Genomic DNA, 50,536 nt, shown 5'->3' on the forward strand with positions numbered 1-50,536 from the left:
CCCCAACCTGCCCAGTGACTGGCGCACGGTCGGGATGCTCGTCGGCCTGTTCGTGGCGGTGATCGTGCTCGTCGAACCGCTCGGCTGGGCGATCACCGGTGCGCTGCTGTTCGCGGGCGCGGCAACGATCCTGGGGAACCGGCACTACATCCGCAACATCGTCATCGGCGCGGTGCTGTCGGTGGCCAGCTTCTACGCCTTCTACTCCGGGCTCGGAATTCCGCTGCCCGCAGGCATCTTGGACGGGATTCTGTAAATGGAGAACTTCGACTGGCTCATGCAGGGGTTCGCCGAGGCGGCCACGCCGATGAACCTGCTGTACGCGGTGATCGGGGTGCTGCTGGGGACCGCCGTGGGTGTGCTGCCGGGTATCGGCCCGGCGATGACGGTGGCGTTGCTGCTTCCGATTACCTACAACGTCAGCCCCAGCGCGGCGTTCATCATGTTCGCCGGCATCTTCTACGGGGGTATGTACGGCGGATCGACCACCTCGATCCTGCTCAACACCCCGGGCGAGTCGTCATCGGTCATCACCGCGATCGAGGGCAACAAGATGGCCAAGGCCGGCCGTGCCGCCCAGGCCCTGGCTACCGCGGCGATCGGCTCATTCGTCGCCGGTGCGATCGGCACCGCACTGCTGGCCGCATTCGCGCCGCCCATCTCGCGTTTCGCGGTGACACTGGGCGCCCCGTCGTACCTCGCGATCATGGTGTTCGCGCTCGTCGCGGTCACCGCGGTCCTCGGCGCGTCCAAGCTGCGCGGCGCGATCTCGCTGTTCCTGGGCCTGGCGATCGGCGTGGTCGGTATCGACTTCCTCACCGGTCAGCCTCGTGCGACGTTCGGGCTGCCGCAGCTTTCTGACGGTATCGACATCGTGGTGGTCGCGGTGGCGATCTTCGCGCTCGGCGAGGCCCTGTGGGTGGCCGCGCACCTGCGGCGCCAGCCGACGCAGGTGATTCCGGTGGGCCGGCCGTGGATGGGCCGCTCCGACTGGCGCCGGTCGTGGAAGCCGTGGCTGCGTGGCACCGCCTACGGGTTCCCGTTCGGTGCCCTGCCCGCAGGCGGCGCCGAGCTGCCGACGTTCCTGTCCTACATCACCGAGAAGAAGCTGTCGAAACATCCGGAAGAGTTCGGCAAGGGCGCCATCGAAGGTGTCGCAGGTCCCGAGGCGGCCAACAACGCTTCTGCCGCAGGCACACTCGTGCCGATGTTGTCACTGGGCCTGCCGACCAATGCCACCGCCGCGGTGATGCTGACGGCCTTCGTGTCCTACGGCATCCAGCCCGGCCCCACGCTCTTCGACAAAGAACCGCTGCTGATCTGGACGCTGATCGCCAGCCTGTTCATCGGGAACCTGCTGCTGCTGGTGATCAACCTGCCGTTGGCCCCGCTGTGGGCCAAGCTGCTGCGCACACCCCGGCCGTACCTGTACGCGGGCATCCTGTTCTTCGCCACTCTCGGCGCCTTGGCGGTCAACGTGCAGGCGCTCGATCTGGTGTTGCTCCTCGTGCTGGGCCTGCTCGGATTGTTGATGCGCCGCTTCGGGCTACCGGTGCTGCCACTGATCATCGGGGTGATCCTCGGCCCGCGCATCGAGCGGCAGTTGCGGCAGAGCCTGCAACTCGGCGGCGGTGACTGGAGCAGCCTGTTCACCGAGCCGGTCGCCATCGTCGTGTACATCCTGATGGCGTTGCTGCTGCTGATGCCGTTGGTGCTCAAGCTGATGCACCGCAGCGAGGAGACGCTGCTCATCGTGGAGGATGACACCGACCAGAAAGCGAAGGCAGCGAAATGATCGTCGTCGGCTACACCGCGGACCGGTTCGGTCACGTCGCACTGCAGCAGGCGATCGCCGAGGCGAAGCTGCGTCAGACCGGCCTGCTGGTGATCAACTCCACGAAGGGTGACGCGCTCGCCGATCCGGCGTTCGCCCAGTCCGGCGCGCTGCATGACGTCGAAGATCAGCTGAAGACCTCGGGCGTCGCCTACGAGCTCACCCAACCGGTGGGGGTCGACGCGGTCGAGGAACTGCTCGACGCCATGGACCGCGCCGATGCCGAGCTGCTGGTGATCGGCATCCGGCACCGCAGCCCCGTCGGCAAGCTGCTGCTCGGCAGTGCCTCGCAGCGGCTGCTGCTGGAATGCCCCAAACCGGTACTGGCGGTCAAGCCACCGCTCTGACCAGTCGAAACACTGCTCACGCGCTGACCTGTCCCGCGGTGAGCACCAATTTTCCTGCCGCTAACCTCGCCGGAAACCTTCCGGAACACCGCCCACCGACCATGAGGCCATGGCAGATGGCGGGGTTCCCGGCGCGACCCGCAGCACGCGCACGGCGTGCTCGTACTGCGGGGTGGGTTGCGGCATCGAGGTGAGCACCAGAGTCGACGACGGTCGCACGGTGATCGCCCGGGTCTCCGGAGACAAGCTGCACCCCGCCAACCTCGGGCGGCTGTGCACCAAGGGCGCGATGCATGCCGAGATGATGGCCGCCGACGGCGATCGGCTGAAGTCGGCATTGCTGCGGCCGACCCGTGACGAAGAACTGCTGCCCACACCGGTCGACGACGCTCTCGCCGAGGCGGGTCGGCGGCTGCGTGCCGTCATCGACGAGCACGGCCCGGATTCGGTCGCGCTCTACGTGTCCGGCCAGCTGTCGCTGGAAGCGCAGTACCTGGCCACCAAGCTCGCCAAGGGTTTCCTGCGGACCGTGCACCTCGAGTCGAACTCGCGGCTGTGTATGGCGAGCGCGGGCACCGGGTTCAAGCAGTCACTCGGTGCCGACGGGCCGCCGGGCTCCTACGCCGACTTCGACTGCACCGACCTGTTCTTCGTCATCGGTTCGAACATGGTCGACTGTCACCCGGTGCTGGCGCTGCGGATGGCCGACCGCCTCAAGGCCGGGGCCAAGCTGATCGTCGTCGATCCACGGCGCACCGCGACCGCCGAACAGGCCGACCTGTTCCTGCAGATCAAACCCGGGACCGACCTGGCACTGTTGAACGGCCTGCTGCACCTTCTGGTCGAAAACGGTGACATCGACCGGCAATTCATTGCCGAGCACACCACCGGGTGGGACGTCATGCCGGAATTCCTGGCCGACTACCCGCCCGCCCGGGTCGCCGCGATCACCGGATTGTCCGAGGCGGACATCCACACTGCCGCGGCGATGATCGCCCGGGCGCCGGACTGGATGAGCTGCTGGACCATGGGGCTCAACCAGAGCACCCACGGCACCTGGAACACCAACGCGATCTGCAATCTGCACCTGGCTACCGGCGCGATCTGCCGGCCGGGTAGTTCTCCGATGTCGCTGACGGGGCAGCCCAACGCCATGGGCGGCCGCGAAATGGGGTACATGGGACCGGGATTGCCCGGGCAACGCGCGGTGCTCTCGGCAGCCGACCGTGCCTTCGTCGAAACGCAATGGGGCCTGGAGCCGGGCGCCATCCGCGCCCAGGTGGGCCCCGGCACCGTGGGAATGTTCGAGCAGATGGCCGAGGGTGAGATCAAGGCGTGCTGGATCATCTGCACGAATCCCGTTGCCAGCATGGCGAACCGGAAGACCGTGATCAACGGGCTGGAATCGGCCGAACTCGTCATCGTCCAGGATGCCTACCGGACCACGGCCACCAGTCACTACGCCGACATCGTGTTGCCCGCGGCGTTGTGGGCCGAATCCGACGGTGTCATGGTCAATTCCGAGCGGAACCTGACGCTGCTGTCGGCGTCAGTCCCACCTGCCGGGCAGGCCCGGCCCGACTGGCAGCTCATCTGCGAGGTCGCTGCGCACCTCGGCTTCGCCGAACAGTTCAGCTACGACTCGGCCGAGCAGGTCTTCGATGAGATCCGCCGGTTCGCCAACCCGGCGACGGGCTACGACCTGCGCGGTGCGAGCTATGCGCGGTTGCGTCAGACTCCGTTGCAGTGGCCGTGCCCGCCGGTCGGGGGACCGGGTGGCGCGGCCGACCGGCATCCCATCCGCTACCTCAACGACGGCGTCAGCCAGGATTTGTTCGTCGACGAACAGGGGCATCGACCCCGGCTGGCGTTCCCCACGCCGTCGCGGCGCGCGGTGTTTCTCGCCCGGCCGCATATGGACCCGGCCGAGCTGCCCGACGATGACTACCCGCTGGTGCTAAACACCGGTCGGCTCCAGCACCAGTGGCACACCATGACCAAAACCGGAAAGGTCGACAGGCTCAACAAGCTCAATCCGGCGCCATTCGTCGAGATCCATCCGGTGGATGCACTGGAGTTGGACATCGTCGCGGGCCAGCCCGTCGAGCTGGCCTCGCGACGCGGCCGTGCGGTGCTGCCCGCGGTGATCAGCGACCGGGTCCGGCCCGGCAATTGCTTTGCGCCGTTTCACTGGAACGACGAGCACGGTGAATACCTCACCGTCAACGCGGTGACCAACGATGCCGTGGACCCTGATTCGTTGCAGCCCGAATTCAAGGCGTGCGCGGTGAGCCTGCGCCCGGCGCGCTCGGTCGACGCGGCGGCGTCGGTTCACCCGGTTGCCGCGGCGCTCGGCGTGGACACCACGGCCAGACCCACGCTGTCCGGCGACGAGAAAATGTACCTGGCCGGGTTTTTCACGGGATTACCCGATGCCGGGCCCGGCGTTCCTGTGCTGCCCAGCACGGCTCCGGTCAGTTCGCCGGTGCGGCTGTGGGTGGACGGAATGCTGGCCGGCCGGTACTCGCGCGCGACGGTCCGCGAGCCCTCGACCGGTCCACTGGTGCTGTGGGCGTCGCAGACGGGCACCGCCGAGGAGTTCGCCACGAGCCTGGCGGGGCGCCTTGATGGCGCCAGCCTGGCCGGCATGGACGATGTGACATTGACCGAACTGGCCGCCGCCCGTGACGTGTTGGTGGTGACCAGTACCTTCGGCGATGGCGGTCCACCGGACAACGGTGTCGATTTCTGGAATCGGCTGGATGCCCCGGACGCACCGCAGCTGCACGGAATCCGTTATGCGGTCCTCGGTATCGGGGACCGCGCCTACGACGATTTCTGCGGCCACGCCAAGTCGTTGGACCGCCGGTTCGCCGATCTGGGTGCCACCAAGATGCTGGAACGCACCGAGTGCGAGGCCTACGACGACGAGCCGATGCAGCGCTGGGCCGACGCCGTCACCGAGCTGCTGACCGGCCGGGCGGCCGAGCCCCGCGTGCGGGGTGGCGTGGCACGGGTCGAACCCGACGAGTTCACCAGGGCCAAACCCATTCTGGTGACCCTGAGCCGCAATCAGCTGCTCACCTCGGCGGCATCGACGAAAGAGGTGCGCCAGTTCGGTTTCGACATCTCGGAATACGACGTCAGCTATTCGGCCGGTGACTCACTGGGCGTGTACGCCACCAATGATCCTGCGGTGGTGGAGGCGTGGCTGACCGCGACCGCGTCGAGCGGTGACAGCGTCGTCGAGGTCGACGGGGTGGAACAGTCCCTTCGCGATGCGCTCATCTCGTCCTATGACATCTGCCGGATCACCCCGAACCTGTTGCGGTTCGTCGCCGATTTCTGCGGCGACCGGGCGGCCGCCAAGATGCTGCGCGGATCCGGTGAGCGGCTCGACAACTGGCTGCGCAACCGCAACGGTCTGGACCTGGTGACCCAGTTCGCGGTCCGCGCCGAACCCGAGCAGTGGCAGGAAGTCCTGGTCCGGCTGACACCGCGCAGCTACTCGATCTCCTCCAGCCCGCTGGTGAGCCCGCACGAGGTGCAGCTGACGGCCTCGGTGATCCGGTACCGCGGCGCCGACGGCAGCCCGAGGGCTGGAGTGTGCTCGACGTTTCTGGCCGACCGGGCGGCCGCGGCCCCGGTGTTCCTGCAGCGGTCACCGCATTTCCGTCCGCCCGAGGACGCCGCCACGCCGATGATCATGGTCGGCCCGGGCACCGGGATCGCCCCGTTCCGGGGTTTCCTGCAGGAGCGCCGGGCGCTGGGCCACCGTGGGCGCAACTGGCTGTTCTTCGGCGATCAACACCGCCGCGAGAACTTCTACTACCGCGACGATCTGGAGAACATGGTCGCCGACGGCTTTCTCAACCGGTTGGACCTGGCGTTCTCCCGTGATCAGGCCAAGCGGGTGTACGTGCAACACAAGATGCTCGAGCACGGGGCGCAGGTGTGGCGCTGGCTCGACGCCGGGGCGCATTTCTACGTGTGCGGCGATGCCGGCCGGATGGCCAAGGACGTCGACGCCGCATTGCACACGATCATCCGCAAGCACGGTGGCAGGTCAGAGGAACAGGCCCGCGACTACAAACGTGAACTGGTCGCCGACAAGCGCTACGTGCGCGATGTGTATTGAACTCTTGATGATGCTGGGGTGTCCGAGGGGGGACTTGAACCCCCACGCCCGTTAATAGGGCACTAGCACCTCAAGCTAGCGCGTCTGCCATTCCGCCACTCGGACCTGCCAACCACGCGGGTTGGGCGCCTAAGGTTATCGGATCGGGTGGCCGGTCCCCAAACCGCCCGTCCCGTTGCAGTGGTACGAATGGTGACTGTGACTGTCCCCGTGGCGAGCGCTGATGAAGTAGTCGATCTCGTCAGCGCGCTGATCAGGTTCGACACCTCCAACACCGGTGACCCGGCGACCACCAAGGGGGAGGCAGAATGCGCCCACTGGGTGGCCGGGAAACTCGCCGAGGTGGGCTACGAGACCGAGTATGTCGAGGCCGGTGCGCCGGGCCGCGGCAACGTATTCGCCCGGTTGCCCGGCGCCGACCCGTCCCGCGGGGCGCTGATGATTCACGGCCACCTCGATGTGGTGCCCGCCGAGCCTGCCGACTGGAGCGTGCACCCGTTCTCCGGGGCGGTCAAGGACGGCTACGTCTGGGGCCGTGGTGCGGTCGACATGAAGGACATGGTCGGCATGGCCATCGCGGTAGCCCGGCATTTCAAGCGGGCAGGCATCGTCCCGCCGCGCGAGTTGGTGTTCGCGTTCGTCTCAGATGAGGAACACGGCGGCACCTACGGCGCCGACTGGCTGGTCGACCACCGTCCCGATCTGTTCGATCGCGTCACCGAGGCGATCGGTGAGGTCGGCGGGTTCTCCCTGACGGTGCCGCGCCGAGATGGTGGCGAGCGTCGGCTGTACCTGATCGAAACGGCGGAGAAGGGTCTGTCGTGGATGCGGTTGTCGGCGCGCGGCCGGGCCGGGCACGGCTCGATGGTGCACGACGACAACGCAGTGACCGCGATTGCCGGTGCGGTGGACCGGCTGGGCCGACACCAGTTTCCGCTGGTGCTCAACGACGCGGTGGAACAGTTCCTGGCCGCCGTGTCGGAGGAGACGGGATACTCCTTCGATGTGAACTCCCCGGATCTGGACACAACCATCGAGAAGCTCGGCGGCGTGGCCAAGATCGTTTCGGCGACGCTGCGCGACACGGCGAATCCGACCATGCTCAAAGCCGGGTACAAGGCCAATGTCATTCCGGCGACGGCCGAGGCCATGATCGACTGCCGGGTGCTGCCGGGCCGTAAGGAGGCCTTCGAGCGGGAGATCGACGCGCTCATCGGCCCGGACGTCACCCGCACCTGGGAACGTGATCTGCCGTCCTATGAGACGACCTTCGACGGTGACCTCGTCGACGCGATGAACGCGGCCCTGCTGGCGCTGGATCCCGACGCCCGCACGGTGCCTTACATGCTCTCCGGTGGAACCGACGCGAAATCGTTCCAGCGGTTGGGTATTCGCTGCTTCGGGTTCGCGCCGCTGCGTCTTCCGCCCGAGCTCGATTTCGCGGCACTGTTCCACGGTGTCGACGAACGGGTGCCCGTGGATGCACTGCAGTTCGGCGTGAACGTTCTGGAACACTTTCTCAAGCACTGCTGACCGAACGACGAAAGGGAGCACATGACCACCGCGCCAGATCCATACGAGAACCTGCCCCAGCTGCCCACTTTCACGTTGACCTCGGAATCGGTCACCGACGGGCAGCCGCTGTCAAACGACCAGGTCAGCGGGATCATGGGGGCCGGCGGATCCGACGTGTCACCGCAACTGAGCTGGTCGGGCTTCCCGGCCGAGACCCGCAGTTTCGCGGTCACGGTGTACGACCCGGATGCCCCCACCGCGTCGGGCTTCTGGCACTGGGCGGTTGCCGACCTGCCCGCAACGGTCACCGAGCTGCCCGCCGGAGCCGGTGACGGCAGCGAGTTGCCCGGTGGGGCCGTCACCCTGGCCAATGACGCCGGCCAGAAGCGCTACATCGGAGCCGCGCCGCCTGCCGGCCACGGTCCGCACCGGTACTACATCGCCGTGCACGCGCTCGGCGTGGACAAGCTCGACCTGCCCGACGGCGCGACGCCGGCCTACCTCGGGTTCAACCTGTTCGGCCAGGCCATCGCCCGCGTGGTCATTCACGGCACCTACGAGCAAAAATAGGTTTTTCTGCCGACAAAAACGCCTTTATCTGCGGGACTGGCTTTTTCTGGGAACTGACGTATGGTCTCGAGTGAGTGATTGCCACTTCGAAAGACGAGGAGCGACAATGGCTGACAAACGTAAGAACCTGAAAAAACCGGCTCAGACCATCAAGGAGCGTCGCGCTGAAAAGCGTGACCGCGCAGCCGATGCAGGTGAATTCATCCGCAAACGTAAAAGTCACGCTTGACCGAAATTAATGGCATCTCCAATTGTCGGCGACCCGCCGGAAGAATTTCTTCCGGCGGGTCAGCGCATTGCGGATCCGACCGCCTCGGTCAACGAGGTGAAACCGCCGGCGTGTAGCCGCTGCGCGATGCCGTCGTGAATGTGTCTGGCCCACAAACCGCCGCCGTAGATGAAGCCGGTGTAGCCCTGCAGCAGTGAGGCGCCCGAGACGATCCGGTCCCAGGCGTCATCAGCCGTCTCGATGCCGCCCGCGCTGATCAACACCAACCGGTCACCCACGCGGCCGTACAGCCGGCGCAGCACCTCCGCGGAGCGACGGGCCACCGGACGGCCCGATATCCCACCGGAGCCGAGGTCGGCGATGTCCGGGGTGGCCAGCCCGTCTCGGGACACCGTGGTATTGGTGGCGACGATGCCGGCCAACCCCAATTCGACTGCCAGATCCGCGATTTCGTCGATGTCAGAGTCCGACAGGTCGGGGGCGATCTTCACCAGCACCGGTGCGGAGGTCTGGGCCTTGACCGCGGCCAGGATCGGCCGCAGCGACGCCACCGCCTGTAGGTCCCGTAGCCCGGGAGTGTTGGGTGAGCTCACGTTGACGACCATGAACGAGGCCGACCCGCCCAGCAGCCGCGCGCTCTCGGCGTAGTCCTGCACCGCGTCCTCGGGCGGGGTCACCTTTGTCTTGCCGATGTTCACCCCGATCGGCACCTCTGGGGTGTGGGCGGCCAGCCGCCCGGCCAGTGCGCCCGCGCCGTCGTTGTTGAAGCCCATCCGGTTGAGCAGCGCGTGGTCCTCGGGCAGCCGGAACAGCCGCGGCCGGGGGTTGCCCGGTTGCGGCTGCGCGGTGACGGTGCCGACCTCGGCGTAGCCGAACCCCAGCGCACCCCAGGTGGTCAGGCCACGGCCGTTCTTGTCGAAGCCGGCGGCAAGCCCCATCGGGCCGGGAAATCGCACCCCGAACACGGTGCTGGCCAGGATCGGATCGCGGGGCGCCAAGCGCCGGGTCAGCATGCGGCGCAGCGGGGCGGGGCCGGTCGCGAGACGCAGCAGGGCGAACACCCATACGTGGATCCGCTCGGCGGGCGCCAGGAACAGCGCGCGCCGCAGCGCGGCGTACATCACAGCGCGGGCTGGTCGGGTGTGCCGGGCATGGTGGCGGCGGACTTCCTACGGCGTAGCAGCACGCGTCGGCTCCCGTCTGTATAGGCCCGCACCCTGGTCAGTTCCCAGCCGCGGTACTCCGCTTCGATCGACAGCCGGATGGAGGCGCTGATCCTGGTCACATCGGGTGGTAGCCGCAGCGGCACCCAGTCGTACTCCTCGGAGAGATCCTCGGCCACCACCTTGTCCCAACCTGCGGGGAGCCTGCCCCGCTGGATGGCGGTCATGGCTTGGCCGCATTCGGGATCACCTGTACGCCCGCTCCCGAGCCGGACACCACGTACAGGGTGCCGGATTGATCGTCGAAGGCCAGGGAGTCGGGTTGCTGCACGGTTCGATAACGCACCTTTTCGATGGGTATGCCGGTAGCAAGATCGTAGCCAATCACGGTGTTGGTGGCCGTTTGTGACACCCAGGCCAGGTTCGAGGAGCCGGCCAGCCCGTACGGAGCGGCCCGCACCGGGTAGCGCTGTCGCAGGATGAGCGGGTCGGTGCCGTACACCAGCAGTTCGTCACCGCGGGTGTCGGCCACCAGTACCCGACCGGCCGGATCGGTGGCCATCGTGGTGGCCCCTTCGCCTGCCCGCAGCGCGTGTTCGGCCTTGGTGCCGGTGGGGTCCACCGTCGTCACCGAGGTCTGGCCGCGGTCGAGAACCACGGCGGTATCGCCCTGGGTGACAAGCGCGTCCACCCTGGCGAAGATCTTGAGCCGGGCGCCGACGGTGTTCTCGGAGTTCAACGTGTAGACCGCCCCGTCGGCGCTGCCGAGCACCAGGTTGCCGTCGGCGCGCCGGGCGATCGCGGTGAAGTCGACATCTTCGCTGCCCTCGATGCCGACATCGGTCACCGACGCGTCCTTGATGTTCACCCGGAAGTAGCCACCGCGGGTGGCCAGCAGCAGCCGCCCGCTCGGGTCGCCTGCCAATGCGCTCGCCGCGGCGGGCAGCAGCACGGTGCGCGCCGGTTCGCTGCCCGCCAGCAAGGTCAGTGTCGATTGTCCGGCGGGCCCGGGTGCGAGCACGGCCAGCGTGCCCGTTGCTGGATCGAACAATGCGGACTGGGCGTCGCCGCCGACCGGGCGGACCTGGCCGTCGGGATCCCCGGTGACCGGCGGTGACACCGCGGCCTCCGCGGGCACGATGGTGGGCGGCGGCGTGTCGGCGGGATTGTCCGAACAGCCTGCCGTGAGCAGCAGTGCCAGTGCAGCCACGCCGGCGAGGATCGGCTGACCTGCGGGTATAAGGCGCAATGGATGGCTCTCGCTCGGAATGGATGGTGGTCGAGTCAGTCTAGGCAAGCCGCAGGCGGGCATTTGGCTGCGTCTGCCCGCGTGGTTGCATAAGCAAGAGTATGGTGCCAATCATGACCCTCGCCGCAGACCGGGAAATCGACGGCCGAGAGTTTGCTATCGAGGATATTTCCACGGGCGTTCACGCCAGTGGGTTCGGCCAGGTCGGTGATGGACGCACGTTCTCCTTCTATATCGAGCGTCAGCAGTTGGTGATCGAGGTGTACCGGCCCCGCCTGTCGGGCCCGGTGCCGGCCGAAGAGGACGTGGTCGCCCTCGCTGCCCGCAAACTCACCGATATCGACCTCACCGATGAACGCAGCCTGTCGGCCACCGTGCGTGATGCGGTTGCCGACGCGCAGCCGGTACCGCGCCCCGCTCGCTGAGCTTCACCCCCACGGTACGGTCGTCGTCGTGACTGACGTGCCGGCGGCCATGTCGTGGCTGCAAGTGATCGTGCTCTCGATTGTGCAGGGACTCACCGAGTTTCTGCCGGTCTCCTCGTCGGGTCATCTCGCCATCACCTCGCGCGTGTTCTTCGACGACGACGCGGGCGCATCGTTCACCGCGGTCACGCAGCTGGGTACCGAACTGGCCGTGTTGGTCTATTTCGCCCGCGACATCGGCCGGATCGTCAAGGCGTGGTTCGCGGGCCTGTTCGACGCCGCCCGCCGCAACGTCGACTACCGCCTCGGCTGGTACGTGATCATCGGAAGCATCCCGATCGGGTTGTTCGGATTGTTGTTCAAGGACGAGATCCGTACCGGCGCACGCAATTTGTGGCTTGTCGCCTCGGCACTCATCGTGTTCTCGGTGGTGATCGCGGCGGCGGAGTACTTCGGCAGGCAGGTCAGGCACGTCGAGAAGCTGACCTGGCGCGACAGCATCATCGTCGGCCTGGCCCAGTGCCTGGCCCTGGTGCCGGGCGTGTCGCGGTCCGGCGCGACGATCAGCGCAGGCCTGTTCCTCGGATTGGACCGCGAACTCGCGGCCCGGTTCGGGTTCCTGCTCGCCATTCCCGCGGTGTTCGCGTCAGGGCTGTTCTCCCTGCCTGACGCCTTCCATCCGGTCGGGGAGGGGATGAGTGCCAGCGGACCGCAGTTGTTGGTGGCGACGTTGATCGCGTTCGCGGTGGGGCTGGCCGCGGTGGCCTGGTTCCTGCGTTTCCTGGTGTCGCACGGCATGTACTGGTTCGTCGGCTACCGGGTGCTGCTCGGCGTGGTCATACTCGCGCTGTTGGGCACCGGGGTGGTGGCGGCGCAGTGACCGTCATCCTGCTGCGGCACGGCCGCTCGACCTCGAACACCGCGCACACACTGGCCGGTCGCTCGGTCGGCGTCGATCTGGACGAGCGCGGCGCCGAACAGGCTGCGACCGTGGTGGCCCGCATCGGCGAATTACCGGTGCGGGCGATCGTGCGGTCCCCGCTGCTGAGATGCGAGCGCACCGTGGCGCCGTTGGCCGGCGCGCTCAACCTGGAGCCGATCGTCGACGAGCGGCTCACCGAGGTCGACTACGGCGCCTGGACGGGCCGCAAGATCGCCGATCTGATGAAAGAACCTCTGTGGTCGGTGGTGCAGCAGCAGCCGAGTGCGGCGGTGTTCCCCGACGGCGAGGGTCTGGCCCAGGTGCAGGCGCGCGCGGTCGCCGCGGTCCGCGGACACGACCGGGCCCTGGCCGAGCAGCATGGAACCGATGTGCTCTGGGTGGCCTGTACGCACGGCGACGTCATCAAGGCGGTGCTGGCCGACGCGCTCGGGGTGCACCTGGACGGCTTTCAGCGCATCACCGCCGACCCGGCCTCGATGAGTGTGATCCGCTACACCGATGTGCGGCCATTTGTCGTGCATACCAACCACACCGGTGGACAGCTCAGCGCTGGACTCGCCGCAAAACCGACACAGGATGCGGTCGTCGGCGGGTCCACCGACTGACCGCCACGCTCCGTACCGGTATTTTGGAAGGTGCCATGGCCCGCGCAATTCACGTCTTCCGCATGCCCGACCGCTTTGTGGCCGGCACTGTCGGTCAGCCCGGTAACCGGACGTTCTACCTGCAGGCCGTCCACGACACCCGGGTGATCTCGGTGATGCTGGAGAAGCAGCAGGTCGCCGTGCTCGCCGAGCGCATCGACGCGTTGCTGGCCGAGGTCAACCGCCGGTTCGGCACGCCGATCCCGCCGGAGACCGGGGACGTGGGGGATCTGCGACCCCTGGTCACCCCGGTCGACGCCGAGTTCCGGGTGGGGACCATGGGGCTGGGCTGGGATTCGGAAGCGCAGACGATCGTGGTGGAACTGCTCGCGGTATCCGACGGCGAGTTCGACGCCTCGGTGGTGCTCGATGACGCCGAGGAGGGCCCCGACGCCGTACGGGTGTTCTTGACCCCCGAGTCGGCCAGGGAGTTCGCGGCGCGGTCCAACCGGGTCATCTCGGCCGGCCGGCCGCCGTGCCCGCTGTGCGAGGAGCCGCTCGACGCGGACGGACACATCTGTGTGCGCACCAACGGCTACCGGCGCGGTGAGCTGGCCGGACCCGGTGATGACGTCGAGGGCTGACGGCGAGCCCGACGACGGCGAGACCTTGGCCGGCGGCGAGCTGACGGTGATCGGCCGGATCCGTTCGGCCAGCAATGCCACCTTCCTGTGCGAAGCGCACCTGGGCGCGCGCACGGTGCACTGCGTGTACAAACCGGTGGCGGGCGAGGCCCCGCTGTGGGACTTCCCGGACGGCACCCTGGCGGGCCGCGAGCGTGGCGCCTATCTGGTATCGGTGGCACTCGGATGGAATGTCGTGCCACACACCATTATTCGGGACGGCCCGGCTGGGCAGGGCATGCTTCAGCTGTGGGTCGATCAGCCGGGGGACCAGGTCGGTGACGAGCCGGAAGGAGGCCCCGATCTGGTGGATCTGCTTCCGCCTGGCCGAATCCCGCCCGGCTTCCTGCCGATCCTGCAGGCCTACGACTACGCAGGCGACGAGGTGACGCTGGTGCACGCCGACGACGTCCGGTTGTTCCGGATGGCGGTGTTCGACGTGCTCATCAACAACGCCGACCGCAAGGGCGGACACATCCTGGCCGGCACCGACGGCCAGGTGTACGGCGTCGACCACGGGGTCAGCCTGCACGTCGAGGACAAGCTGCGCACGGTGCTGTGGGGTTGGGCAGGCAAACCCATCGACGATGACACGCTGGCCGCGGTCGCGGCGCTGCGGGAGGGGCTGCGCGCAGACCTCCGCGAGCAACTGTCCGAGCACATCACCGGACGTGAGATCAACGCACTGAGGTCCAGAGCGGTTGCTCTGTTGGACCGTCCGGTGATGCCGACCCCGGACCGGCACCGGCCCATTCCCTGGCCCGCGTTCTAGGCCCCGATCAGGCGCCAATTCGCGGCGCCACCGATACTGGCTCAATGCACTCGACCGATGCCGACCTGGCCGCCGAAGTGGCCAAGGAGGCCGGCGAACTGCTGATGGGCATTCGGGAGGAGATCGGTTTCTACGATCCGTACTACCTCGGAGACGAAGGGGACCGGCGCGCCAACGCGCTGATCCTGGCCCGGTTGGCGCAGGCCCGGCCGACCGATTCGGTGCTCAGCGAGGAAGCCACTGATGACTTGTCCAGGGTCGACGCCGACCGTGTGTGGATCGTCGACCCCGTGGACGGCACCAGGGAATTCTCCATGCCGCGGCGCGAGGACTGGGCGGTGCACATCGCACTGTGGCAGCGCACGCGGGCCGGCGGCCCCGGCCTGACCGACGCTGTCGTGGCCCTGCCTGCGCGCGGTGAGGTGTACCGCAGCGACACCGTCGTCCCGCCACCACCACGCGGCGGCGGGCCGATCCTGATCACCGCGAGCTCAAGTCGGCCACCGGCGGTGCTGTGGCGGATCCGCGAGCACCTCGATTTCCAGATGGTGCGGATCGGCTCAGCGGGGGCCAAGGCGATGGCGGTGGTACGTGGCGATGTCGACGCGTACATCCATGCCGGTGGGCAGTGGGAGTGGGATTCGGCGGCGCCGGCGGGTGTGGTGTGGGCCGCGGGTCTGCACGCTTCCCGGTTGGACGGCTCGGAACTGGTGTACAACCGCGCCGACCCGTACCTGCCCGACTTCGTGATGTGTCGTCAGGAGCTCGCTCCGCTGCTGCTCGACGCGATCGGAGCGGCGTGATGGCCGTCCGGGAATGGATCGGCGACCGCCGTTGTCTGTCTTCGATGAACTGTGCGCGGCGATCTACCGGTGGGAGGCTGTCCTGAGCGAGCACCTTAGAGTCGAGGCCATGCAATCGTGGTCTGTGCCGGAGGTCCCGGTGTTGGGCGGGCAAGGTCCGCAGTTGCGGCTCTACGACAGCGCCGACCGGCAGGTCCGGCCGGTGACGCCGGGTCAGCGGGCGACGATGTACGTGTGCGGGATCACCCCGTACGACGCCACGCACCTGGGCCACGCTGCGACGTACCTGACATTCGACCTGGTGCACCGACTGTGGCTGGATGCCGGGCACACCGTGCATTACGTGCAGAACATCACCGACGTCGACGATCCGCTGTTCGAGCGGGCCGCGCGCGACGGCATCGGCTGGCGTGAGCTCGGAGACCGCGAGACACAGTTGTTCCGTGAGGACATGGCCGCATTACGGGTGCTGCCGCCGCACGACTACGTGGCCGCCACCGACGCCATCGCCGAGGTCATCGAATTGGTCGAGAAGCTACTGGCTTCCGGCGCCGCGTATGTCGTCGACGACCCCACGTACCCCGATGTGTACTACCGGGCCGACGCCACCACCCAGTTCGGCTACGAGTCCGGTTACGACCGCGAGACCATGTTGCGGTTCTTCGCCGAACGGGGCGGCGACCCCGAGCGTGGCGGCAAGGCCGACAAACTCGATGCGTTGTTGTGGCTTTCGGAGCGCCCCGGTGAACCGAGCTGGCCGTCGCCCTTCGGTCCCGGCAGGCCGGGCTGGCACGTGGAGTGTTCGGCGATCGCGCTCAGCCGCATCGGCACCGGTCTCGACATCCAGGGCGGCGGCAGTGATCTGATCTTCCCTCACCACGAGTTCTCGGCCGCGCACGCCGAATCGGTCACGGCGCAAAGACGTTTCGCCCGCCACTACGTGCACGCCGGGATGATCGGCTGGGACGGGCACAAGATGAGCAAGAGCCGTGGAAACCTGGTGCTGGTGTCGCAGTTGCGCGCCGATGGGGTGGACCCGTCGGCGGTGCGGCTTGGTCTGTTCGCGGGCCATTACCGCGCCGACCGGTCCTGGAGCCCGCAGGTTCTCGACGAGGCCAACGCTCGGCTCGCCCAGTGGCGACGCGCGGTGCGACTGCCCGCCGCCCCGGATGCGACCGACGTGGTGGCGCGGGTGCGCCAGTATCTGGCCGACGATCTTGACACTCCCAGAGCCCTTGCCGCACTTGATGGTTGGTGCACCGACGCATTGACCTTCGGCGGCCACGACACCGAGGCCGGCCGGACGGTGGCGACCGCGGTCGACGCGCTGCTGGGTGTAGACCTGTAACACCCGTCGGCGTACGTTGACCGTCATGAGCTCAATGAACGGCAAGGTCGTCCTCATCACCGGCGGCGCCCGCGGGGTCGGTGAAGAGGTGGCCCGGCGCTTGCGGCGCAAGGGCGCCAAACTGGTGCTCACCGACGTCGACGTGGAACCGCTGGCCGCGCTGGCAGCCGAACTCGGCGGCGACGAGCACGTGCTGACCGCGGTCGCCGATGTCAGGGATCTGCCCGCCATGCAACGGGCGGTGGATGCGGCCGTGGGGCGCTTCGGGGGCATCGACGTCGTGATGGCGAACGCCGGTATCGCCAGTTTCGGATCGGTGCTGCAGGTGGACCCGGAGGCGTTCAAAAGGGTCATCGACATCAATGTGGTCGGCGTGTTCAACACGGTCCGCGCCGCACTGCCGTCGGTCATCGAGCGGCGTGGGTATGTACTCGTGGTGTCCTCGTTGGCGGCGTTCACCTCCGCACCCGGCCTGGCCGCCTACCACGCCTCGAAGGCCGGCGCCGAGTACTTCGCCAACACGCTGCGCCTCGAAGTCGCCCACCGCGGTGTCGACGTGGGTTCGGCGCACATGAGTTGGATCGACACCCCGTTGGTGCAGGACGCCAAATCGGATCTCGGGACGTTCCGGGAGATGCTCAGGCGGATGCCGGGGCCGCTCAAGCAGACCACCACAGTCGCCAAATGTGGGGAAGCCTTTGTCAAGGGCATCGAGGGCCGCAAGAGCCGCATCTACTGCCCGGAATGGGTCGGGCTGTTCCGCTGGATCCGGCCGGTTGTCGCCACGCCACTCGGTGAGCGCGACATCCGCAGGTTCACCCCCGAGCTGCTGCCCGAACTCGACGCCGAGGTCGCTGCGCTGGGCCGGTCGACCAGCGCCCGCACCGAGGCCCTGGAGAAGTAGCCCGCTCAGCGGGCTGTATCCGAATGGCCGCTCAGCGGCCTCTGCGGCGCAGGTAGCGTTCGAACTCGGCCGCCAGCGCGTCGCCGTCGATCTTGCCCAGCACCTCGTGCATGTCCACCTCGGCGTCACCGCGTTCTTCGAGCGAGGTGACGTACTCGGCGATCTCCTCGTCCTCGGCGGTCATCTCGGTGACCGCTTCCTCCCACTCCTCGGCGGCGGCGGGCAGGTCGGCCAACGGCACCTCGACGTCGAGCACATCCTCGACCCGGCGCAGCAGGGCGACGGTCGCTTTCGGATTGGGTGGTTGTGACACGTAGTGGGGGACCGCCGCCCAGAACGTCACCGCAGGGATGCCGGCCTGCACGCAGGCGTCCTGGAACACCCCGGCGATTCCGGTGGGGCCCTCGTAGCGGGTCTCCTCCAGACCGAAGAGCTTCGCCGAATCCGACGAGTACGCCGCGCCGGACACCGGGACCGGACGGGTGTGCGGGGTGTCGGCCAGCAGGGCGCCGAGGATGACCACGGTCTGCACGTTGAGCTTGTCGGCGATGGCCAGCAACTCGGCGCAGAAGGTCCGCCATCGCATGTTGGGTTCCACGCCGTGCATCAACACCACATCACGGGTGCTGCCGGGTGGTCTGCAGTGCGATATCCGCATCGAAGGCCACACCAACTCGCGGGTCACGCCGTCGACCTGGCGGATCACCGGCCGGTTCACCTGATAGTCGTAGTACGACTCGTCATCGATCTGGACGATCGGTTCGGCCTCCCAGATCGAATCCAGGTGATCCAGCGCGTCGCTGGCCGCGTCGCCGGCATCGTTCCAGCCCTCGAAGGCCGCCACCACGATGGCGTCCTGCAGTTCGGGCAGTTCGAGAGACCGACCAGCGTTCGGATATGACGGCGTCACACTGCCAGCGTAAGCCCTGCGTGACGCTGTCTGTGCTTGTGCGCAGCGCCGTTTGCGGAGCTTGGTCGAAGAACAGGTTGCATAGACGGACTACCCTGTCGATGTGACTGCTGTTGACGATTCCACCCGGGTGCTGGTGGGCGCTGGAGCCGTGGGCACCCAGCTGCACCATCGCAACCATTTCGAGGCGGCCGCCGACGCGGTCGAGGCGAAATGCGTTCGCCTGCAATCCAGCTAGCTGTGGTGATCGCAGAGACGAGTTGGGCGTCCAGACCTCGACGGAGTGACGACGTAGACTTTTCTGGTCGAGAGGCGTTGCAACGGGTCCGGGCTCTGCCGGTATCCGCCACGCTCGGCAGAGATAAGGACGCCTTCCGCTATGGAAGGAGCGCACATGAATGCGTCTGAGTCGAATATCTCTGAGTCGAACACCTTCGCGCCGAACATCCGCCCCGACTGCACCGACGAACTCACCGCAGCTCTGCGCCGCCGGATCGTGGTGATCGACGGCGCGATGGGCACCGCGATCCAGCGGGACCGCCCGGACGAGGCCGGCTACCGAGGCGACCGGTTCACGGAGTGGCCCACCGCGCTTCAGGGCAACAATGATCTGCTCAACCTGACGCAGCCGCAGATCATCGAGGGGATCCACCGCGAGTACCTCGAGGCGGGCGCCGACATCCTGGAGACCAACACGTTCAACGCGAACGCGATCTCCCTCTCCGATTACGACATGTCGGATCTGGCTTACGAGCTGAACTACGCAGGCGCCGCCCTGGCGCGCGCGGCCTGCGACGAGTTCAGCACCCCGTCCAAGCCCCGCTACGTCGCGGGCGCGATCGGGCCGACAACGCGCACCGCGTCGATCTCGCCGGACGTCAACGATCCGGGGGCCCGCAACATCTCCTACGACCAGTTGGTTGCCGCCTACCTCGAGGCCGCCAACGGTCTGGTCGACGGCGGCGCCGACCTCCTCCTCATCGAGACGATCTTCGATTCGCTGAACGCCAAGGCCGCGGTGTTCGCCGTCGAGACGCTGTTCGAGGACCGGGGGCGCCGCTGGCCGTTGATCATCTCGGGCACCATCACCGACGCGTCCGGGCGGACGTTGTCCGGTCAGGTCACCGAGGCGTTCTGGAACGCGATCAGGCACGCCAAGCCGATCGCGGTGGGCCTCAACTGTGCCCTGGGCGCCCCGGAGATGAGGCCCTACATCGCCGAAATGGCGAGGATCGCGGACACCTTCATCTCCTGCTACCCGAACGCGGGCCTGCCCAACGCCTTCGGCGAGTACGACGAGGACCCGGAGCATCAGGCCGGCTACATCGCCGAGTTCGCCGAGGCCGGCCTGGTCAACCTGGTCGGTGGGTGCTGCGGAACCGCGCCCGAGCACATCACCGAGATCGCCAAGGTGGTCGACGGCACGCCGCCGCGCGAGCTCCCGGAGATCCCGGTGGCCACCCGGCTCTCGGGCCTGGAGCCGCTCAACATCACCGACGACTCCCTGTTCGTGAACATCGGTGAGCGCACCAACATCACCGGCTCCGCCCGGTTCCGCAACCTGATCAAGGCCGAGGACTACGACACCGCGCTGTCGGTGGCCTTGCAGCAGGTCGAGGTCGGTGCGCAGGTCATCGACATCAACATGGACGAGGGCATGATCGACGGCGTCGCCGCGATGGACCGGTTCACCAAGCTGGTCGCCTCCGAGCCGGACATCAGCCGCGTCCCGGTGATGATCGACTCCTCCAAGTGGGAGGTCATCGAGGCGGGCCTGAAGAACGTGCAGGGCAAGCCGATCGTGAACTCGATCTCCATGAAGGAGGGCGAGGAGAAGTTCATCCGCGAGGCCCGGCTGTGCCGCAAGTACGGTGCCGCCGTCGTCGTGATGGCCTTTGACGAGCAGGGGCAGGCGGACAACCTGGAGCGCCGCAAGGCGATCTGCGGGCGCGCCTACCGGATCCTGACCGAAGAGGTCGGCTTCCCGGCCGAGGACATCATCTTCGATCCGAACTGCTTCGCGCTGGCCACCGGCATCGAGGAGCACGCGACGTACGGGATCGACTTCATCGAGGCCTGCGCCTGGATCAAGGAGAACCTGCCCGGGGTGCACATCTCCGGCGGCATCTCGAACGTGTCGTTCTCGTTCCGCGGCAACAACCCCGTCCGCGAGGCCATCCACGCGGTGTTCCTGTTCCACGCCATCAAGGCCGGGCTGGACATGGGCATCGTCAACGCGGGTGCGCTGGTGCCGTACGACTCGATCGACCCCGAGCTGCGGGACCGGATCGAGGACGTCGTGCTCAACAGGCGTGAGGACGCGGCCGAGAGGCTGCTGGAGATCGCGGAGCGGTTCAACAAGTCGGAGAAGGCCGACGACCCGACTGCAGCGGAGTGGCGCAGCCTGCCGGTTCGCGAGCGGATCACCCACGCCCTGGTGAAGGGCATCGATGCGAACGTCGATGACGACACCGAGGAGTTGCGGGCCGAGATCGAGGCAGCGGGCGGTCGCCCGATCGAGGTGATCGAGGGCCCGCTGATGGACGGCATGAACGTCGTCGGTGACCTGTTCGGCGCGGGCAAGATGTTCCTGCCCCAGGTGGTGAAGTCGGCGCGGGTGATGAAGAAGGCCGTCGCGTACCTGCTGCCGTACATCGAGGCCGAGAAGGAGGAGCTGGGTACTACCGCCGATAAGGATACGAACGGCACGATCGTGATGGCGACCGTCAAGGGCGACGTCCACGACATCGGTAAGAACATCGTCGGGGTCGTCCTGCAGTGCAACAACTACGAAGTGATCGACCTCGGTGTGATGGTGCCCGCCCAGAAGATCCTGGACGCGGCGAAGGAGCACGACGCCGACATCATCGGGCTATCCGGCCTGATCACCCCGTCGCTGGACGAGATGGTCAACTTCGCCGTCGAGATGGAGCGTCAGGGGCTGGAGATCCCGCTGTTGATCGGTGGCGCGACCACCTCGCGTGCGCACACGGCCGTGAAGGTGGCGCCCCGTCGTAGCGGTCCGGTGGTCTGGGTCAAGGACGCGTCCCGCTCCGTGCCGGTCGCCGCGGCGCTGCTCGACGACAAGCAGCGGCCGGCGCTGCTGGAGGCCACCGCGAAGGATTACGCGTCGCTGCGGGAACGGCATGCGCAGAAGAACGAGCGGCCGATGCTGACGCTGGAGAAGGCGCGGGCCAACCGGACGCCGATCGAGTGGGACGGCTACACGCCGCCGGTGCCCGCCCAGGGTCTCGGAGTGCGCGAGTTTCTGGAATACGACCTCGCCGAGTTGCGCGAGTACATCGACTGGCAGCCGTTCTTCAACGCCTGGGAGATGAAGGGCCGCTTCCCCGACATCCTCAACAACCCGGTCTCGGGTGAGACGGCCCGCAAGCTGTACGACGACGCCCAGGAGATGCTCGACACCCTGATCAAGGAGAAGTGGCTGACGGCCAACGGGGTGATCGGGTTCTTCCCGGCCAACGCGGTCGGCGACGACTTCGAGGTGTACACCGATGAGTCCCGTACCGAGGTGCTGACCACGTTGCACAATCTGCGCCAGCAGGGAGAGCACCGGGCCGGCATCCCGAACCGGAGTCTCGGTGACTACATCGCGCCCAAGGAAACCGGGGTGCCCGACTTCATCGGCGCTTTCGCCGTCACCGCGGGGCTCGGCAGCCAGGACAGGATCGTCGAATTCAAGGCCGCCAACGACGATTACAGCGCGATCCTGCTGGAGTCGCTCGCCGACCGGCTGGCAGAGGCGTTCGCCGAACGGCTGCACCAACGGGTTCGCAAGGAGTTCTGGGGATTCCAACCTGATGAGCAGCTGGACAACGAGGCGCTCATCGGTGAGAAGTACGTGGGAATCCGCCCCGCCCCCGGCTATCCGGCGTGCCCGGAGCACACCGAGAAGGCGACCCTGTGGGAGTTGATGGACGTGAGCGCGCGGACCGGCATCGAGCTGACCGAGTCGATGGCGATGTGGCCCGGTGCAGCCGTCAGCGGCTGGTACTTCTCGCACCCGCAGTCCCAGTACTTCGTGGTCGGACGGATCGCCCAGGACCAGGTCGCCGACTACGCGAAGCGCAAGGGCTGGACCCTGGCCGAAGCCGAGCGCTGGCTCTCCTCCAACCTCGCCTACAACCCGGAAGACTGAGTATGCGCGCGGTGCTTTGGGACATGGACGGCACCCTTGTGGACTCCGAAAAGCTTTGGGACATCGCGATGCACGCGTTGTATGCGCGCATGGGGGCGGTGCTCACACCCGAGGTGCGTGAGTCGACGGTGGGCGGCTCGTCCGAGAGTGTGATGCGCATCGTGTACGACGACATCGGTCTCGACCCCGATCCGGTCGCGATGGCCGAATCCTCGGACTGGTTGCACGATTACACGGGCGAGCTGTTCGAGCAGGGTCTGTCCTGGCGACCCGGCGCACAGGAGATGCTCGAAGCGTTGACCGCCGCGGCAATCCCCATGGCGTTGGTGACCAACACCCGCCGCGGGCTCACCGAGCGGGCAATGAAAACCATTGGGCAGGGGTATTTTACGGTCAGCGTGTGTGGCGACGAGGTCGAGAATGCCAAGCCCGCGCCGGATCCGTACCTGCGCGCCGCCGAGATGCTCGGCGTGCCCGCCGCGGATTGTCTTGCGGTTGAGGATTCGGTGACCGGTACCGTCGCGGCCGAAAGCGCCGGCTGTCCGGTGCTGGTGGTGCCCAATGATGTGGAGGTGCCGGTCGGCCCGCGTCGCAGGCACGTGACCTCGCTGGAGTCCCTCGATGTGGCAGGCCTGCGCGCGGTGTATCACGACCTGAATTCGCAAGTCGGAGAACGCACCGCCTAAACGCGCCGTGTGATTGAATGTGATCCTGATCACGCAGGGGTGCGGAAGGGTGTCACATGACTCACGGACCGGTCGGTGATTCCACCTCCGACGTGGACTACGAGGAATCCGAGCACAGCGGCAAGGTGGTCCGGATCGCGTCGGTGGCTGCCCTCGGCGGCCTCCTGTTCGGCTATGACAGCGCGGTGATCAACGGCGCGGTCGCCGCGCTGCAGGACGAATTCGGCATCGACAACATCACGCTCGGTTTCGCGGTGGCCTCGGCCCTGCTGGGCGCGGCCGTGGGGGCGTTGACCGCAGGCCGGTTGGCTGACCGGATCGGCAGGCGCTCGGTGATGAAACTCGCCGCGCTGCTGTTCTTGATCAGCGCGATCGGTACCGCCGTTGCCACGCATATCTGGCTGGTGGTGGCGTTCCGCGTCATCGGTGGTCTCGGCGTCGGGGTGGCATCGGTCATCGCGCCGACCTACATTGCCGAAACCGCACCGCCACGTATCCGCGGCAGGCTGGGCTCACTGCAGCAGCTGGCGATCGTGACCGGAATCTTCCTGTCGTTGTCGATCGATTACCTGCTCGCTCATCTGGCCGGTGGTTCGCGCGAAGAACTTTGGCTGGGGATGGCGGCCTGGCGCTGGATGTTCCTCGTCATGGCCGTACCTGCCGTGGTGTACGGAGCGTTGGCCTACACCATTCCGGAATCGCCCCGATATCTCGTTGCGCAATTCCGGATTCCGGAGGCCCGCAGGGTGCTAAACATGCTTCTCGGTGAGAAGAATCTGGAAATCACCATTCGCCGCATCGAAGACTCGCTGAAGTCCGAGAAACCGCCGTCCTGGCAGGACCTGCTCCGGCCGCTGGTATCCGGGGCCTCCACCGGCGGGCTGAAGGTGTGGATCCGGCGCTATGTGTGGTGGCTGCTCCTGGTTTTCATCGTGCTCGCCGTGCTCTCGTTCTCGGTCGGATTATGGCCGTTGGCAGTGATCTTCGTCGCGCTCGGCATCGGGGTCGCCGTCGTCAGCGGGTTGTACGGCATCGTCTGGGTAGGTCTGGGGCTGTCGATCTTTCAGCAGTTCGTCGGCATCAACGTGATCTTCTACTACTCCAATGTGCTGTGGGAGGCCGTGGGATTCGACGAGAGTCAGGCCTTCACCATCACGGTGATCACCTCGGTGACCAACATCGTCACGACCCTGATCGCGATCGCGCTGATCGACAAGATCGGGCGCAAGCCCCTGCTGCTGATCGGATCGTCGGGCATGGCGATCACGCTGGGCACCATGGCGGTCATCTTCGGCACCGCCACCCAGGTCGACGGCCAGCCTCAGCTGAGCGGCGCCGCGGGCACGATCGCGCTGATCGCTGCGAACCTGTTCGTGGTCGCGTTCGGGATGTCGTGGGGCCCGGTGGTGTGGGTGCTGCTGGGGGAGATGTTCCCCAACCGGATACGGGCGGCCGCGCTCGGCCTGGCGGCCGCGGGCCAGTGGGTGGCGAACTGGCTGATCACCGTCTCCTTCCCGGAGCTGCGCAACATGTTGGGCGTGGCGTACGGCTTCTATGCGCTCTGCGCGGTGCTGTCGCTGATCTTCGTCTGGAAATGGGTTGCCGAAACCAAGGGCAAGCACCTGGAGGACATGCACGCCGAGGCGTTGCAACGTTAGGTGTCAGGCGCTGTCCTGCGGCAGTGGCGGCGGGACATAGTCGTCGGTGTACGGGGTGCACCCGACGGTGCGGGCAATCTCTATTGCCGGCTCGACCAGCTTCTCCGGGTTGATGCCGTGATGGACCAGGTGAACCTCACACCCTCCGGCGACCACCCAGACACTCGACAGGTCCGGCTGCACCAGTGCGAACTCATCCTCGCGATCACGACGCAGCTCGTAGGCGTCCCGGTCGGCGGCGTACCGCAGCAGGTCCACTTCCTTGGCGACGTCCTCGACGTGGTGGATCGCGATCGAGAGCGTCGGTGTCGCCGTCACACTCACACCCCAGGTGGCCGACAGACACACGTACGGCGGGATCGGATTCGCCGCCCGGTTGTTCTGGATCAGACCGCCGAACGGCACGTGGTTTCCCAGGATCGTACGTATCGCGCGGACCCGCGCGGCATAGGTCGGCAACGGAGGGCCCGTCGTTGGGCCGAGTGGATCGCTCACCCTTCTATTGCACCCCACATTGCTACCGCTGTCGCGCATGAAACAATTCATGCCTGTGAAGACCTTCGACGCCCTGTTCGCCGAACTCAGCGACAAAGCGCGAACCCGTCCCGCCGGCAGCGGCACGGTCGCGGCGCTGGACGCTGGTGTGCACGGGCTCGGCAAAAAGATCCTGGAGGAAGCCGGCGAGGTGTGGCTGGCGGCCGAGCATGAGAGCGACGAGGCCCTGGCCGAGGAGGTCAGCCAGTTGCTCTACTGGACGCAGGTGCTGATGATCTCCCGTGGCCTGACCCTCGACGACGTCTACCGGAAGCTGTGAGTGACATGTTGCGGGTTGCCGTACCCAACAAGGGGGCACTCAGTGAATCGGCCGCCGAGATTCTGTCCGAGGCCGGCTACCGGCGACGTCGGGATGCCAAGGACCTGACCGTCGTCGATCCGAACAACAATGTCGAGTTCTTCTTTCTGCGGCCCAAGGACATTGCGATCTACGTCGGCTCCGGCGAACTCGATCTCGGTATCACCGGGCGTGACCTGGCTGCGGATTCGAATGCGCCGGTGCGCGAGCGGCTTGCGCTGGGATTCGGCGGGTCGACCTTCCGCTATGCGGCGCCCATGGGGCAGGATTGGACCACGCAGGATCTGTCCGGAAAGCGGATCGCGACATCGTTTCCGAATCTGGTACGCAAAGACCTGGCCGCCCGGGGGATCGAGGCCACCGTTATCCGACTCGACGGTGCGGTGGAGATATCGATTCAGCTCGGGGTGGCCGATGTCATCGCCGATGTCGTCGGATCCGGCCGCACCTTGGGCCTGCACAACCTCGCGGCGTTCGGTGAGGTCCTGTGTGATTCGGAAGCCGTCCTGATCGAACGTGACAGGGGCGGTGACGACGGCGCCGACGAGAACGCCTCGGCGCGCGATCAGCTCACCGCGCGCGTGCAGGGTGTGGTGTTCGGCCAGCAGTATCTGATGCTGGATTATGACTGCCCGCGTGAAGTTTTGGACCGTGCCACCGAGGCGACTCCAGGTCTGGAATCACCGACGATCGCGCCACTGGCCGATCCGAAGTGGGTTGCCGTCCGTGCGCTGGTGCCGCGGCGGGACGTCAACGCGATCATGGATGAGATTTCCGCGATCGGCGCCAAGGCGATTCTCGCCTCCGACATCAGGTTCTGCCGCTTCTGATTACACCGGTGCGCGAGCGCCGTGCGTGCTAGCGTCCGGATGACGTCGGACAGTCGGAGGCTCCATGACGCATTTTCTGGTACTGCTGTTGGCTCTGGGAATCGGCGTAGTGGCAGGATTGCGTGCCTTCTCCGCGCCCGCCGCAGTCGCCTGGGCGGCGGCGCTCAGCTGGATCAACCTCGACGGCACGTGGGTCCAGTGGCTGGCCCACCCGATCACCGTCACAGTGCTGACGATTCTCGCTGTCGTCGAGCTCATTACCGATCAACTGCCCAGCACACCGAGCCGCACCACCGCGATGCAGTTCGGCGCCCGGCTCGTCACCGGAGCGTTCGCCGGTGCGGTGATCGGCACCGCGTGGGGGTACACGTTCGGCGCGCTCGGTGCCGCACTCGTCGGCGCGGTACTGGGCACGCTCGGTGGCTACGAGGCGCGTAAGCGTCTGGTCGCGGCCAACGGCGGCCACGACCTGCCCATCGCCCTGGTCGAGGATGCCATCGCGGTCTTGGGCGGATTCGCGGTCGCGGCGTTGACCGCTATCGTTTAACCATGACGCCGCCCCAGCGATTCGACGCCATCATCGTCGGGGCCGGTCAGGCCGGGCCCCCGCTGGCTGCGCGGCTCACCGCAGCGGGGCAGACGGTCGCGGTGATCGAACGCAAACTAGTCGGTGGCACCTGCGTGAACACCGGCTGCATCCCGACCAAGACTTTGGTGGCCAGTGCGCACGCAGCGCATCTGGCGCGCCGAGGAGCTGAGTACGGCGTCGGTACAGGCGAAGTCACCGTGGACATGGCCAACGTCAAGGCCCGCAAGGACCGGATCATGCTGGACGACCGGCAGGGCCTGGAATCCTGGCTCGAGGGCATGGACGGGGCCACGTTGATCCGGGGGCACGCCCGCTTCGTCGATCCGCACACCGTGGACGTCGACGGAGCGCTGCTGTGCGCGGACCGGATCTTCCTGAACGTCGGCGGCCGGGCGGTGGCTCCCGATCTTCCGGGCCTTGACGGCATCGATTATCTGACCAATGTAGGCATCCTGGAACTCGATTCGGTGCCCGAGCATCTCGTCATCGTCGGTGGCAGTTACATCGCCCTGGAATTCGCCCAGATGTACCGGCGGTTCGGCGCGCACGTCACCGTGATCGAGAAGGGTCCGCGGCTCACCGCGCGCGAGGACGAAGACGTCTCGGCCGCCATCAAGGACATTCTGGAAGCCGAGGGCATCACTGTGGTGCTGGATGCGACCGGAATCCGGTTCGCCAAGCGGGACAATGGATTCGAAGTGGTTCCGCACGACGGTGCCGAGCCCATCGCGGGGAGCCACCTGTTGCTGGCCGTCGGGCGGGTTCCCAACACCGACGATCTCGGCTTGGAGAATGCCGGTGTGCTTACCGACGGTCGCGGCTACATCGTCGTCGACGACGAGTTGCGCACCAACGTCGGGCACATCTGGGCGATGGGGGACTGCAACGGCAAGGGGGCCTTCACCCACACCTCCTACAACGACTTCGAAATCGTGGCCGCCAACCTGCTCGACGACGACCCGCGGCGGGTTAGCGACCGCGTTACCACCTACGCGCTCTACATCGACCCACCGCTGGGGCGAGCCGGAATGACTATCGACCAGGTACGGGCGTCCGGCCGAAACGCGTTGGTAGGCAAGAGACCGATGACCCGTGTCGGGCGTGCTGTGGAGAAGGGCGAGACGCAGGGCTTCATGAAGGTCGTGGTCGACGCCGAGACCGAGGAGATCCTGGGCGCCGCCATCCTCGGTGTCGGCGGGGATGAGGTGGTGCACGCCATCCTCGACATCATGACCGCGAAGAAGCCCTACACCGCGATATCGCGCACCATGCACATCCACCCGACGGTCAGCGAGTTGGTGCCGACGATGCTGCAGGACCTGAAGCCGCTGGACTGACGCTGCGGCCGATCTTGAGTTGCCGTGTGACCAGTGCGATGCGTTGTCCGAGATGGCGACATGTTGCGACGTCGGAGGGGTGTACCTGATCAGAATCGGCGTCCATGTCGTGGCAGAACTGGCTGGCAGAGCGGGCTGATGGTCGATTATGGGTCAACGTGGTTGCATCGTGGGATTACCTGAGCGCACAGATCGCGCCGAAACGATTGGAAATCAATTTGAAGTGGTATGGCCCAGAAGAATTAGACCGTTTATCGTGGGCGGTCGGCTTCGGGAGTTTCGAAAGAGTGGTTGAGCAGGGGATTTCGGCGGCTAAGACGATCGACGACTATTATGCATTTTTCAATAAGTGTTACATTGCAGAAACCGGCGAATGGCGCCAAGATCAAGAATTTTTCACGCCCTTCAACTCCGTATCGCCAGCAGAAGCGCTATTCAGCTGGACTGAAGCTTCAAAGAAGGCGCTCCTCCAAAGACGGATTCTAATCCGAGCTGTCGAGGAGACAGACATACGGACCTTCGAAATCCAGGTCGATCTCGATGAACAGCATTGCGAATGTGAGCTTGACCTGTCCATGCCTAACGATGGGGAAACTGTCTTGCCGGGCGGATTTGCGCCTCTGGGAATCCGGAAAATTCCCAAAGGGCCGATTTCGCGTTCATAGCCGATGCGCCCGAGTTGCGTGGGCTGTCGGTCGAGACTGTTTCCTCATAGGGTTCTCGGTTCGCGGCGACCGAGGGCGGACGGCTTGCATCGGAGGCTACGGTTAGAATTTATATCGGCACATCCTTCTCGTAGGCTCGGTTTGATTCAACGCTGTGTGGCGGCCACAATATGACACCTGTTTTTGGCACGTATGACACGAAGCTGGGATGTCATCGGGTTTCTTGCCGTGCTTGTTCTCAAATGATAGGACCGATAGACCCAGGTTCGGAGGAGGCTCTGACTAGTCAGTTTGGGCAGTGTCGGTGAAATGATGGCTTGCGGTGACGGTCAGCAGCGTTCTTTGTCCTGCGATCCATGCGAGTGGTGGGCTGTGAAGCCGCGAGCCACCCGCCCTGGAGGCCTGTAGGTCAAAGGGCGTTTCGGGATCCAGGCAGCCCTTGATGACCGAGTTGAAGCCGGTGTAGTTCGGCGTAGAGGCCGTTGCGTGTGAGTAGGTCGTGGTGGCTGCCGTTTTCGACGACGACGCCGTCGTCGATGACTAAGATTCGGTCGGCCTGGCGGAGTGTGCTGAGTTGGTGGGCGATGGTGATTACTGTGCGGCCTTCAACTAGTCGGTTGAGGGATTGTGCGACGATGGATTCGGTGTGGGCGTCGAGCGCGGCGGTGGGTTCGTCGAGGATGAGGATCGGGTTGTTGCGGATCAGGGCGCGCGCGATCCCGATGCATTGACGTTGTCCCCCTGACAGAGTGGTTCCTCGGTCTCCCACGACGCTGTCGTAGCCGTTGGGTAGCTTTTGGATGAATTCGTCGGCGTTGGCGAGCTTGGCGGCTCGCACGATGTCGGCGTTGGTCGCGTCGGGGCGGCCGAGGGTGATGTTTGATGCGATGGTCGCGTGGAGGAGCACGGTGTCTTGCAGGACGAAGCCGATTTGGCTGCGCAGTCCGTGCAGCGTGTACTCACAGATGTTGACCCCGTCGATGGCAATGTGGCCTCCGTCGGGGTCGCGAAATCGCGGGATGAGGCTGGCTACGGTGGTTTTGCCGCTGCCGGTGGGGCCGACGATGCCAACCATCTCGCCCGGTCGGATGTTGAAGGTGATGTCGCGCAGGATCGGCATGCCGGGTTGGTAGGAGAATGACACTTTGTGGAAGGTGATCTCGCCGCGAAACGGTGGGGGTTCCTTGGGGACTGGCCGTTCTGGGATCACTTTGTCGGCGTCGCAGACTGCTGTCACTCGGTGGAAGCTGACGGTTACGGTGGCGATGGTGGTCGTCATCTGGGCGAGGTTGCGGACTGGCTGGAAGAACCGGGTCAGGTAGGCGAGAAAGATTGACAGTGAACCGATTGTCATCGCACCTGAGAGGACGAGCAGGGTTCCGCGCCACAGAACAGTTCCTGTGCACACAGCGATGAGGAAGGTGATGACGGGTGGTTGCAGTGCGGACATGCGGCGTCCGTGCAACCACGCGGTCGCGGTCGCAGCGGTGACCGTCTGAACCTGCTGTTCTTGACGGTGTTCGCCTTCGAACGCCTTGATCATTTCGATCGACTGTAGGCCTTCCTGCATGGTGGCCATCAGGTCTGATTGCCGGCGGCGGACGTCATGGACGAGGGCCCTGGCTTCTTTGTCGACACGTAGCGCGAACAGTGCCAGCAATGAGGTTGCGGTGAGCGCGATAAGCGCGAAATCCCAACGCAGAAAGAACATCACGGCGAGCATTCCGATCAAGGACAGTGCATCGGTGGCGATGGTCGTCGTTGAGGTTGATGCGAAGTTTTGTATGGTCTGAACGTCGCCGGTCAAGGTGTTGAGGATGGCCCCGGCACGGTTGGTGTCGTAGTAGGCCAGGGAGAGCTCTTGCAGATGGTGGTAGAGCCGGGTGCGCAGGCTGTTGCCGATCGCTTGGCCGACCCGTTCGGCGCGTGTGTTTGCGCAGTACATGGCCACTGCTGCAACGGCCGCGAGGGCGATGCAGGAAGCGCCGATGACTGCGGTCATCTGCGTTCGTCCGTTGACGCCGAGTAGTACGAGTGTGTGCGAGATCCACGGGGGGATTGGGTCATTCCCCACGATGTTGTCGAGTACGACCATCAGCGGCCATGGTGCGGCCAGTCCCATCCCGATCTGCACGGCGATCGCGGTTACCGCTGTGGTGATCGTGCGGTGGTGGGGGTTGAGCAGTTCGACCAGGAGTGGCGGAAGGCGCGGTTTACGGAATGCCATGAAGCCCAGGATGTTGGCCGGGCCGGACAGTGGGTGCTGCGGGTGCGTGTATGTGTGGGGTGAACAGGTTGCCTCCGGTGGGGTTGACGTCTTTGACGGTGGGCGCCGGGGGTGGTCCGGGCACTGGGGGTGGCGGGCTGGGTGGTGTGGTGGTCGACGTCGGTGTGGGTGTTGAGGTGGGCGGTGGTATCGGGTTGTTGGCGTTGCTGCAGGCGGCGGTCAGGGCGATGAGCGCGGCACTTGCGACTACGGCAAGTGTGTGTCGATTGGTGCGGTGGCGGTGCATGATCGAACTCCTGTCTGCGCCGCGCGTTTGGCTGCTAGTGCTAGTGCTAGTGCTTGTGGTTGCGGTGCACGCCTGGGGGTTCGGTCGGAGCTGCTGGTGCGATGACTTGCGGGGTGAACAGGTTTCCGCCGGTGGGGTCGATGCTTTTCTCGGTCGGGGAGGTGGGTGGTGCTGTGGTGGTCGGCGGCGGCGGCGGTGTCGTAGTGGTGGTGGGCGTTGGTGGTGTGGTGGTGGGTTGCGGTTGTTGGCCGCTGCTTTGGCATCCGGCGGCGAAGATGGCGGCGATGGTCAGGGTCGCGGCGAAGGTTGTGATGCGACGTGTGGTGCGGTCGGGCATGACCACTCCTCGGATCGTGGGCCGGCCCTGTCAGTGGGCTGCGGTCAAGGTGTTCTCGGTGGGGGCGTGAATTTTTGTGGTGTCGCGGTGGGCTTCCAGTAGCCGTAGCCAGACTTCGCTGATTGTGGGGAAGCACGGTACGGCGTGCCATAGCCGGTTGATGGGTACTTGCGCAGCGACGGCGATGGTAGCCGAGTGGAGAAGTTCGGCGACTCCGGGTCCGACGAGGGTGACTCCGAGTAGGTGGTCGTGGTCGAGGTCGACGATCATTCGGGCGTGTCCGGTGTAGCCGTCGGCGTAAAAGTTTGCGCCGGGGACGGTTTGGCCCATGTCGACGTCGACGATGTTGATGCGGTGGCCTTGGTGCTGGGCTTGTTGGGCGGTCAGTCCGACGGATCCGGCCTCGGGGTCGGTGAAGAAGACCTGGGGCACCGCGTGGGTGTCTGCGGTGGCGACATGGGCGCTCCATGGTGCGGTGTCGAGCGGTTGTCCGTGGGCGCGGGCGGTGATGGCGTTGGCGGTCATGCGTGCTTGGTACTTGCCTTGGTGGGTGAGCAGGGCACGGTGGTTTGCATCACCCATGGCGTAGAGCCAGGTGTCGTCGACGCCGCGCACGAGGCAGGTGTCGTCGACGTCGAGCCAGGCGCCGGGTGTGAGGCCGAGGGTGTCCAGGCCGATGTCGGCGGTGTTGGGTGTGCGTCCGATCGCGAACAGGATCTCGTCGGCTTCGAGTTTCTCGCCGTTGTCGAGTTCGATGGTGACTGGTCCGGTGCCGCCGGGGCGGTGCAGTTCGGTCACCGATACGCCGGTGCGCACTTCGACGCCGGCCTCGGTCAGTCCGCGGCTGACGTGCTCGCCGACGAACGGTTCCATGCGGGGCAGCAGGGCAGGGGTGCGGGCGAGCAGCGTCACTTGAGCGCCGAGGCCCTGCCATGCGGTGGCCATCTCCACGCCGACTCCGCCGGCGCCGACCACGACGAGTCGTGGGGGTACGGCGCTGTGGTCGGTGGCCTTGCGGTTGGTCCAGGGCTTCGCCTCGGCCGCTCCGGGGATGTCGGGCACTGTGGCTGTGCTGCCGGTGCAGATGGCGACCGCGTGGCGGGCGGTGAGCATGACGAGGGTGTCGTCGGTGGTGGTGACCGCGACGCGGCGGGGGCCGTCGAGGCGGGCGTGACCGCGGTACAGATCGGCGCCGAGTTCGTCGATGAACGCGGCTTGGCTGCTGTCGTCCCAGTTGGTGACGTAGCGGTCGCGCCGGCCGAACACCCCGGCTGCGGCGATGGGACCGCCGAGGGCTTCGCGGGCGCCGTCGATGTGGTTGACGTCGGAGATGGCGAGCACCGGGCGCAGCAATGATTTGCTCGGGATGCAGCCCCAATACGAGCATTCCCCGCCGACGAGTTCACGTTCGATGACGGCGACGGTGAGGTCTGCGGCGCGGCAGCGGGCGGCGACGTTCTGGCCGACCGGGCCGGCGCCGAGCACGATGACGTCATAGGTGTGGCTCATTGTCGTTGTTCCCTTCGTGTTTAGCGGTCAGGTTGACCGTTACGGGGCGATGGCAACCGCGCCGCCGGTGGCGTGCAGTACTGCTCCGTTGATGTAGCTGGCGGCTGGTGAGGCCAGGAATGCCACGGCCGCGGCAATCTCCTCGGCGTCTGCGGCTCGGCCCAGGGCGGTGGTTTCGGCGAGGGCATCGACGAGGCCGGGCATCGTTCCTGTCCCAGGGGTGACAGTCGGCCCGGCGGCAACTGCGTTGACTCGGACCCCCGATGGGCCGAACTCATCGGCCCACACCTTGGTGAGCAGCTCGAGTCCGGCCTTGGTGGCTCCGTACACCCCGGCGGTGCGGGCGGGGGTGGAGGCGGCGACGGTACTGAGGTTGACCACCGCACCGCAGCCGCGTGCGGCCATGTCCGGTACGAGCTGCTGGACGAGGATGTAGGGGGCTCGCAGGTTGATGTCGACGTGGTGATCGAAGAACACGTCGTCGGTGGCCGCGGTGGCGGCGAACCCGTACACGCCGGCGTTGTTGATGAGGATGTCGATGGGGCCAGCTTGTTGAGCAAGTCGACGGACGTCATCGGGCTGGGTCAGACCGGCAGCGATGAATCGTGCTGCTGCGCCCAGTGATTCGATATCGCGAATCACTTTGGCACCGCGATCGGTGTTGCGACCGTGAACAACGATATCGGCGCCCAGGACGGCCAACTGTCGTGCGACAGCTCGACCGATTCCCGAGGTGGATCCTGTGACGAGTGCGGTACACCCGGTCAACGTTGTTGCCATTGAATTCTGTTCCGATCGTTGGTAAGCCGCTGTGCGTCAGGGAGAAAACGTGCCCTGGCCGTGCCAGCAGCGGATAGCGGCCGCTTCGGCGACTGTGTGTTCAGGGACGCGGTCTGATCTCTCGGCGGTGTCGCAGCATCAGTGACACCGATGCTGTCAGTATGCATGCGGGACAGAGCCGCGGTGTGTGGAAGTTCTTATGGGTGCCATCAATGGATTGAATCGACGGGGCGGCCGCTGAGGGTAACTGTTGTGTGCCACGGGAACTGGGAACCTGTGAGAAGGTATCGGCGGGTTCGTGAGCCGGGGCCGAGTACAGCTTGAGTAAAGGCCTTGTGCGGCAGGCGGCCGACGGGTCACGTCGGGCCGCGTGCCGCACAAGGTTGGTTGTCAGTTGTGGAATATCAAGGCGTTCGTCGCGCCGCCGAAGGGGAGTTGGAGTTGGCCGGCGTGGCGCGCGGTGGCGCCGGGGGTGGCGACGATCTGTGCGTTGCCGGGATTCTGCTGCACGACGATCTCTGCAGCGGCAAGGGGTGCGAAGCCGATCGCTGTCGCGGTGAGGGCACCGGCAAGGGCGAGATATCGAAGTTTCATTGCCTTGTCCTATCTTTCGGGGTTGTTGCACGGCCGACGGTCGGCGGTGCGCTGGGGTGGGAACTTGGCGGGGCCGGGGTAGTCGGCCCCGCCGTGTCCCGGTGGCTGACCAAGGTGTTCAGTCTCGGTGTCGAGGCTGATGGTGACCGACGTGAGCGGGGAAGACGTCGGCCGGTCTTGGTCTGCAGCTGAAATGCTGCCTAGCCACGACGTTGTTGGCTGGCGCGTAGGGCGTCAGACAGTGTCCAGAACGACAGGCCCAGCAGCGGAATGTCTTTGAGCAGGAACTCGGCGGTCAGGGAGATGGCGGGGAAGCCTCCGCCGGCGGGTTCGCTGACCCCGGGGGTGCTGAACAGGAAGCTGACGGTGAAGACGAACAGCACGATGGCCATGAGGCTGCCGAGGATGGACAGTCGCGGTGCGATCGGTTTGATGGCCAGCAGCACCGCCGCGGTCACTTCGAACACCCCGAGTAGTGCGGAGAATGTGTACACCGGCAGGAAGTTGTACAGCCACCCCATGAAAGGGCTGTTGGCCACCAGCGGCTGGATCTGGTGGGCTTCGAAGTCTGCGAACTTCAAGGCTCCGATCCATCCGATGACGATGACCAGGCCGTAGCGGCCCAGGATCGCCCCGATCTTGTCTGATGCCGACAGTGGCAGTGCGCGTTCGATGACTTTGGAGGCGGACATTGTCATGGTGTGTCCTAACAGGAGTTGGTGCGCTGACGAGCTTTCAACGCCATGCTAATGGATATTAGAACAGTAACCATTAGTAAAATAGTCCGCAAGGAGGCCGTCATGTTGTCACCGTTTTGCAACCTGATGGGCTGCCCAACCCAGAAGGCGGGGTGAACTGTCGACTGCGGGACAAAGGGTGGATCTGCTGCCGTTCCGCGGTGATCGGCGCGGACGCCGGTCGGACGTTCGACCCTGGGAAAGACTGTGCAGCGCTGCGGTGCGCGTACGCCCCGGGCCGCACGCCGCACCATGGGCGACGGGGATGCCAGCGTCCACTGGTGCAACCTGCTAATGGCGTGTACGGGGTGTAACCATTAGTATCGATGTATGGGTGACACGCTACGAGTCGATGAGGCGAAGGTCTCATGACAGTGGCCGCGCCGGCGCCGCGCTTGGACGAACCCGCCCCGCTCGCACTCGCCAACACACTTTGGATCGATCGGCACGGTGTGCACGATGCGCTTGCCGATAAGGATTATGTCCAGGCATGGATACGCGCGGTCGGTAAGCGGCTGGATGTACGTCCCGCGCCAGGTTCGACCGGCGGGTTGCGTCCCGAGGCGGTCGGACGTCTGATCGAGGTCCGTGATGCGTTCCGGCGTCTGGCCGCAGAGGCCACCGGGGACAGTCGGGATTTGGTGGCGTCTCCGGTGCCCGACGTGGCCAACGCGGTGTCGCTGATCAATGCGGCTTCGGCGGCCGAAACCGTATGGCCTGAACTGCGGTTTCAACGTCGCCGGGGGCTCGCCCGGCAGGACGCCTGGTCGGGGGACGCGTTCGCCGAGGCGGTGATCACCATGATCGCCAGGCAAGCCATCGAACTGGCCACCAGTCCTCGCTGGGAGATGCTGCGCGCTTGCGAGGCGCCCGCATGTGCCCACTTCTTCATCAAAGAGCACCGCCGCGAATGGTGTTCGGCGCTGTGCGGCAACCGTGCCCGCGTCGCGCGCCACACCCAGCGACAGCACAACCGCTGACAGCGAATTACCGCCGTCACCGCTGCGCGCCATCGGCAGGTTGGGCCGCGCCCACCGCATCCACTTTCGGGTGCGACAACCCGCGCGCAACAGTGCGATTGCAGTGTGCCGCTGACTGATAGGAGACCAGTGGGAACGGCGCACTGGATGAGTCGTATGAGGTGATATCACGGCGTGCCGACCGGTTCGACGCCGCGAACATACGGCCGGCTTCTGCCATTCGACGATCAATTGCCGCCAGCTGAAATTATCGCCCGCACAGTGTGGTTCCAGCTGACAGACCGGCGCAAACAGTTTCACCACTGGCCGGAGCATCCCACCAAAGTGCACCCAAGGAAGTGATTCTCATGAAGAAATTCGGAGCAGCCACCATGATTGCCAGTGGCGTCGTCGGCGCGGTGGTGGGGCTGGCCGCTCCCGCTGCGGCCGCTACTTCCGACCAAACCCCCGCGAGTGTCTCGTCGGTCACCATTGCCGCCGACCACCACCGCAACTGGATCTGGATCTTCCCGATCCAACCGCGCGTGCACGTCCCCCACGTCAGCACCGAAGTCCACCAGAGTCGCTGAGCAGACCCACCGATCACACACGAGGGGCCCCGATATCGGGGCCCCTCCTGTGGTGCGCAGGAAGATCAAGACACCGCACCGCCGCCGACCCCGATGGTTCGGCGTGCAGATGCTCCTACAACTCGATGATCGCGAATCTGGCTACTCTGCGGCCAGGATCCTCACAACCCGCCGGTAGATGCGCCAACTGCTGCTCTCATCTCGTACGAAGATGTCATGCACCAGGGTGTGGGCCACCGGTACGCCGGACCGCTGCGGGCCCAGTTCGAGCACTTGAAGCAATGTCTCCACCTCGGCGATGTCAGCCGACACCAGCCGAAATGATGTCTCGACGGGAAAATGCCTACGCTGCACGCCGTCGGGTCCGCGGCCATCGACGACCTCCGCCAGTGTGGCGCCGCGAAAAGTCTTCCCGCCGGCAATCAGCAGTCCGTCTGGCGTGAAAAGCTTCAACGCCTGGGCGGCCTGGCCGCTGTCGACGAGGCGAAAGAATCGGGTGACCACGTCCAGACACGCCGCGCGTGCCTGAGCGACCGCGAGGTGGGGTTCGCTGCCGACGATCGAAAGTGCTCGTGAAGAGGTCACCGTGGGTGACCTACCGGTGCGTCGTTGTCGGTCCGAACTTCTGCGCAATGCCAGCCGAGCGCATTCGGCACCGCAGCAGGCCGCAGCGCGTACTCCGGCGCCGCACTGATTGCCGCGATGCGGCCGGCGGTGTCGGCCCGGACAAGTCGGCGAGCATTCACGAATGGCTGATACCGTCGGTTGTCCCACCACGCTAGGCGCGCCGGGTCCACTCTGAAATCCATGACGTTCTTTGACCTTTCAGTTGTGCTGTGCACAGCGAGGGTGCGTCCTGCCGGGGTGCGCAACCCGCGGTGGTGGCGCATGAGTAGGGGATAGGCGAGTGCGGGCGCCGCGGGCCCCATCCCCCGTTGCGGCACGGTGCGCCATCGCGCAGGCGCGGTGTCGACGTGGAGGTCATAGTCGACACCGCGCTGTCCCGCGGGAAAAGACGATGCGTGGTTGCAGGTTTGGGCATCGTCGACCTGGGGCCGTCGGCGTGACGCGCCGAGTGCACTACGGCCGTGTGCGCAAGCGCGTACGCATCGTGGGCCAGACGCCGTTGAGATGACGGGCCGGCGGGGTGGATGCTCAGATGCTTCGAGCGGTCATTCCAGGATCGGCGCGGATAAGCCCCGCCAGGCGTGCAGTCGGCGGTCGTTGACGCCTGACTCGTCGTCTTGGGCGAGTTGAACCGAGAAAGGAGTTGTTGCGGGGCCCTCATCGACAGGTGCGGCCGGGCTGGTGGGAACGCGGTTGGCGGCCTCCAGGATCAATTCGGTGAGCAACAACGGCATCGACAGCTGGGGGAGGTGGCCCGAGGGTAGGTGGCGACGGTGGGTTGCGCGGCGGGCGAAATAGTTTTGGCCGTGAGGGATGGCCCGGTCACGCTCGGTGACGATGTATGTCGACGGCACCGTGTGCCAGGCCGCGGCGGTAAGTCCTTGACTGGTCGCCTTCAAGGTGAACGGTTTGAGGCGGGCGATCGCCTGCTCGGCCAACTCGTGTGCGACATCGTGAAAGAACAGTTTGAGGGGGTCTTTGGCGGTGACAGTCTCATCGTCGATGATCCACCAGTTCGGCGCGGCACCGACGACGCCGAGGATGGATTCGCCGACATCGAGTTGGAATGCGCACACATAGACCAGGTGAGCCACGTTGGGTATTCCGGCGGCGGCTTGGCTGACGACCGCGCCGCCATAGGAGTGTCCGACGACGACCACAGGTCCGTCGATCTGCTGAAGTTTGGCGCGCAGGTGCGCGGCGTCGTCGAAAAGATCGAATCGAGGTTTGGCGCGGTACGCGACGCTCGGCAGGTCAACGGTGCGAACCTCCCACCCGCTGGCGATGAGTTGTATCCGGACTGCGTCCCAACACCAGGAGCCAAACCACGATCCGTGGACAAGCATCACTGTCGGCTTCGAAGGGTTCTCAGTTGGCAATTCGCTCACAGACCGGGTCCTCTCGTGTTCAACTCCGGTCGATGCTAACGGCGAACAATCCGCCCGAGTTATTGAAAGATCCAATCCCGGCCATAACTTCTGAACGCGTAAAGCACTGCACGGCAACGCAGTACGCGCACCGGTATTCGCATGCGCTCGGGGGCTCTGGGGTTGTCAGGTGTTACGCTCTCGACGGTCTAGCACGAGCGGGGCATCGCGTGTCGAGTGGCGGTTAGCCGGCTCTTCCGCGCATGGTGTGGGCGAGTTCGGCCCGCGACCGTATGCGCAGCTTCGCGAAGATGTTGCGGACATGGGTTTTGACGGTGTGCGGTGACAGGTGCAGTGTGTCGGCAACACTTCGACTTGTGGCTCCGTCTTGGGTGATGAGGTGTGCGACTTTGATTTCGGTGTCGGTCAGACTGTCCCAGCCGGTGCGTGGGTGCCGGCGGACCGGTAGCCGCCGCGTGACGCCCAGCCCGCGCAGTTCGCGGCCGACCAGGCGTGCGTCGGCGACGGCGCCGCGCTCGGCGAGGGTGTCAAACGCAGTTTTGAGTGCCTCGACGGCTTCGGGCGTGCGGCCAACATGTTTGAGCTCACGGGCGGCGTCCTGCGCCGCGCACGCGTACAGCAGGGGCCGGCCGTGAGCGTTGATCTGCTCGCCGGCCGCCAGGACGGTATCCGGGTCGCGGTCCAAGATCGCCTGCGCGTACTGGCACACCGCGGCGACCAGCGGCAGCCGGGGTTGCTCGCGGCCGAGCGTGTCCAGGGCAGTGAGCACGCGCGCACGCAGCCCGGCATCACCGGCCGCCGAGGCCACGCGCGCCGACAGAATCAAATGATCGTGGAAGTAGGAGAGGACCGGTGCCGTCAGCAGCGGAATGTCACCGGCGAGCCACCGCATCGCGTCATGAAGGTCACCGCGGTTCCACGCGGCGAGCGCCAAGATGGCCGCGGCATCGCGTCGCGTGGCCGGAGAACTGCTCTCGGTCGCCGCCCGGGCGCGAATCAGTGCTTCCTGCAGAAGTTTCTGATCACCGACACGCCCTGCGATGTCGGCGACGATGACCGTGCGGGCGATTGCGAGCACTGTCGTTGCCGGTCGGTCCGGGGGCGGCGCCATGTCGATGGCTGTTCGTGCCTGGGTGATTTCTCCGGCGGCCATGCGGGAAAGCGCGGCTTGGGTGGTGGCGATCTGCAGCAGCATGTCATTGCGCTCTTCGGCGAGGCTTTGTATCGCGAAGTCGGTGACGGCAAGGGACTCTTGGCTACGCCCGGCGAACGCCAGCAGGTTGGCAACGTGGTAGGCGGCGATGTCGTCTGCGGGAGTGCCCTCGGCGCGGCGTGTGATCTGCTGGAGCTGCTCCATTCGGTGTATCGCGGCACCGGGATAGCCGGCGGCGCATTCGAGCACCGAGCGAGTGGTTTCGCACAAGATGGTGCTTTCGGGGTCATCGACGGCCATCGCCGCGGTCGTGGCCTCCTCCAGTGCGCTGGTGTCCTGCGGGTCTTGTCCGTGGATGGCCTCGTTATAGGCGAGCCAGGACAGGTTGCGGGCCTTCATCACCTCGCTGATGTCGGTGAGCGCGAGCACGCGACGGTTGTCGTTGATTCGTTGCTGGGTCGTATCTCGGGTGATCGCCACCAGCCGAAGACGAATCGCTGCCTCCTCGTCGGCGGGAAGCGCGGCTGAGAGCGTGTACGCCGCGAGCGTGCGGGCTTGGTCATAGCGTGCCGCGCGGTTGAGCAGCACCACCGTTTCGGCGACCAGCGTTCCACGCTCAGGGTCGTGGGAGCCGAGAAGGTCCAGAATCTGCATGCTCAGATCGGCCGCGGTGCTGGGGTCGGCATCGGCCACAGCGCTCACCGCCTGGCGCAGGGCAGCGACGGCGGTACGGTCGCCGACTTCTGCGCTTCGCGCCAATTGTGTCGCCACCTCCTGCGGAGCGGCTCCCGCGTCGAGCATCGCGGTGACCGCTTGGCGCTCCATGGCTCGGCGCAACGATTGCGGCATGGACTGCCGCGTGGCCTCGCGAAGCAGGTGATGCCGAAATCGCAGTCGGTCCTCATCCTCAACCAGCAGGTCAGAACGCACGGCCTGGTCGATTGCGGATGCCAGGGCCGTTGGCGGGCGACCGATTACCGCGGCCAGCGTCGTTGCCGAGAATCTATCCGGCAGAACCGACGCGATCCGAATGACCTCGCTCGCGGCGTCAGAGAGCTCGTCGAGGCGTTGCTGCATACCGATGGTGAGCCGCCGCGGCAGGGCATCGCCTGTGACGGTGACTTGGCCGGCCGACCGTTTCAATCGACGCTCGTCGTGCAGGCCGCGCAACAGCTCCATCAACAAAAACGGGTTGCCATGGGTCTTCGCGGCAAGATCGAGAAGCGCCGGCGCGGCACGTGCCTGTATCGCGTCTTCGGTGATGTCGGCGATCGCGCCCGCAGTGACCGCATCCAACCGCACAACGACCGCGCCGTCGCGCTCAAACGCTGCGAGCGTCTCACCGACAGCCCTGCCGCCCACACCGGTGCGTGCGCTGATGACCCACAGCACCCGTGACCTGATCCGTGCAGTCATCGTTCGAAGCGCCAACAATGTGGCGTTGTCGGCCCAGTGAACGTCTTCCAGGAGAATCACCAGCGGTTGGTCCTTCGACGCCGCCTCGATCGCCGCGTGCAGTTCGTGCAGCACCCAGTATCGGACATCGGTCGAAGTTCCCAGGCTGCGAAGGGATTCCGCATCGACGATCGGCGGGCGTGCTTGCACTGTCGCCATCATCAGGGCAAAGAATGGCACTGTGCGCTGATACTCGAAGGCCTGACCGAGAAGGGTGCGAACCCCGGCTGTGCGGGCGAGAGCGCCGATTTCTTCGAGCAGGCGGCTCTTGCCGATACCTGGGGGCCCTTCAATCACCACCACACCGCCATGCCCGCGGTCGAGGCCGTCGACGAGCGGACTGACAAGCGCGATTTCGGCAGCCCTGCCCCGCAGACCTGGGGGCTGCAAAGGCCCGCCTTGACCATGAAACCGGCTGTCAGAAGGTTTCACAGCCAGAGTCTACGCCGCCCGCGGGAAGGGACTGCTGCGAGAACTTACACGCAATCAGAGATCGTGCAACACACATCATCTTTGCGCGCGGTGCACTGCGAGGGTACGGCGCCTCAGCATACCGACGGCCCGACGTGATCGGCCACGAGGCTTCGACATACCACCGCCGCGGGCTCGAAAATCCCTCGATGGGCGATGGTGCGGCGGGCTTGTGGGGTGTGAACGTAGAGACAGTGCAATGGCGGCCGGGAGCTCGGTGAGCGTCGCGGGCCAAAGAGTGCGTGAGGCTGTGAAGGAGACTGCGATGACCACCGCTGACCAAGTGAAATGGCAAGGGGCCAGACACAGCTTTTTCTTCACCCCGATCAAGCTCGAAGTGTTCCTCGTCGTTGCTGAAGAAGGCGGGTTCTCAGCCGCAGCACGCCGGCTGTGCATGAGTCAGCCCGCCCTGTCTCAGACGATCATCTCCCTCGAACGCCGGCTCGGTTTGAAGCTGTTCACCCGCAGCACAACCGGTGTCACATGCACTGAGGCGGGCCGGGCGCTGGTCGACGAGGCGCGGGCCATTCTGGGGAGCTATGGTCGCCTGCTACCGGCGATGGCTCGGTTCCGCGGAGAGCAGGAGGGCGTCATCGGTCTCGGCGTGCCGTACGAACTCGCCGCCGAAGTGTTGCGCGGGCTTGCCGCCTTCACTGCGGATTATCCGGAGATCGCGCTGCGGCCTCGCCACCTGCCCATGGCCGAGCAGCTCACCGCTCTCCGGAACGGAGGGCTTCAGGCGAGCTTGATGGTTCAACGGCCATCGGGCAACGATCTGGAAAGCATGCTGGTGGCACGCGAAGAGCTCGGTGTGCTCGTCTCCGACACGGTCGCAGCGCGATTCACCCAAGGCAACGGCGTATCGCTGGGTGCCCTGTCCGGGCTGAATTGGGTGACGTTCCCTCGTACCGACAGCCCTGCATGGTTCGACGAATTGGCCGCGATCCTGCGCACGCACGGGGTCGATGTGTCCTCGGCCGACCGCGTTCAAAGTCCGGTTCCATCAGAGATTTTCAGCGCACTGAGCTTCGGCAACGCCTTCGCGCTCACACCGCGGCAGTCGTCGAATCACGCGGTCGATTCCCTGGTGTGGAGACCTCTCGTTGGCCGCCCGATCGTTCGCCACACGTGGGCGGTGTGGCCGGCGAACTCGCGGCGTCGTGACCTCGCACGACTCATCGCGACTTTTGATGAGCCTGCCGACGCCGACAACACGATCGGCATCCCGATCACGATCGCATGCTCAGGCTGAACCAAGCGACGATTGACACCACAGCACCGGGGACCGCGGCGGACGCCTCCCTCAAGCGGTCACTAGGCCGCAGCAGGAGCGCGCCTGGCGGCTTCGCCTGAGGGGCACAGACCGGGCCGCGACCATCAATCACGGCATTGCCTGTGCGCAGCGCCCACCTTAGATGTTGGCCGACGGCCCCGTGTGACCAGCGGGCCTGCACGCGGCGAGACCGACCGGGTTGCGAGATCGGTGCGCAAGCGGGCGGCGCCGGACCAATCCGACACCGAACTGCGATGGCGGGACCATATCGCCCCGATGCCAACACTGGATGCCGAGTGTCCACCTGGGGGTCGAGTTCACCGCCGTGTCCTCTCAGGTCGCCCGGGGAGTCGATGCGGTTGTGTCGCTGAGGCTGTAGGGACTCCACGGCAAACGGCGTGCCGGTCATTCCGACGCCGAGGGGTGACGAGATGCCTCGAAGGCGGCGATGAGCTGTCCGATGTCGCGCCTGCGGGTTTGACCATGCCAGATCACCCATGTCCGGCGCACCACCGGGTTGCCTAGCAACGGAGAAAACACCACCGACTGGGGGATCCAGGCAGCAAGGTGGGCCGGAGCGAGCGCGAACGCCCGATTGGCAGCCACGGCAGCGAACTTGATAGCGGCAATGAGCTCGAGTTCGTCGTGCGCCGGCAGTCCAATGTCGATGCCGTGGCTGCGAAGTGTGGCTGTGAGTTCGTCAAACCATGCGGGACTGTCACTACGGGGGAACGCCACCCATTTCAAACCGCGAAGATGCTCCAAGCGCACCCCGTCGGGGCCTGCGCGCTCCGCGGCGATATCGGCAGCCAAAAGGGCGCCGAGATTGTCTTTAGCGACCAGAACGGCGTCGACATCCGCCCGCTTGGGCAGTTCTCGCACGAGGCCCACGTCCAACCGTCCGTCTCGCAGCGCTTCGATCTGCGCGGCGGATGACAGCCGTCGTGGAACAAGTTGTGTCTCGGGATGATTTACCGAGAAGGCAGTCAGGCTCGCGGTCAGAAACTCGAAATTGATCTCCCGCGGAACGCCGATGCGAATGACGCCGGCGGAGCTGGTGCTGAACTCTGACAAGGCCCGCACCGCCTGGTCGCGCCGCGCCAGAATCACGCGTGCTTCCTGAGCCAATAACAGTCCTGCCTCGGTCGGCTGAACCCCCGATGTGCTACGCACGAAAAGCTGAACCCCGAGTTCGCGTTCGAGAGCGGTCACGGTTTGGGACAACGCCGGCTGGCTGACATGGAGTCGCCGGGCAGCCGCCGAGATCCCGCCTTCTTCCACCACGGTCACCAAGGCGGCCAGGTCCCGGAGCTCCATGCCTTTACAACCACCCGAGATGTCGGTCAGAACGGATATAAGAAGAACCGATCGAACCCATTGCCGTCTTGCATAACTGCGGCCAAGCGAGTCGTCCGTTCCTACTACGTGTCAACGGATCTGCATGCAGCGAGACGCCTCGGTGAGCACCGGCCAATGTGCGCGATTGTCCCGTGAACGCCCCGGCCGCGCCGGCGCGGGCCTCTGACAGCAAGCGGCAGATGTGGCTGACCGTCACCGCAAACAACGCCAGCTTTGGCGGGTTGTTCATCAGCCGACCCGGCTGATGCGTGAGCGTGAACATGACCAGAGCGCAGCATGATTCGTAACACATCGGCCTCCGCACGTTCGGACCTGGACTGGGTGGACCGAGCGTCGTGCCATGGAATTCACGGGTGTGCAACGTCCCTCGTGGTTAGTTCTGAGGTATGTGGGGGAGAAAACTGAACACTGAGAAGTAGGCCTGTGCAGCTAGGGGGTTGGCACACAGGCCCACCTCTCAGGCGCTGCCACGTTCTACTGAGAAATGGCAGTGCGGACCGACTTTCGCTGTCAACACGCTCGGTCGGTCGATGCAGACACTAACCGCGCGCACCGGCTTTGTCGATTCCAAATTTGTCCTGACTTGACCCCAAGTCAGGTCTCTGTATGGTGTATATCGAACGGGCGCAAGGCTTCACAGGATATGTCAAGGAGCGATGGTGTAACAGCAACACGAGCATCACCTGCTGCCGCAGTGGAGAAAGTCACCGCAGGTCAGCATCGGTACGAAATGCCACATCGCACAATGACATAAGACTCACGATCCTTGGATCAGCTGTCGAAATCAGCGCCCAGGCGCCGTCCGGGTCGTGCGGCCATCGGCGGAAACAACGACAGCCAATCGATCCTCGAATAGCGGTCATATCCGACTGGTATAGCCGAAGGACGTGCGAGCCCTGTGTTCAATGCCGCAGCGTTGCGGCGGAGCCGCCCAGCTCGATGCACTGCACGCACGAGATGGATGGCGGCGTGTCGGTCACTGATGTTCTGCCTCGGAAATGGGGCAGGACGGACGCTTCTCCGTCCTGGTCAGGCTTAAACCCCTATAGGCGCTGCTTACCTCAGCCATTGACGACTGCGAGTTTGGTCGTCGCTTTCGGTCTGACAGGGCCACCCTTCTAGCCTTCAGCTGCTGGACGCCGGGCCATCCGCGGCTTGACGACCGGCCCCTCGCCGCGACATGCCGTAGTGCCGGAGATAGCACTACGAAGCTGGACCCAGTTATAGCGGTGCTGGGCACAATTTCTTGGCGGGCAATCAATGCACGCCCCTGACACAAGTAGGAATCTATGAGAACTTTCAGTCGGGTCGTGGCCTCGTTTCTGGCCGCATGTGCATCACTGTTCGTGGGGGGCGGTGCGGCGCACGCCGGCCTGGACAACGAGATGAGTCAGCCGGACCACCAGGGACGAATGTTGACGATTCAGCAGTGGAACACCCTGCTCCAAGACGTCCCCGCACTCGATCGCAACAGACTGACCCGGGAATGGTTTCACTCCGGCAAAGCCACCTACACGGTGGACGGCAAAGGAGCGGAAAGCTTCGCGGGCAAGCTGGAATTGGGCTACCAAGTCGGCTTTCCCTGGACACTGAGTGTGGGCATCAACTTCACCTACAGCACACCGAACATCCTGCTCGACGATGCAGATGTCAGCCCGGTCAGCGACGGTTTCAATCCGTTCGGCTCGGTGATCTCGACGAACCTCATCCCTCAGTCCTCGGTCAACGTCGATCTGGGCAACGGTCCACAGGTCGAGGAGGTGGCGACGTTCTCCGTCGACGTGTCAGGAGCCAAGGGCAGCGTTGTCGTGTCTAACGCTCACGGCACCGTCACCGGGATAGCCGGCGGCTTGCTACTCCGGCCCTACGCCCGATTGATCTCCAACGATGGCGACAGCGTCACCACCTATGGCGAGCCGCGCAATATGGGCTAACACACCTCGACCCTGCCCGGCCAACGACGTCCCGCCACGAGGCGGCGCCGGGGGACGGTGCACCGGCCACTGGGCCGACTTGCATACGGCACGGCGCCAACGAATCCCGCGTTCACAGGGCAGATGCGCCAGCGAGCACTTGAGTCACGCGTGCACTCGGGAACGCGTCGCCCCCAGAGAACGCCCAAGACGGGGGTATCCCGCCCTAGCCCGACCTCCACATCGACACCGCCCTTGTCATCTGATAAGAGTGCTCAATTGATGATGACAAGGTTCCTGTGGCCATGAGGCCTCGAAAGCAAGTGTCGTTGCCTCGCGGTGGGCGTCGCGCCGCGATCGTGGCAGTCGCCGCAGATCTCTTCGCCGCCAAGCCCTACGACGAGATTTTCATCAGCGACATCGCCGAGGCGGCAGGGGTCGCACACGGCCTCCTGTTCTACCACTTCAAGGACAAGCGAGGCCTGTACCTGGAGGTCCTCAAGCAGGTGCTCAGCGAAGCCGTCGCGTTACATGAGGCCAGACCCGACGAGACCACCAAAGCGCAGCGACTCAAGGGTGCGATCCACCGACAGATCGAGTACCGCCGAGACCACGCGCAGACATCACTGGTGCTGATGCGCCCTGCAGGCGCCGACCCCGACATCGACGCAATCTTCGAACAGGCACGCCGTAGCGGGGCCGAGTTTCTGCTCCAACTGCTCGACATCGGCAGCAACGAGGTCGATCCAACAGTGCGCGCCACCATCCGCGGATGCATGGGACTCACCGACGAGATGGTCATCGATTGGCTCAACCACGGCTGCGATCTCCCGATCGAGCAGCTCGTCGACCTCAGCTACACCACGACCATCGCGGTGCTGTCAAGCATCGCTGCTGACTATCCGACCGTGCGCAGCGGCGTGCGCAAGCTACGCACCGGCCGGAGATAGCGTCTCGTACCCCGACTTTGCCGGGGGCGCGTACAAGCACTATGCCGCGACACCCGATCGCGCGACATCGAGAGCAGCCGCCCACCAATGCAATTCATCGATCATCGAGTCCAGCCCGGGATTCAGCGATGCGAATAACTCGGGAGTGTAGGCGTCGGCCTTCATCGCCGGCACCATCACGTCAGGCAAAATGTGCACGGCCGGGCGGATCGGTGCCATGCCGAGTTCGATCGATACGGTCCGCAACTGCTCGATCGCCCGCGCTCCGCCCACGTTGCCCCATCCCACGAACGCCACGGGTTTACGATCCCACTCAACATAGAAGTGGTCGAGCGCGTTCTTGAACACGCCGGTGTACCCGTGGTTGTACTCGGCCGTGAGGACCACGAAGCCGTCGGCGGCGTCGATTCGTCGACCGAGCTCAGCGATCGCCTCGTTCGGGTACTGGCGCGAGGTGTAGATGGGGGCGGGGGCATCGAAGCTGGGCAAATCGTGGTAGCGCATGTCGATTTCGTCCACCTCCACCCCTTCACGGCGCAATCGGTCCGTCACCCAAGCAGCCGGACGATCAGCGAAGCGCTCGGTGCGGGTGCTGGTGAGGACGACGTCGATACGGGTCATGGCACACTCCTAAGTGGGGAAGTATCCCCATTTATGGGGACGTAAGATTAAACGGGGATTGTTCCCCGGATATTCCGGATCGCGGGGAAGGAACAGACATTGGTGCGTACCGATGCGCAGCGGAACCGCTCAGCGGTGTTGGCGGCAGCGGCCTCGGTGTTCGCTGAGCACGGACTCGAGGTGTCGCTCAACGAGATTGCACGCCGAGCCGGGGTGGGCAACGCAACCTTGTACCGCCATTTCGCCACCCGCGAAGCGCTCGTCGCCGAAGTGTTTGCCGACCAGCTGGAGCAATACCTGGACAGCGCTGAGCGAGCAGCCGCCGCCGAGGACCCGCTGGCCGGGTTCTGCGATTGCATCGCCACTACATGCGAACTGCAGAGCTCCAACCGTGCGCTCGCCGACCTGCTGGTTTCGCTTCAGCCCGTGTCGCCTCGCGTCGATGCGATGCGGGACCGCCACTACGAAGCGATCAGCGCCGTGATCGAGCGCGCAGTGGCCGCTGGGGTCGTGCGAGCGGATCTTCGCCCCGCTGACGTCGCCGTGTTGTTGATGGCCAACGCCGGTGTGGTTCGGCGGACGGTCGACGACGCACCGGGCGCGAGTGCCCGGTTGATCGCCGTGTGGCTAGCTGGCGCCACGAGGCCGGACGCACGAGTGGGTCCACCAGCCCCCAGTGAGCAAGAGGTTGCACAAGCGCTGCTGCGACAATGACGCAGCCGCCTTTACTTGTAAATGAGATTGAGCGGGCAATGGTCATCGCACAGCCGCGAACCGCATCTGCTCGACTGCATTACGGGACGAACTGGGCGCCGCCCCAGCTCTTCATCTCGGTAGCTGAGTTGAAAGTCTCTGCTCAAGCAGACGTATATGGGGTGATCACGACGTCCACACCGATACGGTTCGCGCGTGGTGTGCCGGCCGCGCGCGGACTGCAGATTCAGCCCCCAACCGCGCCTCGGCGATGGCCAGCCCCAGCAGCCATCACCGCGCTCAACTCGACGACAACGTTTTCCCACCCGAGCAGAGAGGCCGCGCAGATCTCCGCAGAACTGCGGCAACCCCGCGACGGACGCAATTGTCGACCGAAGCGCTGGTAGTAGCCGGCCACCGTCAGCACCCGCCGGGGGTGAGCCGCGTGAGCCGTCGGCAGAGTTTCGATATGACACGAGATTGGGATTGAACTTGTATGACACGTGCTGGGATTTTGCGGAGAAGCGCAGGTCAGGGAACGACGATATGACATCGAAACTGGGAACCTACAGCGGTTTCATCCACAGGCGGTGGTTGAGCTGGGTTTTTGGTTGATGCCCGGGGCGCGGTGGGCGGTAGTGTCGAACGCATGTTCGATGATTCGTTGGCCGAGATTGCCGACCTGGAGGCGTTGGATGACGCGACGCTGGTCGATACGGTCCGCGGCTGGGCCCGCGCGGAAGCCGCCGCCGGGGCCCGCAAACTGGCGGTGATGGCCGAGTTGTTCCTGCGCCGCACCGACACCCCCACCGCCGTAGACCGGGAATTGTGGTGGGTCGATCCGTGCGGTGCGGTCTGTGCCGAACTGGGCGCGGCCCAGGGCATCAGTCAGTGGGCCGCCCTGGCCCAGACCCGCACCGCGGTCGCACTGCGTGACCGGCTCCCCAACGTCGCGGCGTTGCTGGCCGACGGACTCATCGATACCGCCCTGGCCGGGGCCATCGTGTGGCGCACCCTGCTGATCCAGGACCCCGAACCGATGGCCCGGGTCGATACCGACCTGGCCGCCCGGATCAGCGGGTGGGGCGCCCGCTCGGCAACCAAGATCATCCGCGACATCGATGCCCTGGTACTCGCCCACGATCCCGGGGCGCTACGCAAAAGCGCCGCAGCCGCCCGCAGCCGGTTTCTCGATATCGGAGGCCTCGGTGATGAACCCGGCACCATGGGCCTCTCAGGTCGGCTCTCCGCCCATGACGGGCTGCGCGTGGATGCCCGGCTGGCCGAGATGGCCGACTCGGTGTGCCCACACGATGCCCGCAGCCGCGATGAACGTCGTATCGATGCGATGGCCGCCCGGGTCCTCGGTGATCAGTGGGGCTGCCGGTGCGGGCGTGCCGACTGCCCGGCCACCCCCGCG

The 50,536-nt window shown here is 65.6% G+C and carries 48 protein-coding genes, 1 tRNA gene and 1 pseudogene (1 of these 50 only partly in view); 31 read left to right on the forward strand and 19 right to left on the reverse strand.

The features are described 5' to 3' along the window. The 4 genes from M1247_RS24905 to M1247_RS24920 all read left to right on the forward strand — a co-directional run. Window positions 1–256: the final stretch of a tripartite tricarboxylate transporter TctB family protein gene (locus M1247_RS24905; RefSeq protein ID WP_317159066.1), read on the forward strand. Its footprint begins 269 nt before the window's first position; 256 of the gene's 525 nt are visible here — the last part of the coding sequence; the start codon falls outside the window, past its left edge; the stop codon is at window positions 254–256. Further along, window positions 257–1,795 carry a tripartite tricarboxylate transporter permease gene (locus tag M1247_RS24910; protein ID WP_317159067.1) on the forward strand — a complete coding sequence of 513 codons (1,539 nt, stop codon included), beginning with the start codon at window positions 257–259 and terminating at the stop codon, window positions 1,793–1,795. It begins immediately after the preceding gene. Further along, complete coding sequence (locus tag M1247_RS24915) at window positions 1,792–2,181, forward strand: universal stress protein (RefSeq protein WP_317159068.1); 390 nt, start codon at window positions 1,792–1,794, stop codon at window positions 2,179–2,181. The genes M1247_RS24910 and M1247_RS24915 overlap by 4 nt, the downstream gene beginning before the upstream one ends. Before the next feature lie 109 nt (window positions 2,182–2,290). After that, window positions 2,291–6,319 (forward strand): bifunctional nitrate reductase/sulfite reductase flavoprotein subunit alpha, encoded by a 4,029-nt coding sequence (locus M1247_RS24920; protein ID WP_317159069.1) that lies wholly within the window; start codon window positions 2,291–2,293, stop codon window positions 6,317–6,319. A gap of 19 nt (window positions 6,320–6,338) precedes the next feature. Here M1247_RS24920 and M1247_RS24925 read toward each other — a convergent pair. Continuing rightward, window positions 6,339–6,424, reverse strand: a tRNA-Leu gene (locus M1247_RS24925). Window positions 6,425–6,508: 84 nt separating this feature from the next. Here M1247_RS24925 and M1247_RS24930 point away from each other — a divergent pair. The 3 genes from M1247_RS24930 to M1247_RS24940 all read left to right on the forward strand — a co-directional run bounded on the left by M1247_RS24930 (window position 6,509) and on the right by M1247_RS24940 (window position 8,633). Beyond that, window positions 6,509–7,852 carry a M20/M25/M40 family metallo-hydrolase gene (locus M1247_RS24930; RefSeq protein ID WP_317159070.1) on the forward strand — a complete coding sequence of 448 codons (1,344 nt, stop codon included), beginning with the start codon at window positions 6,509–6,511 and terminating at the stop codon, window positions 7,850–7,852. Window positions 7,853–7,873: 21 nt separating this feature from the next. Beyond that, on the forward strand, window positions 7,874–8,404 hold the full coding sequence (locus M1247_RS24935) for a YbhB/YbcL family Raf kinase inhibitor-like protein (protein ID WP_317159071.1): 531 nt from the start codon (window positions 7,874–7,876) through the stop codon (window positions 8,402–8,404). Window positions 8,405–8,510: 106 nt separating this feature from the next. Then, window positions 8,511–8,633 carry a hypothetical protein gene (locus tag M1247_RS24940; protein WP_317159072.1) on the forward strand — a complete coding sequence of 41 codons (123 nt, stop codon included), beginning with the start codon at window positions 8,511–8,513 and terminating at the stop codon, window positions 8,631–8,633. Window positions 8,634–8,692: 59 nt separating this feature from the next. Here the strand turns inward: M1247_RS24940 and M1247_RS24945 are convergent, their stop codons facing one another. The 3 genes from M1247_RS24945 to M1247_RS24955 are packed head-to-tail and all read right to left on the reverse strand — an operon-like array spanning window position 8,693 to window position 11,084. Next, entirely contained in the window at window positions 8,693–9,754 is a 1,062-nt protein-coding gene (locus M1247_RS24945; protein WP_317159073.1) for a quinone-dependent dihydroorotate dehydrogenase, read from the reverse strand. Beyond that, complete coding sequence (locus M1247_RS24950; RefSeq protein WP_317159074.1) at window positions 9,754–10,023, reverse strand: DUF5703 family protein; 270 nt, start codon at window positions 10,021–10,023, stop codon at window positions 9,754–9,756. Before M1247_RS24950 ends, M1247_RS24945 begins: the two co-directional genes overlap by 1 nt. Further along, window positions 10,020–11,084, reverse strand: coding sequence for a YncE family protein (locus M1247_RS24955; protein WP_410506936.1), 1,065 nt, complete (start codon window positions 11,082–11,084; stop codon window positions 10,020–10,022). The genes M1247_RS24950 and M1247_RS24955 overlap by 4 nt, the downstream gene beginning before the upstream one ends. A gap of 74 nt (window positions 11,085–11,158) precedes the next feature. Here M1247_RS24955 and M1247_RS24960 point away from each other — a divergent pair, with 74 nt between their 5' ends. From M1247_RS24960 to M1247_RS24995, 8 genes are all read left to right on the forward strand, one after another. Next, a complete protein-coding gene (locus tag M1247_RS24960) occupies window positions 11,159–11,470 on the forward strand; it encodes a hypothetical protein (protein WP_317159076.1) in 312 nt (103 codons plus the stop codon). A gap of 49 nt (window positions 11,471–11,519) precedes the next feature. Continuing rightward, on the forward strand, window positions 11,520–12,350 hold the full coding sequence (locus M1247_RS24965) for an undecaprenyl-diphosphate phosphatase (protein ID WP_317159129.1): 831 nt from the start codon (window positions 11,520–11,522) through the stop codon (window positions 12,348–12,350). After that, the gene (locus M1247_RS24970; RefSeq protein WP_317159077.1) at window positions 12,347–13,018 is read left to right on the forward strand and encodes a histidine phosphatase family protein; all 672 of its coding nucleotides are present in this window, start codon (window positions 12,347–12,349) and stop codon (window positions 13,016–13,018) included. Before M1247_RS24965 ends, M1247_RS24970 begins: the two co-directional genes overlap by 4 nt. 35 nt (window positions 13,019–13,053) lie before the next feature. Next, entirely contained in the window at window positions 13,054–13,641 is a 588-nt protein-coding gene (locus tag M1247_RS24975; protein WP_317159078.1) for an Rv2134c family protein, read from the forward strand. Beyond that, window positions 13,625–14,452, forward strand: coding sequence for an Rv2133c family protein (locus M1247_RS24980; protein ID WP_317159079.1), 828 nt, complete (start codon window positions 13,625–13,627; stop codon window positions 14,450–14,452). Before M1247_RS24975 ends, M1247_RS24980 begins: the two co-directional genes overlap by 17 nt. Before the next feature lie 44 nt (window positions 14,453–14,496). Further along, window positions 14,497–15,255: a 3'(2'),5'-bisphosphate nucleotidase CysQ gene (locus tag M1247_RS24985; protein ID WP_317159080.1), complete on the forward strand. Its 759-nt coding sequence runs from the start codon at window positions 14,497–14,499 to the stop codon at window positions 15,253–15,255. Between the two features lie 109 nt (window positions 15,256–15,364). Then, entirely contained in the window at window positions 15,365–16,603 is a 1,239-nt protein-coding gene (mshC, locus tag M1247_RS24990; RefSeq protein WP_317159081.1) for a cysteine--1-D-myo-inosityl 2-amino-2-deoxy-alpha-D-glucopyranoside ligase, read from the forward strand. Between the two features lie 25 nt (window positions 16,604–16,628). Next, window positions 16,629–17,507: an SDR family oxidoreductase gene (locus tag M1247_RS24995; RefSeq protein ID WP_317159082.1), complete on the forward strand. Its 879-nt coding sequence runs from the start codon at window positions 16,629–16,631 to the stop codon at window positions 17,505–17,507. 31 nt (window positions 17,508–17,538) lie between these two features. Here the strand turns inward: M1247_RS24995 and M1247_RS25000 are convergent, their stop codons facing one another. Further along, complete coding sequence (locus tag M1247_RS25000) at window positions 17,539–18,417, reverse strand: PAC2 family protein (protein WP_317159083.1); 879 nt, start codon at window positions 18,415–18,417, stop codon at window positions 17,539–17,541. A gap of 103 nt (window positions 18,418–18,520) precedes the next feature. On the opposite strand from M1247_RS25000, the gene M1247_RS25005 reads away from it, so the two are divergent. From M1247_RS25005 to M1247_RS25020, 4 genes are all read left to right on the forward strand, one after another. Further along, a complete protein-coding gene (locus tag M1247_RS25005) occupies window positions 18,521–18,655 on the forward strand; it encodes a hypothetical protein (protein WP_317159084.1) in 135 nt (44 codons plus the stop codon). A 156-nt stretch (window positions 18,656–18,811) separates the two neighbouring features. Next, entirely contained in the window at window positions 18,812–22,576 is a 3,765-nt protein-coding gene (gene metH / locus M1247_RS25010) for a methionine synthase (protein WP_317159085.1), read from the forward strand. Between the two features lie 2 nt (window positions 22,577–22,578). Continuing rightward, window positions 22,579–23,262, forward strand: a complete 684-nt coding sequence (locus M1247_RS25015; RefSeq protein ID WP_317159086.1) for an HAD family hydrolase — start codon at window positions 22,579–22,581, stop codon at window positions 23,260–23,262. Between the two features lie 56 nt (window positions 23,263–23,318). Next, a complete protein-coding gene (locus tag M1247_RS25020; RefSeq protein WP_317159087.1) occupies window positions 23,319–24,920 on the forward strand; it encodes a sugar porter family MFS transporter in 1,602 nt (533 codons plus the stop codon). A 3-nt stretch (window positions 24,921–24,923) separates the two neighbouring features. On the opposite strand, the gene M1247_RS25025 is transcribed toward M1247_RS25020, so the two are convergent. Then, the gene (locus M1247_RS25025) at window positions 24,924–25,415 is read right to left on the reverse strand and encodes a DUF7956 family protein (RefSeq protein WP_317159088.1); all 492 of its coding nucleotides are present in this window, start codon (window positions 25,413–25,415) and stop codon (window positions 24,924–24,926) included. 37 nt (window positions 25,416–25,452) lie between these two features. On the opposite strand from M1247_RS25025, the gene M1247_RS25030 reads away from it, so the two are divergent. The 4 genes from M1247_RS25030 (at window position 25,453) to M1247_RS25045 (ending at window position 28,529) form a co-directional block, all read left to right on the forward strand. Beyond that, window positions 25,453–25,734, forward strand: a complete 282-nt coding sequence (locus M1247_RS25030) for a phosphoribosyl-ATP diphosphatase (RefSeq protein WP_317159089.1) — start codon at window positions 25,453–25,455, stop codon at window positions 25,732–25,734. Between the two features lie 5 nt (window positions 25,735–25,739). Further along, window positions 25,740–26,603, forward strand: coding sequence for an ATP phosphoribosyltransferase (hisG, locus tag M1247_RS25035; RefSeq protein ID WP_317159130.1), 864 nt, complete (start codon window positions 25,740–25,742; stop codon window positions 26,601–26,603). A gap of 64 nt (window positions 26,604–26,667) precedes the next feature. Then, window positions 26,668–27,150, forward strand: a complete 483-nt coding sequence (locus M1247_RS25040; RefSeq protein ID WP_317159090.1) for a DUF4126 family protein — start codon at window positions 26,668–26,670, stop codon at window positions 27,148–27,150. A 2-nt stretch (window positions 27,151–27,152) separates the two neighbouring features. Then, on the forward strand, window positions 27,153–28,529 hold the full coding sequence (locus M1247_RS25045; RefSeq protein WP_317159091.1) for an FAD-containing oxidoreductase: 1,377 nt from the start codon (window positions 27,153–27,155) through the stop codon (window positions 28,527–28,529). Here the strand turns inward: M1247_RS25045 and M1247_RS25050 are convergent. After that, a pseudogene (locus M1247_RS25050) lies at window positions 28,480–28,638 on the reverse strand (NADPH-dependent FMN reductase); the annotation flags it as partial. The gene M1247_RS25045 and the pseudogene M1247_RS25050 overlap by 50 nt on opposite strands. Here M1247_RS25050 and M1247_RS25055 point away from each other — a divergent pair. Continuing rightward, window positions 28,634–29,194, forward strand: a complete 561-nt coding sequence (locus tag M1247_RS25055) for a hypothetical protein (protein ID WP_317159133.1) — start codon at window positions 28,634–28,636, stop codon at window positions 29,192–29,194. The pseudogene M1247_RS25050 and the gene M1247_RS25055 sit on opposite strands and share 5 nt — an antisense overlap. Window positions 29,195–29,603: 409 nt before the next feature. Here M1247_RS25055 and M1247_RS25060 read toward each other — a convergent pair whose 3' ends face one another. The 6 genes from M1247_RS25060 to M1247_RS25085 all read right to left on the reverse strand — a co-directional run bounded on the left by M1247_RS25060 (window position 29,604) and on the right by M1247_RS25085 (window position 35,619). Next, window positions 29,604–31,421: an ABC transporter ATP-binding protein gene (locus M1247_RS25060; RefSeq protein WP_317159092.1), complete on the reverse strand. Its 1,818-nt coding sequence runs from the start codon at window positions 31,419–31,421 to the stop codon at window positions 29,604–29,606. 332 nt (window positions 31,422–31,753) lie between these two features. Continuing rightward, complete coding sequence (locus M1247_RS25065; protein WP_317159093.1) at window positions 31,754–32,044, reverse strand: hypothetical protein; 291 nt, start codon at window positions 32,042–32,044, stop codon at window positions 31,754–31,756. 30 nt (window positions 32,045–32,074) lie between these two features. Further along, window positions 32,075–33,553: a dihydrolipoyl dehydrogenase family protein gene (locus M1247_RS25070; protein WP_317159094.1), complete on the reverse strand. Its 1,479-nt coding sequence runs from the start codon at window positions 33,551–33,553 to the stop codon at window positions 32,075–32,077. A gap of 39 nt (window positions 33,554–33,592) precedes the next feature. Beyond that, window positions 33,593–34,333 carry an SDR family NAD(P)-dependent oxidoreductase gene (locus M1247_RS25075; protein ID WP_317159095.1) on the reverse strand — a complete coding sequence of 247 codons (741 nt, stop codon included), beginning with the start codon at window positions 34,331–34,333 and terminating at the stop codon, window positions 33,593–33,595. A gap of 390 nt (window positions 34,334–34,723) precedes the next feature. Continuing rightward, the gene (locus tag M1247_RS25080) at window positions 34,724–34,927 is read right to left on the reverse strand and encodes a hypothetical protein (protein ID WP_317159096.1); all 204 of its coding nucleotides are present in this window, start codon (window positions 34,925–34,927) and stop codon (window positions 34,724–34,726) included. A 200-nt stretch (window positions 34,928–35,127) separates the two neighbouring features. Next, on the reverse strand, window positions 35,128–35,619 hold the full coding sequence (locus M1247_RS25085) for a YkgB family protein (RefSeq protein ID WP_317159131.1): 492 nt from the start codon (window positions 35,617–35,619) through the stop codon (window positions 35,128–35,130). 413 nt (window positions 35,620–36,032) lie between these two features. Between M1247_RS25085 and M1247_RS25090 the strand changes: the two genes are divergently transcribed. Beyond that, complete coding sequence (locus M1247_RS25090) at window positions 36,033–36,644, forward strand: CGNR zinc finger domain-containing protein (RefSeq protein ID WP_317159097.1); 612 nt, start codon at window positions 36,033–36,035, stop codon at window positions 36,642–36,644. Between the two features lie 347 nt (window positions 36,645–36,991). Then, window positions 36,992–37,213 carry a hypothetical protein gene (locus M1247_RS25095; RefSeq protein ID WP_317159098.1) on the forward strand — a complete coding sequence of 74 codons (222 nt, stop codon included), beginning with the start codon at window positions 36,992–36,994 and terminating at the stop codon, window positions 37,211–37,213. Window positions 37,214–37,354: 141 nt separating this feature from the next. On the opposite strand, the gene M1247_RS25100 is transcribed toward M1247_RS25095, so the two are convergent. The 4 genes from M1247_RS25100 to M1247_RS25115 form a co-directional block, all read right to left on the reverse strand. Then, the gene (locus M1247_RS25100; RefSeq protein WP_317159099.1) at window positions 37,355–37,798 is read right to left on the reverse strand and encodes a nuclear transport factor 2 family protein; all 444 of its coding nucleotides are present in this window, start codon (window positions 37,796–37,798) and stop codon (window positions 37,355–37,357) included. After that, the gene (locus tag M1247_RS25105) at window positions 37,795–37,959 is read right to left on the reverse strand and encodes a hypothetical protein (RefSeq protein WP_317159100.1); all 165 of its coding nucleotides are present in this window, start codon (window positions 37,957–37,959) and stop codon (window positions 37,795–37,797) included. The genes M1247_RS25100 and M1247_RS25105 overlap by 4 nt, the downstream gene beginning before the upstream one ends. 426 nt (window positions 37,960–38,385) lie before the next feature. Beyond that, window positions 38,386–39,228 (reverse strand): alpha/beta fold hydrolase, encoded by an 843-nt coding sequence (locus M1247_RS25110; RefSeq protein WP_317159101.1) that lies wholly within the window; start codon window positions 39,226–39,228, stop codon window positions 38,386–38,388. Between the two features lie 223 nt (window positions 39,229–39,451). Further along, entirely contained in the window at window positions 39,452–42,268 is a 2,817-nt protein-coding gene (locus M1247_RS25115) for a helix-turn-helix transcriptional regulator (protein ID WP_317159102.1), read from the reverse strand. A gap of 304 nt (window positions 42,269–42,572) precedes the next feature. Between M1247_RS25115 and M1247_RS25120 the strand changes: the two genes are divergently transcribed. After that, a complete protein-coding gene (locus M1247_RS25120) occupies window positions 42,573–43,559 on the forward strand; it encodes a LysR family transcriptional regulator (RefSeq protein WP_317159103.1) in 987 nt (328 codons plus the stop codon). 426 nt (window positions 43,560–43,985) lie between these two features. Here the strand turns inward: M1247_RS25120 and M1247_RS25125 are convergent, their stop codons facing one another. Beyond that, the gene (locus tag M1247_RS25125) at window positions 43,986–44,897 is read right to left on the reverse strand and encodes a LysR family transcriptional regulator (RefSeq protein WP_317159104.1); all 912 of its coding nucleotides are present in this window, start codon (window positions 44,895–44,897) and stop codon (window positions 43,986–43,988) included. A gap of 1,331 nt (window positions 44,898–46,228) precedes the next feature. Between M1247_RS25125 and M1247_RS25130 the strand changes: the two genes are divergently transcribed. Then, a complete protein-coding gene (locus M1247_RS25130; RefSeq protein ID WP_317159105.1) occupies window positions 46,229–46,873 on the forward strand; it encodes a porin MspA in 645 nt (214 codons plus the stop codon). Window positions 46,874–47,157: 284 nt separating this feature from the next. Beyond that, a complete protein-coding gene (locus tag M1247_RS25135) occupies window positions 47,158–47,802 on the forward strand; it encodes a TetR/AcrR family transcriptional regulator (protein WP_317159106.1) in 645 nt (214 codons plus the stop codon). Window positions 47,803–47,841: 39 nt separating this feature from the next. On the opposite strand, the gene M1247_RS25140 is transcribed toward M1247_RS25135, so the two are convergent. Further along, window positions 47,842–48,423 (reverse strand): NADPH-dependent FMN reductase, encoded by a 582-nt coding sequence (locus tag M1247_RS25140; RefSeq protein ID WP_317159107.1) that lies wholly within the window; start codon window positions 48,421–48,423, stop codon window positions 47,842–47,844. Window positions 48,424–48,525: 102 nt separating this feature from the next. On the opposite strand from M1247_RS25140, the gene M1247_RS25145 reads away from it, so the two are divergent. Both M1247_RS25145 and M1247_RS25150 read left to right on the forward strand, forming a co-directional pair. After that, window positions 48,526–49,137, forward strand: coding sequence for a TetR/AcrR family transcriptional regulator (locus M1247_RS25145; protein ID WP_317159132.1), 612 nt, complete (start codon window positions 48,526–48,528; stop codon window positions 49,135–49,137). Window positions 49,138–49,765: 628 nt separating this feature from the next. Further along, window positions 49,766–50,536, forward strand: a 771-nt coding sequence (locus tag M1247_RS25150; RefSeq protein ID WP_317159108.1) for a DUF222 domain-containing protein, incomplete at its 3' end; no start/stop codon positions are given.

The sequence above is a fragment of the Mycobacterium appelbergii genome, assembly GCF_032883035.1.
Lineage (GTDB): Bacteria > Actinomycetota > Actinomycetes > Mycobacteriales > Mycobacteriaceae > Mycobacterium > Mycobacterium appelbergii.

What these genes read in the sequence shown, in the direction of transcription:
- M1247_RS24910 (WP_317159067.1), top strand. Translation starts at nt 257, where the DNA reads ATGGAGAACTTCGACTGGCTCATGCAGGGGTTCGCCGAGGCGGCCACG.
- M1247_RS24915 (WP_317159068.1), top strand. Translation starts at nt 1,792, where the DNA reads ATGATCGTCGTCGGCTACACCGCGGACCGGTTCGGTCACGTCGCACTG.
- M1247_RS24920 (WP_317159069.1), top strand. Translation starts at nt 2,291, where the DNA reads ATGGCAGATGGCGGGGTTCCCGGCGCGACCCGCAGCACGCGCACGGCG.
- M1247_RS24930 (WP_317159070.1), top strand. Translation starts at nt 6,509, where the DNA reads ATGGTGACTGTGACTGTCCCCGTGGCGAGCGCTGATGAAGTAGTCGAT.
- M1247_RS24935 (WP_317159071.1), top strand. Translation starts at nt 7,874, where the DNA reads ATGACCACCGCGCCAGATCCATACGAGAACCTGCCCCAGCTGCCCACT.
- M1247_RS24940 (WP_317159072.1), top strand. Translation starts at nt 8,511, where the DNA reads ATGGCTGACAAACGTAAGAACCTGAAAAAACCGGCTCAGACCATCAAG.
- M1247_RS24945 (WP_317159073.1), bottom strand. Translation starts at nt 9,754, where the DNA reads ATGTACGCCGCGCTGCGGCGCGCGCTGTTCCTGGCGCCCGCCGAGCGG.
- M1247_RS24950 (WP_317159074.1), bottom strand. Translation starts at nt 10,023, where the DNA reads ATGACCGCCATCCAGCGGGGCAGGCTCCCCGCAGGTTGGGACAAGGTG.
- M1247_RS24960 (WP_317159076.1), top strand. Translation starts at nt 11,159, where the DNA reads ATGACCCTCGCCGCAGACCGGGAAATCGACGGCCGAGAGTTTGCTATC.
- M1247_RS24965 (WP_317159129.1), top strand. Translation starts at nt 11,520, where the DNA reads ATGTCGTGGCTGCAAGTGATCGTGCTCTCGATTGTGCAGGGACTCACC.
- M1247_RS24975 (WP_317159078.1), top strand. Translation starts at nt 13,054, where the DNA reads ATGGCCCGCGCAATTCACGTCTTCCGCATGCCCGACCGCTTTGTGGCC.
- M1247_RS24980 (WP_317159079.1), top strand. Translation starts at nt 13,625, where the DNA reads ATGACGTCGAGGGCTGACGGCGAGCCCGACGACGGCGAGACCTTGGCC.
- M1247_RS24985 (WP_317159080.1), top strand. Translation starts at nt 14,497, where the DNA reads ATGCACTCGACCGATGCCGACCTGGCCGCCGAAGTGGCCAAGGAGGCC.
- mshC (WP_317159081.1), top strand. Translation starts at nt 15,365, where the DNA reads ATGCAATCGTGGTCTGTGCCGGAGGTCCCGGTGTTGGGCGGGCAAGGT.
- M1247_RS24995 (WP_317159082.1), top strand. Translation starts at nt 16,629, where the DNA reads ATGAGCTCAATGAACGGCAAGGTCGTCCTCATCACCGGCGGCGCCCGC.
- metH (WP_317159085.1), top strand. Translation starts at nt 18,812, where the DNA reads ATGAATGCGTCTGAGTCGAATATCTCTGAGTCGAACACCTTCGCGCCG.
- M1247_RS25015 (WP_317159086.1), top strand. Translation starts at nt 22,579, where the DNA reads ATGCGCGCGGTGCTTTGGGACATGGACGGCACCCTTGTGGACTCCGAA.
- M1247_RS25020 (WP_317159087.1), top strand. Translation starts at nt 23,319, where the DNA reads ATGACTCACGGACCGGTCGGTGATTCCACCTCCGACGTGGACTACGAG.
- M1247_RS25030 (WP_317159089.1), top strand. Translation starts at nt 25,453, where the DNA reads ATGAAACAATTCATGCCTGTGAAGACCTTCGACGCCCTGTTCGCCGAA.
- hisG (WP_317159130.1), top strand. Translation starts at nt 25,740, where the DNA reads ATGTTGCGGGTTGCCGTACCCAACAAGGGGGCACTCAGTGAATCGGCC.
- M1247_RS25040 (WP_317159090.1), top strand. Translation starts at nt 26,668, where the DNA reads ATGACGCATTTTCTGGTACTGCTGTTGGCTCTGGGAATCGGCGTAGTG.
- M1247_RS25045 (WP_317159091.1), top strand. Translation starts at nt 27,153, where the DNA reads ATGACGCCGCCCCAGCGATTCGACGCCATCATCGTCGGGGCCGGTCAG.
- M1247_RS25055 (WP_317159133.1), top strand. Translation starts at nt 28,634, where the DNA reads ATGTCGTGGCAGAACTGGCTGGCAGAGCGGGCTGATGGTCGATTATGG.
- M1247_RS25060 (WP_317159092.1), bottom strand. Translation starts at nt 31,421, where the DNA reads ATGGCATTCCGTAAACCGCGCCTTCCGCCACTCCTGGTCGAACTGCTC.
- M1247_RS25065 (WP_317159093.1), bottom strand. Translation starts at nt 32,044, where the DNA reads ATGCCCGACCGCACCACACGTCGCATCACAACCTTCGCCGCGACCCTG.
- M1247_RS25070 (WP_317159094.1), bottom strand. Translation starts at nt 33,553, where the DNA reads ATGAGCCACACCTATGACGTCATCGTGCTCGGCGCCGGCCCGGTCGGC.
- M1247_RS25075 (WP_317159095.1), bottom strand. Translation starts at nt 34,333, where the DNA reads ATGGCAACAACGTTGACCGGGTGTACCGCACTCGTCACAGGATCCACC.
- M1247_RS25080 (WP_317159096.1), bottom strand. Translation starts at nt 34,927, where the DNA reads ATGAAACTTCGATATCTCGCCCTTGCCGGTGCCCTCACCGCGACAGCG.
- M1247_RS25085 (WP_317159131.1), bottom strand. Translation starts at nt 35,619, where the DNA reads ATGTCCGCCTCCAAAGTCATCGAACGCGCACTGCCACTGTCGGCATCA.
- M1247_RS25090 (WP_317159097.1), top strand. Translation starts at nt 36,033, where the DNA reads ATGACAGTGGCCGCGCCGGCGCCGCGCTTGGACGAACCCGCCCCGCTC.
- M1247_RS25095 (WP_317159098.1), top strand. Translation starts at nt 36,992, where the DNA reads ATGAAGAAATTCGGAGCAGCCACCATGATTGCCAGTGGCGTCGTCGGC.
- M1247_RS25120 (WP_317159103.1), top strand. Translation starts at nt 42,573, where the DNA reads ATGACCACCGCTGACCAAGTGAAATGGCAAGGGGCCAGACACAGCTTT.
- M1247_RS25125 (WP_317159104.1), bottom strand. Translation starts at nt 44,897, where the DNA reads ATGGAGCTCCGGGACCTGGCCGCCTTGGTGACCGTGGTGGAAGAAGGC.
- M1247_RS25130 (WP_317159105.1), top strand. Translation starts at nt 46,229, where the DNA reads ATGAGAACTTTCAGTCGGGTCGTGGCCTCGTTTCTGGCCGCATGTGCA.
- M1247_RS25135 (WP_317159106.1), top strand. Translation starts at nt 47,158, where the DNA reads ATGAGGCCTCGAAAGCAAGTGTCGTTGCCTCGCGGTGGGCGTCGCGCC.
- M1247_RS25140 (WP_317159107.1), bottom strand. Translation starts at nt 48,423, where the DNA reads ATGACCCGTATCGACGTCGTCCTCACCAGCACCCGCACCGAGCGCTTC.